Genomic DNA, 55,806 nt, shown 5'->3' on the forward strand with positions numbered 1-55,806 from the left:
TGTCGCCGGCCGAATATGAAAAGCAGTATTTCCAGCGGCTCGCGAGTGTCTAGAAAACTCGTGGCGATTCAGGATTCACTTGACACAGCTCATTCACGCGAGCGCCCGAGAACAGGCCAACGTGCGGCAGCCAGAACTTGTAAGCCTCGGTCTGGCTCTTGGCCAGCGCGGCCATCTCCGAGCCTTGGAAGAGTCGCTTCAATTCGTCCGGCTTGAAATGTCGTTGTCCGAATTCGGGGTCGCGACGGCTGCCCAGGTACTGAATACCTTCAACCGTGACCGTCATCGGCCAGCCTTTGTCTTGCCATCTGCCGCGGCAGTATTTCAGGAACGGCGCCATAGCGGCCATATATGTGCCGTCGAATGTGGCCTTACTCATTTCCCCTATCTGACGTTCAGCCACCTCGCGCAGAGTGATACCTTGCTGACGGCAGACATCACTCCAACGTGGTGGTAGACAGTGCACCGTGTCGAAAAATTCAAGAATGTCTGTTTGCGTCAGCGAACCAATAGGCTTGTTGCCCACCACCTGAAGCAGCGCCGGCATTACCGTCTTTACCTTCTTTAACATCGCCGGCTTTTGGAGTTTTTCGTAATATGCGATGTAAGCCTGCGTGACTTCGGACAGCATTGGCGTCAGGCGAGTGCCGACCGCGTTCGGCGTTGGCTCGTCTTTGCCTTCATAGCGATTCAGAAGTTTTTCGTTCGTGCGGATTGCAGTACGCGCAAAGGCCAACGTCAGCCGTTGCATGTCCGCCTCCGGCACATTAACGTCATATCCATACAAAGTCAGGAACTGTTCCAGCGCCGGGCGAATCCGGTCCACGTCTCCAATGGCTACGCCCATCTTTAACTCAAGATTGGCTTCGGCATAGCTGGCTTTGTATTGCTCGATGTCTTCGACGGTATAAGCTCCCGCCTTGCGACGTTGCTCATCCACGGTAAGACTGCCAGCCTCGAAGTGCGTACAGATAGTGTCAATTACCTCTGGTGTAAGCACATCGATACGCTGAACTTCGCGTAATTTCCAACGCGCAGCGGCTCGCGCGAGACGCTCGCGCGCCTTATCCCACTCGGCGTACAGCTTGGCATCTTCACGCCGCAGCCGCTCTACGGCAGTCCGGGAATCTTTGGTTTTTAAGGAAAACGTAACCTCTTTCTTGCCAGGGTACTGGCTCAAGATTTCGGTTGGGATACGACGGCGCAGGTAGTAGACGCCAGATTTTTTGTCGCGGACGAGGCCGGTAGGAAGCATGGGCATGAGTTCTGAATTCCCGGTTTCATGTGGTCAGAAACCAGTCAGGTCGGGAACTGCCGCCAGTCTTTGTGTAGAAGCTTTGTGTAGAACCCGAGTCGGAAAACCCCGTTATTTTACTGGGTTTTCCTTATGGAACAAGGGTTTAAAGCAATCTTGGCGGAGAGAGGGGGATTCGAACCCCCGGTAGGCTATGAACCTACACACGCTTTCCAGGCGTGCGACTTAAACCACTCATCCATCTCTCCTGCATGCTTCGCTCTCGCGAAGCCGCCTATTATAGCAACAATTCTCGGCAGTTCAAGCACAATCCTGCCATGCGCAAGGGGCGTGTCAACCTGTTGCTCCAGTCGGCGCTGCGCGAGGGTCACTGAGATACACGCAATGCAATGATCAGGGGCCGTAGCGCGTGGGCGGAGCCCACCCTACAACCGCGTTCCAACGTTCCCGATTCGAGTGCGCACGCTAGGCCAGCCGCTAGCGACGCGATCATTCAAATATTTTGAATGATGTCGTGAAACCCCACGACAAATCCCCCTGCCCCACGGTCGCATAATGACTCCATCAACCAAGGAGATCACCATGCTTACCATTCGCAAATCACAAGACCGCGGCCACGCTGACCACGGCTGGCTCAACAGCTACCACTCGTTCTCGTTCGCCAACTATTACGATCCGGCCCACATGGGTTGGGGCAACCTGCGCGTCATTAACGAAGACTGCATCACGGCGGGGGCCGGGTTCGGCAAGCACGGCCACCGCGACATGGAAATCATCAGTTATGTCCTGTCGGGCGAACTCGCCCACGAGGACAGCATGGGCAACGTCAAGGCGATTCCGCCGGGCGACGTGCAGCGCATGAGTGCGGGGACCGGGGTCATGCACAGCGAGTTCAACCATGCCAAGGGCGAAACCACCCATTTCCTGCAGATCTGGATCGAGCCGAACGTGCGCGGCATCCCGCCGAGCTACGAGCAGAAAGCGATTCCGCCTGCCGAGAAGCGCGGCGCCCTGCGCCTGATCGCCTCGCCCGACGGCGGCCACGATTCGGTCCTGATCCACGCCGATGCCTCCCTGTACTCGGGACTGTTCGACGGCGACGAACGGGCTGAACTGGCTATCGACCCGGCCCGCAAGGCCTATGTGCACCTGGTGCGCGGCGCGCTGGCCGTCAATGGCCGGGCCCTCGAAGCCGGCGACGCCGTCCTGCTCGACGGCGAAGACAGGATCACCCTGAGCGACGGCCGCGATGCCGAAGTCCTGGTGTTCGACCTGGCGGCCTGAAACGCATCGTTTAACGAGACAAATTTTGAGGAAATCCCATGATCAAGCAATATGACAATTCGCTGGCCCTGGTCGGCCGCCTGCTGCTCGCGGCGCTGTTCCTGCCGGCGGGCATCAGTAAAATCGCGGGCTTCGAAGGCACGGTCGGGTACATCGCCTCGGTCGGCCTGCCGCTGGCCTCGCTGGCGGCGATCGCCGCCGTGGTCGTCGAGGTCGCGGGCGGCCTGGCCCTGATCGCCGGCTTCCGCACGCGGATCGCGGCCCTGGTGCTGGCGCTGTTCACCCTGGCTGCCTCGGTCTTCTTCCACGCCTACTGGGCCGCGCCGGCCGACCAGCAAATGGTGACCGAGCTGCTGTTCTTCAAAAATATCGCGGTGGTCGGCGGCCTGCTGATGCTGGCGGCATTCGGCGCCGGTGCCTGGAGCCTGGACGCCCGCCGCAAGGCATAAGCTGCCCCCTACGCAAGCCGGCCGCTATCGCAGCGGCCGGCTTGTGCCGTCAGGGCGCGTCTTGCCGCGGGGGACGCGCCATGCCATCATTCAAAATGATTGAATTTTCATTTGCTCCATGCCTACACCGCGCGACGTCCTGACTCCTTCCGCCCTCGCCATGCTGCAAGTGATTGCCGATACGGGCAGTTTTGCTGCGGCGGCGCGCGCCACCAATATGGTGCCCAGTGCCCTCACCTATCGCGTGCGCCAGATGGAGGACGCGCTCGACGTGCTGCTGTTCGACCGCAGCTCGCGCCAGGCCCAGTTGACCGAAGCGGGTGCGGAACTGCTGCGCGAAGGCGCGGGCCTGCTGGCCGAGATCGACGCGGTGGCGAACCGGGTCAAGCGCATGGCAACCGGATGGGAGCCGGAGTTCACCGTCGCCATCGACAGCATCGTCGACCAGGCCACCGTGATGGAGCTGTGTACGCATTTTTTTGCGCTGAACCCGCCCACACGATTGAAATTGCGCGCAGAAACCCTCTCCGGCACGCTCGAGACCCTCGTGTCCGGGCAGGCCGACCTGGCGCTGGGCGTGGTCATGGACGACAACACCAAGACCGGCCTGCAGCGCGAAGCGCTTGGCACGGTCGACTTCGTGTTCGCGGTGGCGCCGCACCACCCGCTGGCGCAGTTGCCGGAGCCCCTGTCGGACCAGACGATCCGCCAGCACCGGGCCGTCGCGATTGCCGACTCGGTGCGGCAGGGCATGAGCATTTCGATCGGCCTGTTGACGGGACAGGATGTGTTCACGGTGGCCGACATGCCCGCGAAACTCGATGCGCAGCTGCGCGGCCTGGGCGCCGGATTCCTCCCCATCTGTATCGCCGGACCGTCGATCGACACGGGGCGGCTGGTCGTCAAGCGCGTCGAACGGGCGCAGCAGCAGGTCCAGTCCAGCTATGCCTGGCGCAAGAGCGGCAAGGCGGGCCACGGCCGGGCCTTGCAGTGGTGGCTGGAGCAGTTGCGCTCTCCGGTCACCCGCTCGGCCTTGCTGGGTGGACGCTACAGGCGGGTGTAAGGAAACGCCGGCATCCACGGGCCGCGGCCGGGCCGATTAAACGCCGGCAGCGCGCTAGGTCGGCGCCAGCGGAATATCGTTGACCACGAAGCACCGCTTGCGGCCGGGTCCAACGGCGATGTCCGGAACCTCGACACAGTCGAACTCGACGTCGCGGCCCCAATAACAGATCGGCCCGGCCAGCAAGGCGGCACGCTGGTCCGGTCCCAGCGTGCCGTTGCGCGGCACCACGCGCAAGGTCACCTTGCCGCGTTCCCGCTGGTACAGCTGGCAAGCCTTGATGAAATGCCAGGCGCAGGCGTCGAGTGCGATCGTCAAGCCTGGCAGCCGGTTGCCGTGGCGGTCCAGCACGAACTCCTGCAGCCGTCCGTCGATGTCATCGCAACGTCCGTCCGGGCCGATCAGGGCATAGTCTCCGGTGCAATAACGGATCAGCGGCATGACTTCATTCCAGAGCGAGGTGCCGACGATTTCATGGCACCCATGACTCAGGCGGTTCTCTGTCCAGCCGTACAGGGCCTGGAACTGGTAGGGACTCGCCCCGGCCTCGTCGTGCACGGCAAACGCGAGGTTCGTCCTTTCGGTCAGGCCATAGCTGATCGACACCGGCGCGTCGAACACGCGCGCGATCAAGGCCAGCTGGGCAGCGGACGCAGGCTCGGACCCCAACAGCACGCCGCGCAAGGGGAGGCCGAGGCCATGGCCGCGCTGGGCGAGCAGTTCCGCCAAGGCAAGGGCCGCGCTGGGATAGGCATGGATGAATTGTGGCCTGAAGCGCTCGATGGCGCGCAGGATGATGGACAAGCAGTCAGGCCGGACATGTTCCGGAGACAACATCAAGCGGTTGCCAAAGCGCCAGGTCGGCGCAGCTTCGAGCGGCCGGGTCGCATCGTAGCCAATGCGCAGGTAGCGCGACTTGTCGAAGTCGAATCCGAAGCGTCCCCATTCACCGACATAAAAGGCTTTTTCGATGTCGGTTTCGCGCTTGTTGCGCCAGACGCCGATGCCGGTGCCGGTCGAGCCATGGCTGGCGGCATAGAGCAGGAACCTGCGATCGATGCGTTCGTCGAGAAAGGCATGCTGCCTTTCCATCACCTCGATTTTGTCGATATACGGAAATTGCCCGATCAGCTCGGACACGGGTGCGTGCTCGAGCTCGCCGGCACCGAGCTTCACCTTGCCGCGGTAATACGGTACGTGGGTCACCGCCGACTGCAGTATCCGGCGCAAGCGCCGTTCGACGCTGGCTTCCTGCACATGCCGGCTGGCAGCCAGCAGCCGACGCACGAGGAAGTGGTCAGGGTGGTACAACATCGCTTTCGGGACGCACCAACGCCAACGATGGTATTGGTGCAGCAGTGCTGCTTTGAGTTGCTCGGCATCCATCAGTAACCCATGGCGTGGGAACGGCATCAGCCCGCTTGATCGACCTGCACTAACAACAAGGAGATTCTAGCCGCCCATCTCGCGCGCTGAGCTGACGCTTCCGGGGTGTTTGAGATGGCTCAGAGGGAGTCAATTCACGGGAACGCCTGTTACGCGCCGGCGGGATTGAGCTTTATGACAATATATTGACGGCACGGGCCGCCACCATCCCGACAGTCAGCAGCGAGGCAATCGACTGAACCATGAAGAGCAGCTTGACGCGTACGGTCAGCGGCATCGTGTCGGTCGGCGAAAACGCCGTCGCGTTGGTGAAAGACACAAACAGATAGTCGAAGAAACCGGGACGCCACCCATGGTGTCCCGGGCAGTCGGCACTCATCTGCGGAAACAGGAAGTCCGCAGCCGGTTCTTTTGCCGAGCCAGGAACAGCCGGGCCGCCGCTATCGAGGTTCCAGAACCATAGCGCAAACACCACGACGTTCGTAAACCAGATGTTCAAGGCGTCGACCAGCAGACTTTGTCCGGTCGCTTGCTTTGCCCCCTCCAGAAGCGCCCGCAGCACCACCAGCAGCGAATGGAAGTTAATCAGCGTGACGATGGCGGTCAAGAACATCGCAGCATGGCGGACAAGACGACGGGCACGCTCGATCCGCAGCCAATGATGCTCATCGGTGGCACGGCGCATCCGGTCGTGGGTCCAGGCAGTCGCGACCGATAGCGGGGCCAGCAGCGCCACCTCGACAGCCGATGCGAGCCACCAGGGGAAGACGGTCAGCTTATTGATCAGCAAGGCATTGAGTGCTGCCGTGACCAGGACCGCTCCCCGCGCGGTCCAGATGTCACGCATATGCCGCTCGAGTGCGTTTCCCGCGTCCAGCATGCAAGCTTCCTCGTCGATCGCGCGTTTTCCGGCCGGGCCGTCATGCTCCCGCATGGTACGAGTATGCACCCGATCCCTGCGCCGCAGCCAGCATACCTGTTGCCATTTGTGCCAAGGCGCGTTATGTTTCACCTGTCAGGCTCGCCACCGTGCGCCGCGCGGCAGCGCCCCCATCCACCTTCACGACGACAAGGACATCACGATGAAAGCGACGATCACCCCTGGTGACCCGCAGCCCGGGCAGTCAGCCACCCGCTCCATGCTGCGCGTCCTGCTCGTGACCGCCGCCATCCTGCTCGTTCCCTTGGTTGCCATGCAGTTCACCGGGGAAGTGAACTGGAGCGCCGGCGATTTCCTGGTCGCCGCCGTCCTGCTGGGCAGCACCGGGCTGTTATGCGAGTGGGGGACGAAAAAATTCCGTACTCGCAAGAGCCGCTGCATCGCGCTCGCTGCGATCGGTTGCGCCTTCCTCTTCGTGTGGGCCGAGCTGGCCGTGGGCATCGTCGGCAGCCCGCTCGCGGGTTCCTGAGCGGCTCGTCAACCGCCCCTGGCCGCCCGTCGCGGCAGGGTCATCACGAAACAGCTTCCCTTCCCCGCGCCCTCGCTGCGCGCGGCCACCTCGCCGCCGTGCATGGCCACGATGCTTTTTACCAGTGCCAGCCCCAGGCCCAGGCCGCCCTGTGAGCGGTCGGGCGTGCGTTCGCCCTGGCTGAACAGGTCAAACATGTTCGGCAGCAAGGCAGGTGCGATGCCGATGCCGGTATCGGTGACGCTGATCTCGACGCTGTGTTCGCTCGCGCCCAGCGCCAGCACGATCTGTCCGCCGGGCGGCGTGTATTTGGCGGCATTGTTGAGCAGGTTGGAGACGGTCTGGATCAGCCGGGTGCGGTCGGCATGGACGAACACCGGCTCGGCGCCGAATGCTGCCTCGAGCCGGTGGCCGCGCGCATCGATCAGCGGCCGGGCCTGCTCGACGGCGTGCGAGAGGACGAGGCGCAGGTCGATGTCGTGCTTGTCCAGCGCGATCATGCCGCGGGTGACACGCGATACGTCCAGCAAGTCGTCGACCAGCTCGGTCATGTGCGCGGCCTGGCGCGCGATGATGCGGGCGGCGTGGCGCACCTTGGTTTCGTCGTGCGCCGACATGTCGAGCAGGCGCGCGCCGGTGACGATCGGCGCCAGCGGGTTGCGCAGTTCGTGCGCCAGCATCGCCAGGAACTCGTCCTTGCGGTGGTTCTCGTCGCGCAGCCGCTGCTCCGCGCGTTTGCGGTCGGTGATGTCGCGCGAAATGCCCAGCAGGCCGACCACCTGCCCGCCCTTGTCGCACAGCGCGATCTTCATCGACAGCCAGATGCGCTGCTCGCCGTCTGGTGTCGGCACCAGCTCTTCGAGTTCCTCGCCGGCGCCGCTGTCGATGATGCGGCGGTCGTTGTCCATCACCTGGCGTGCCACCTCGGGATCGTTCAGGAACTCGGCGTCCGTGCGGCCAAGGATCTGGTCGACGGGTTTGCCGATCAAGGCAACGGCGGCCGGGTTGACGAAGCGCATCCGGCCCTGGTCGTCCTTCGCATAGATCACGTCGGGCGAGCTGTCGCTGATTGCGCTCAGCAGCGCCGTGCTTTCGCGCAGCGCCTGTTCGGCGTAATGGCGTTCCGACACGTCGCGGAAGTAGACGGTCAAGCCTTCTGGCGTCGGGTAGCAATTGCATTCGAGCCAAAGGTCGAGCGGAGCCGGATAATATTCCTCGAACTGGACCGGCTGGCCCGTGTTGACCGCCTCGTGATAGCTGTCGTAGAACCTGGTTCCGGCCGAGTAGGGGAACAGGTCCCAGACGCGCCCGCCGATCAGCTCTTCCGGGCGCATGCCCAGTATCTGCGCCGCGCGGTCGCTGACGACGGTATAGCGCCAGTCGCGGTCGATCACCAGCAGGCCGTCGGTGATGCTGTCGATCGTGTCGCGCAGTTTCCGGTTCGAACGGCGCAGGGCCTCCTCGCTGGCGGCCAGCGCCCGCTCCACCCGCACGGTCGCGGTGACGTTGCGGGCAAAGACGACGATCGCCGGTTCCGCATCGCCGTCGGCAGCGGCGGACACGACCTCGCCTTCCCAGAAACGCAGGTCTCCCGCCTGGCTGACCGATTCGAAGCGGTTCAGCTTCAAGGGCGCGCCGGTCTGCAACACCCGCAACAGCTGCGTTTCGAGCCCACCTTGCGCCGCGGCCGGGAAGACCTCGCGCAGCGGCCGTCCCAGCATCGGCAAGCCGGGCCGCAACTCCTGGCAGGCGCGGTTGGCGAAGGTGAAGCGCAGTGCCGGGCCGGCCAGGATGGCCACGCAGGCGTCGACGGTGTCGATCGCGCCCGCCAGGGTGGCGACGGGCAAGGCCTGCGGTGTGGCATGGAGCGGTAGCGGGGCGTCGGCGTTATCCGGGGATGGCATGGGGTACAGGTAGTTTCGCACGCAAGGACCACGGCGCACGAGTGAAGAAAGGAATGGCAACGGGCGCCAGTGTAACCCGTCTGCAGCGAGATCACAGCAAGGTCTTGCCCGATTTACATTGGATGCGCCGCCGCAGCCGGCGCTGCCTGAGCAACTGGCGAGGCATGAAAAAAGGCGGCCCGCACAATGCACGGGCCGCCTTGCATGGCGCTGTCAGGCCGATGCGGTCAAGGCCGCATCATGCCGATTCCTTGAGCTGGTCGAGGATGGCCGGGTTTTCCAGCGTCGAGACATCCTGGGTGATCGTCTCGCCCTTGGCCAGCACGCGCAGCAGGCGGCGCATGATCTTGCCGGAACGGGTTTTCGGCAGGTTGTCGCCGAAGCGGATTTCCTTCGGCTTGGCAATCGGACCGATTTCCTTGCCGACCCAGTTGCGCAGCTCGGCCGCCAGCTTCTTCGCCTCCTCGCCGGTCGGGCGCGCCTGCTTGAGCACGACGAAGGCGCAGATCGCCTCGCCGGTGGTCTCGTCCGGCTTGCCGACCACCGCCGCTTCGGCGACGATCGGATTGGCCACCAGCGCCGACTCGATTTCCATGGTGCCCATGCGGTGGCCCGAGACGTTGAGGACGTCGTCGATGCGGCCGGTGATGGTGAAGTAGCCCGTGTCCTTGTTACGGATGGCGCCGTCGCCGGCCAGGTAGTACTTGCCGCCCAGTTCTTCCGGGAAGTAGCTGGTGCGGAAGCGCTCCGGGTTGTTCCAGATCGTGCGGATCATCGACGGCCATGGACGCTTGACGACCAGGATGCCGCCCTGCCCGTTCGGCACGTCGGCGCCCGCCTCGTCGACGATCGCCGCCATGATGCCCGGCAGCGGCAGCGTGCAGGAGCCCGGCACCATCGGGGTCGCGCCCGGCAGCGGCGTGATCATGTGGCCGCCCGTTTCGGTCTGCCAGAAGGTGTCGACGATCGGGCAGCGTTCCTGGCCGACGTTCTTGTAATACCACATCCACGCTTCCGGATTGATCGGCTCGCCCACCGATCCCAGCAGGCGCAGCGAAGACAGGTCGTAGTTCTTCGGATGCACTTTCTCGTCCACATCCGAGGCCTTGATCAGGGAACGGATGGCGGTCGGCGCCGTGTAGAAGATCGTCACCTTGTGCTTGGCGATGGTTTCCCAGAAGCGGCCGGCGTTCGGGTAGGTCGGGACGCCCTCGAACACGACTTCGGTGGCGCCCACGGCCAGCGGGCCGTAGGTGATGTAGCTATGGCCGGTGACCCAGCCGATGTCGGCGGTGCACCAGAAGACGTCGTCCGGCTTGATGTCGAAGGTCCATTTCATCGTCAGCGCGGCCCACAGCAGGAAGCCGCCGGTCGAGTGCTGGACGCCCTTCGGCGTGCCGGTCGAGCCCGAGGTGTAGAGGATGAACAGCGGGTGCTCGGCGTCGACCCATTCCGGCTCGCAATCGGTGCTCTGGCTGTTGACCAGGTCGTGCAGCCAGAGGTCGCGGCCTTCGGTGAAGGCGATGTTGCCGCCGGTACGTTTATAGACGATGACATCCTTGACCGTGTCGCAGCCGCCCATGGCCAGCGCTTCGTCGACGATGGCTTTCAAGGGCAACGACTTGCCGCCGCGCATCTGCTCGTCGGCCGTGATGATGGCGACGGCGCCGGCGTCGATGATGCGTTCCTGCAGCGACTTGGCGGAAAAACCGCCGAAGACGACCGAGTGGGTGGCGCCGATGCGGGCGCAGGCCTGCATCGCGGCCACGCCTTCGACCGACATCGACATGTAGATGATGACGCGGTCGCCCTTCTTGATGCCGCGCGACTTCAGGCCGTTGGCGAACTTGCAGACGCGTGCGTGCAGGTCGCGGTAGGTCACGTTCGTGCTGCTGCCGTCGTCGGCCTCGAAGATGATGGCCGTCTTGTCGGCGTTACCGTTGATCAGGTTGCGGTCGAGGCAGTTGTAAGAGGCGTTCAACTGGCCGTCGGCGAACCATTTGTAGAACGGCGCGTTCGATTCGTCGAGCGTGCTGGTGAATGGCTTTTGCCAATCGAGGTGCTCGCGGGCCAGGCGCGCCCAGAAGCCCTCGTAGTCGCTGGCGGCATCAAGGCACAGCTTGTCATAGGCTTCCATGCCGGAGATAGCGGCGTTCGCCGCGAACCCGGACGGCGGCGGGAACACGCGGTGCTCCTGCAAGCCCTGGTTTTCCTGGTTGGTCTCGTTCTCGGCCATGCTAGTCTCCATCGTAGTAGTTGTCTCAGACACCATAGGCGCGCTCGCTTACTGAGCGCTTACAGCGCGCCGTCCCTATTCAGGTGCGATTTTACCAACCCGCGGCGAAACCGAGGCGGTCGTCTGCAAGCGCGCGCCGGCGGTGTAAAATGCTGGGCTGTATTTCGTCTGAATCCTGGAACCCGATGCCGCAACAAATCCCAAACAACGAAACACCGAAGCTGACTCCTCTCAGCAACCTGATTTTCGCAAGTCGCTGGCTGCAACTGCCGCTCTACCTCGGCCTGATCCTCGCGCAGTGCGTGTACGTGTTCCATTTCTGGGTCGAACTGAAAGACCTGATCGGCGCCGCCGTGGGCAACGCCGCCTCGCTCGACCATATCCTCGACGTCGTGACCGTGCCCGGTTCGGTGCGTCCCGACAAGCTGACCGAAACCACCATCATGCTGGTCGTGCTCGGCCTGATCGACGTGGTGATGATCTCGAACCTCCTGATCATGGTGATCGTCGGCGGCTACGAAACCTTCGTGTCGCGCATGAACCTGCAGGGCCACCCGGACCAGCCCGAGTGGCTGTCGCACGTCAACGCCTCGGTACTGAAAACCAAACTGGCCATGGCCATCGTCGGCATCTCGTCGATCCACCTGCTGAAAACCTTCATCAACGCCGGCGCCTACGAGGCCAAGGTGTTGATCGCGCAGACCGTTATCCATAGTGTATTTTTACTGTCGGCCCTGGCGATTGCCTACACCGACCGCATCGTGACCTCGACCCACCACCAGGCCAAGCCTCACTAACATCCATCCGAGAACAACCATGACAGTCATCAAACAGGAAGACCTGATCGAATCGGTCGCCGCCGCCCTCCAGTACATCAGCTACTACCACCCGGCCGACTACATCGAACACCTGGCGCGTGCCTACGAGGCCGAGCAGAGCCCGGCCGCGAAGGACGCGATTGCCCAGATCCTGACCAACTCGCGCATGTGCGCCGAAGGCAAGCGCCCGATCTGCCAGGACACCGGCATCGTCAACGTCTTCCTGAAAGTCGGCATGGGCGTGCGCTTCGAAGGCTTCAGCGGCACCGTCACCGACGCCGTCAACGAAGGCGTGCGCCGCGCGTACAACTTCGCCGACAACAAGCTGCGCGCCTCGATCGTGGCCGACCCGCATTTCGAGCGCAAGAACACCAAGGACAATACCCCGGCCGTGGTCCACATGGAACTGGTCGAGGGCAACACCGTCGACATCAAGATCGCGGCCAAGGGCGGCGGCTCGGAAAACAAGACCAAGTTCGTCATGCTCAATCCATCGGATTCCCTCGTCGACTGGGTCCTGAAGACCGTGCCGCTGATGGGCGCCGGCTGGTGCCCGCCGGGCATGCTCGGCATCGGCATCGGCGGCACCGCGGAAAAGGCGATGCTGATGGCCAAAGAGTCGCTGATGGAAGACATCGACATGTACGAACTCAAACAGCGCGGCCCGCAGAACAAGCTCGAAGAGCTGCGGATCGAACTGTGCGACAAGATCAACGCGCTCGGCATCGGCGCCCAGGGCCTGGGCGGCCTGACCACGGTGCTGGACGTGAAGATCAACATGTACCCGACCCACGCCGCATCCAAGCCGGTCGCGATGATCCCGAACTGCGCCGCCACGCGCCACGCGCATTTCGTGCTCGACGGCTCGGGCCCGGCCTATATCGAACCGCCTGCGCTGTCGACCTGGCCTGACGTGCAGTGGATGCCGGACACCGAAAAATCGAAGCGCGTCGACCTCAACACGCTCACAAAAGAAGAAGTCGCTTCCTGGAAGCCGGGCCAGACCCTGCTGCTGAACGGCAAGATGCTGACCGGCCGCGATGCCGCCCACAAGCGCATCCAGGACATGCTGGCCAAGGGCGAATCGCTGCCGGTGGACTTCACCAACCGCGTCATCTATTACGTCGGCCCGGTCGATCCGGTGCGCGACGAAGTGGTGGGCCCGGCCGGCCCGACGACCGCGACCCGCATGGACAAGTTTACCGACATGATGCTGGAAAAGACCGGCCTGATCTCGATGATCGGCAAGGCCGAACGCGGCCCGATGGCGATCGAGTCGATCCAGAAGCACAAGTCGGCCTACCTGATGGCCGTCGGCGGCTCGGCCTACCTGGTCTCGAAAGCGATCAAGTCGGCGAAAGTCGTCGGCTTCGAAGACCTGGGCATGGAAGCGATCTACGAGTTCGACGTGACCGACATGCCGGTGACGGTGGCGGTCGACTCCACGGGCACTTCGGTGCACAACACCGGGCCGAAGGAGTGGGCGGCGAAGATCGAATCGCTCAAGGGCATTCCGGTCAACGCAGCTTAAGCGCGTAGCGTGGGCGGCCATGCCGTCCACGCGTCCGACCGGCTCACCTTCCCGTCTCCATGACCGCCCCTTCCCCGCATTCCGATTCCCCCATCGGCATCTTCGATTCCGGGGTCGGCGGCCTCTCGGTCCTGCGCCACATCCGCGCGCAGCTCCCGCACGAACACCTGATCTACTTCGCCGACTCCGGCTTCGCCCCGTATGGCGGCAAGCCGGAGCAGCTCGTCATCGAGCGCGTGCTCGCGATCGGCGCCTTCCTCGTGGCGCAGGGTGCGAAAGCCATCGTCGTCGCCTGCAACACGGCCACCGTCGCGGCCATCGCCGTGCTGCGCGCGCGCTACCCCGGCATGCCGATCGTCGGCGTCGAGCCGGGCCTGAAACCGGCGGCTGCCGCAACGAGAAGCGGCATCGTCGGCGTGCTGGCCACCGAGCGCACCCTGCTTGGCCCCAAATTCCTGCTGCTGCGCGACCAGATTGCCGCCGGCACCGGCGTGCGCTTCCTGCTCCAGCCCTGCGCCGGCCTGGCCGACCAGATCGAATTCGGCCAACTCGCCTCCGAAGCGACCGACGCCCTGCTGCGGCGCTTCATCTGGCCCCTGCTCGACCAGGGCGCCGACACCTTGGTGCTGGGCTGCACCCACTACCCGCTGGTGCAGGCCTCGATCGAACGCGTGATCGCCGCCCACACGGCGCAGCCGGTGACGCTGGTCGACACCGGCGAAGCCGTCGCGCGCCAGCTCGAGCGCCTGCTGGCAAGCGCCGCCATCGCCCGCCCGGCCACGGCTGCCGGCGCGGCACGCCTGGACGGCTACACCAGCGCCAGCGCGGCCGCCCTGTCCGCCGCTTTCGGCGGCCTGCTGGGGCTCGACCCGCCGGTGCATGAGGTCGCCTCCGCGGACGGCGGCCCAATGTTGATCCGACAGAACAATTAGATTTGCCAGTTTGCTTTGGAGTTTGTATAATCTTGTTCTGTCTCGGCAGTGCCGGGATAGTAAAGTAAGACAGTGGTGGCTGTAGCTCAGTTGGTAGAGTCCAGGATTGTGATTCCTGTTGTCGTGGGTTCGAGTCCCATCAGCCACCCCAAGAATTCCTTTTCCTTGTTAAATCAAGGTCTTAAGGTCAGTCAGGCACTGATCGGTGTAGCACCAGGTAGAGCACTTGGTGTAGCACTTCCAAATTGTTCGCAGGTTCCAACATGGAACTTGCCGAATGCAAAACACTTACAAAAACAGACACGGAACTTACTATCTCCGTTTGTTTGTTCCAAAGATCCTCCATCCTCATGTAACCCGCACCAAGGTCGTTAAAAGTCTTCGAACAAAAGACCGAAAACAGGCATACTTAAGGTCGTTGCTAGAATGCATTGATTTCGAGACTTGGGTGGCTGAAATGACGAAAAAGCTGGGCTTGGACGACTATCGTGAACTTACAGTCACTCTGCCCTCCGGCGTCAAACTTGAGTTTGACCTGAGCATTGCAGAGGAGCGGCTAGCCTACGACGACGCCGTCGAAAAAATTGGGCTCAAACAGCCTCTAACGGCGTCAGAAGCCATTTCCACGCAGAGTGCACGGTATCGGCTGACCGACTTGTTTCAGTCGTATAAAATCGCTAAAGCAAAAGTTTTTTCTCAGGCAACTCAAGCTGGCTACTTCCCTCGCATCCAAAAATTTATTGAGCATCACCAAGCCAAAGGGATCATATTCATTGATGAGATCCGCAAACCACAGGCGAGCGACTATCGTGAAGTGATTATCCAAGCTCAGCAAAGCCCACTTACAGTAGACAACTATACCAAAAGCCTTAAAGGCTTTTTTGATTTCTCTACAGATGCAGGAAAATACTCGTTCGAAAATCCATTTGCAAATATGCATTTGGTAAAAAAATCGGAACGAGAAAAGCATACTGACTCCTGGCTCCCCTACTCACAACAAGAAATTCAGCTTCTATTCGTTGACCAATTCGCAGCGTATGTGAAACGCTTTTGCAAGCCTGACCTATTTTTTGCTCCATTAATTAGTCTTACGACTGGCATGCGCATGGACGAAATTGCTCAACTTCAGGTTAGTGATATTTATCCAATCAATGGCGTATGGGTATTTGACATTAATGACAATGGCGATGATAAGGAGGTGAAAACACCTGCCGCCATTCGAAAAATGCCATTGTGCACAAGCATCCTTACAACGAATTTTCTTGAATACCATTCAATGGTAAAAAATAAGTATGGCGAAACGGCTCTCCTTTTCCCGTACTTAACGAATACGGCATCAAATGGATATGCAAAAAATATTGGATATAATTGGACGCAATATAAAAAAGAACTAATTTCCGTGGACCAAAAACAGAAGAATTTTCATAGTCTACGGAAAACGATTGGGGCAGCAATGGTTGATATGGAATACGATCTTCCATTAAGGAAGAGAATTTTAGGCCATGCCATGAACGACATTACTCATGTGGTTTATGGTAAAAAGTATCCACTTGAATATATTCGCTCTTGTTTAGACAAGATAGCTTGGAACATAGATTTCTCAAGGTTCCAGTTTCATTTTAAAAATGAAAAGATATTGGATGGCTTAGTAAATAAAAAGGCAATCGATGAAAGAAAAAAAGCGCTAAAGGCTAGGGAACAAATTTGAGTGAGTTACTTACATTCAAAGACTTCTTGCATCACAATCTAAAAATAGGGAATCTTGATGTTTAATTTTTTTCGCAAAAAAACCGAATTAGAACAACTTATTGCATCAGATGGAATTGAACACGCAGCAAGCCGATTTGCGGACATTATTTCTAGAAAGTTGCCAAACAAAGAGATCGCCTATCAATTCATTCTGCAAGAACTTGATGGAGCAAGGCAAGGCAACGAAGCTTCAAAGTGGTTCGCTAACAATAGCGGTATTCAGTTGTCGGAATATCGCAATGCGCTGAGCAAATCTGTACCAGAAGTTGATGGGGCTGGTGGGCCTCAACAGGTATTATTGGCCTTATCGCTCCAGCTCGCGAACGACCAATCGGTAATGGCCAAGTTCAGGTGTAAAGTCGCCGATAATATTATGAAAAAATTTGAACTCGGCAAATATGCTTCAAGCGAAGAAAGAATTGCAAATCTTGCCGGCGCAATGAAAATGAATGAAGCAAAGCCAGCATTGCAAATAGAAAAGAAATTTGAGCAGATTGTCGCTGAAATGTTGGCAGCATTAAACCAAGACGGCATTGTAATGTTGGACGAAGAAGGTGCCGCTAATATCGCACGCGAATCACTTCAGAATATTTCTGAGCAAGATCTCTTGAAGTGCAAAACCAATGTGGCGTGCATTTATGTATTAACCCAGCTTGCGATTTCTGCTTACGAAGACGGTGAGACAGTTCCTGCAAAATATATATCTAAACGATGCAAGCCGATTGGGTCGCAGATAATGAAGTTATCCCAAGATAACTACAATGATACCGAGTTCTCAATGTTTGACCATGCAATGGAAGTTATGAAGAAAATTGATGGGCATTCTTAATAATTAATACAATCCAATTCTGCTTGAGCCATTCCTGTCTTATGTGTGGCTCAAGCATTCTTTTAGGTTGTATGAAATCAGTTCGAACGAAAAAATACTGAATCAGTTATCTAAGCCTACTTTTTGTTGATCGGATCTTAATATCTTTGCTCATATATGGTTCGTCCTGTCTTGACTTGACGCCCTGCAAATAATTCAGTCGGGTGATGAGTGCTGGGGCGTCGGCTCGATCACATGTATTCAGCTGCACGCCTAGCAAATATAACTCATCATCAACACTCATTGAAACCTTCGGAAGCCCTATCGGCGCTGCTGAACGGTCTATTCTTGTTGGTGTCTCGACCGCATTGCCAGAATATTTTGAGTAGCCTTCATTTGTTGTATCAATTTCTCTGTTTCCATTGTTCTTCTCATTAATTCCGAGAGAACCTGCCTCATTTCTATTTGTCCTTGTGCCATTTGGCCATTGAACGCCTCTACTAAGATCAGCCTTGAATTTACAGACATCACTGAGACTTCTAAATTGTGTAAATTGTTTAACATGTCGACCAGGCCCTGATTTTCTGCCATATTTTGTTTCCTTTCTGTTTGTTGTTTTTATTCGGTCATATTTTTCCGTCAGATAACTCTTCCTTTTTGCGTATAAGTCCGTCATTACATCTGCATAAAATTTTGCATCTTTTGCTGACATATCTTTGTTATCAACCTGTGCAAATCCGTGCCTTAGGTTCTCCATCCTGATAAAAGATTCGAAGAAAAGGAGATTAGCTTTTCCAGGTGGATGAAGATTAAATGCTTTACCTGTTCTTAGATCTACCTTAGGCATTAAAAAATGTAATTCTAAGCGGCCTTTATCGAAATGCTTCACCCATAAGAAATTTGTCCTAGCTGGATCGCTAAATGGGCAAAGTGTCTTTTCAAACCGTTCAACAAGTTCGTGCTGTTGAAGCCTAGTTAAATCCTCACCATATCGGAAACCAATAACGCCTGTTATATATTTATTTTTAAATTTTAATGAGTTTATAATTTTCTTAGTTATTTCTGGCTCGCCTTCCAAGACCTCATGTTTATGACCAGCATGCTTCTCTTCGCTCAGCAGGTAGTCAGTTATAAAGTCAGCCTTTCCTTGTCCTTGATGGAATATTTTTATAATCATAATTTCCTATATGCCTCAATGACTTCATTTAACTGAATGCGTATAAAATCAATACTTGTTTGCACCTCAAAATTGATTTGACTCATTGAGTGCATTTTTCTGGTAATCTGGTTCAGATTAACGCCAATTTTGTTTATTTCATAAATCATTTTTTGCATTCTCTTCTGATCATGTTCGATCGGGCAGATGATACAGATCCGAACATAATCAGATCGATTAAGATAGCCGTGCTCTTCCATCTTTAACTGAACAAAGGCGTGCTCTTGCTCACTCAAACGAACTTGAAGGATTTTTGTTTTTCTCATTTTTCCCCGCTCCCTAAACTTTCTATATTATTATAATTACAATTTTTGTAATTACAATAGGTAACCTTGTCGAGGAATTTTTCTTTGTCTAAGATTTGGGCAAAAAAAAAGCTAACATTCGTTAGCTCACACATTAAAAAACAGCAATTAAACTGCCGCGTCCTTTATTTTTTCTTTATATGTTTTAATTAATATTTCTATACTTCGTCTTTAAAATATATCTATAAATATAGGAATGGGACTTGTTTTTTTGCTTTTCCGTCACCGTGCTACCACACGGTTCCGAAAAAGTCTTCCCTTACCCGCAATTAGCAGGGGGACGACTTAATCGTTGCTACCTAGCACCGGATAGATAACGAGCAACCGTATCTATTTCGAGGTTCGTAGAGTTGCAATCTACAGTAGCGGGGTCCTCTTAGTCTTCCCTGTGGCTTTGCTACTATCTCATTCTAGCCACTTCTCAATTTGAGTTTTAATACCGTCTTCTATTTCTGAATTAATGATGTTGGAAGTCCAACCGCAGTCAGTTTTAATTGTTCATGCCTCTGCATTACAGAATTTCAAAGGTTCTTTGGGTATCGTAGAACCGGGGAGTATAAGCAAAGTAAGAACAAGTCCGAAGAAGAAACTTACTTTGCGCTCGACGCATAGTCCGACACCAAAAAACAATATATTAGAAAAAAATTTTTTGTCAAGCCTGGCAAGCGTTGATTTTCTACGATAATGCGTTACGCTTCTTAAAACGGAGGAACATTATGGAAAATTCAGAAATTTTTGAACTACTGCGTGCGATACGCTATGAGGAAGTGCAGTTAAAGAATCTCCGCCTGCAACAACTTATGCGTCGCAATAAGATAGAGAATATGCGAAGGAAACTTGATAGCCTGCTTTTCGAAACACAAGGTTCTTAATTTTTTAAATTAAGAACCCGCTGCGGCAGCGGTCCTTTGGTAAGTAGCATTAAATCGTAACGCGCCAAGAAATGACTGATTAATGTAGGCGTCTGCTCTAAAAAATTTATTTAACTAAGTGCCGCATAACTCCGCGCGGTTGCAGCGTCATGCAAATGATCGCTAAGCTGGTCAAGTAAGCGAAGCAAACGATCACTGCGCTCTAATAGCGATGACTTACTCAAAATCTTGCCTTGGCCATGTGCGATCGCATTTCGATCTGCAACCAGCTGTTCATTTATAAAGACTTTAGTTGTCGTCCACACCGCAGAATCGAGGCCAAGCTGGGGATTAAGCCCAGCAGACTTCAAAATTTTATCGACAACTTCGGTGCCAGGATTTCCCTCAGTATTGACATCCCAGCCGGGCGTAGATATTCGTGCGTCGATACTTCCAATTATCTTGTTGGCTAACAAGACATGGTTTAGCTCACTGCCGGGATGTTTAGCCTCGGCAGCTCTAATTACATCGCCGTAAAACGCGACAGCAATAAGAGCAGGTTTTAGTTTTCGCAACGATAAGTTCTGCGCGAAGACATGTTTAAGATAAATATCTATCGATCTTTTTAGGAATCCTTCCCAGTGAGCGCAAAGCATTACTTGAGTTGATCTAAATATATGATTCGCTGAATCTTCTGCGTGAGCCATCATTGATCGATAATCACTAATTTCGCGCTTCCGCCAAGCTAGTTCACGCTGCAGTTTGTTCTGGAAGTCTGTCAAACTCTCCATTTCTAAACCTAATTTTTCTTCGCTACTTTTGCAGCTGGTTTTTTAGCTGACGCTCTTTTGACAGGTGCGTTCGCGGTCTTGTTTTTTAAGAAATCAGCGATTACGCGATCCGCTGCTGGCATCACACGCAACATTCTTTCCCGCGCGCGCAGTCCGGAAAAGCTCTTATTGTACTCAGGTTGACTCCATACCTTTTCAATAAATTCTTTGACATTAAACGATGACTTTTTTCTCTTAATTTTCGACCAGTGACGGCCGATAATTATTGCAATCCCTTCATATGCACCTAACGAAAATCCACCGCGGAAACCTTTTGCAGCATTCCAGGAGCGGAAAGAATCGGAGCCAACCGACTGTTCCAAAAATTCAAAAACTTCGTGAAAAGCTTTTGCTTCGCCCTCTTCATCGTACGATTCATCGAGAGCGATCTCCTCCATGCGTTCACGCAAAAAATCATGCACATCAACCACAGTATTAATCGCGGCTTCGTTACGCAAGGTCAAGAAGCGTAGCGCAAGATCCATATCGTAGCGTTCTTGCATTTGCGATTCGCTGAGCAAAGTGCAGTCGCGGAAATTCTGGTCTTCGGACAATTTTTTTAGCCACCTGAATCTTTCTGGATTAAGGCTAACCAATACGCAATTCCGTAATTCTTGAGGCGAGAGAGGCTGGCCGTATGTATTCAATCGTTCGAAAAGATCGAATTTGCCTTTGTTGTTACCAATCGAGTCGCGTGACAGCACTTTCACATCTAAGCGCGTGCGCTTAAACTCAAGCCGTAACGCCTGATCTAAGGCGGAGAAAAACATTTTATCTAATTCGGGAAGGTGCTTAGTTGCAGATAACTGAAACGCTGGCTTCTGCTCCAACTCGTCTGACTTTTCTTTTGGACCAGATAATTCGCCCATGAATTCAAAGATTGTAGACAAGCGTTGTACGCCATCAATTACTTCCCATTCTCCGTCTTCGTTTGTAGCCACATAAATCGGAGGCAATGGAATTCCGAGCAAAAGTGACTCAATAAGCCTAGATTTTTGCTCAGGTAACCACCGGAATACCCGTTGAAACTCTGGATGAATGTCGAGTTCGCCGTCTCGATATAAATTCAGGAGTTCACCTATCGACATTGATATGTTGTCCGACGAAATTTCACGCCGCTTTTTATCGACGGCATCCTTGAGTAGCTGAGCTTTTTGCTTAGTCATAGTTAGATTTGTGGGGTAGTTGCTGCTGACAGTCGATCAGGCGCGTGATCCAAGCGCTGACATTCGATAAGTGTTAGTTCAAGTATGAACCAATTGTTGACAAGTTGAAATAGGTCTGAAGAACTCTTTGAGCACTAAGTTCGTTTAGTACGGTAAACTACGATGGTGTAGCAGGCCATGAGGTCATTGGTGTAGCACTCTTCGACCTGTACGGCGTAACGCGACACGAAATAAACCTATTAAAAACAAGAACTTGCGACCTTATTGGATTTACTCCCATCAGCCACCCCAAGAATTCGCAGTAAAAAGAAAGGGTTACCTGCTTCGGCAGGTAACCCTTTCTTTTTTTTCGAGCCGGTTGCCGACTGCGGCGTGCCGGGGTTCGGTCCAAGCGGACCAAGTCCGGACAAACGCCGCTCATTCAAGCGCAACACTGCCCCGCTTTTCGCGTTGCTTGCCCCACATGGGCGGCCAGGTCAAAAGATTTGTTCCGCTTGCCACATCAGGTGATTTACACTCAGCCACTGTCATTCACATCCAACACTGCACGGTTCCTCTATGCACGAAGAGCGACACGCCGAATTGCCTGACTCGCACGCCAACGAGACGGCATCCTTCCCGATTGTCGGTATCGGGGCTTCCGCCGGCAGCCTGGCGGCCTTGACCACACTGCTGGACAACATGCCGCCCACGCCGGGCATGGCGCTGGTGGTGGTGCTGGACCTGGCGCCGGATGCTCCCAGCTCGGCCACCGGCGGGCTCGCGCGCGCGGGCAGGATGCCGGTGCTGCAGGTCGGCCAGCACGTGCGGCTGGAACCGGACCGGGTGTACCTGGTCTCGCCCCGCCACAGCCTGATGCTACGAGACGGCCAGCTCATGGTGGACGAGCAAGAGCATACGGCGGGCATCCTGACGAGCATCAACAGCTTCTTCCAGACGCTGGCGCAAGCATATGGCGAGCAGGCGATCGGCGTCATCCTGGCCGGCATCGGCGTGGACGGCCTGGCGGGGCTGGCGAGCATCAAGGAGCATGGCGGCATCACCTTCGCCCAATCGCCTGGCGAGGCCGCGGAAGGCAGCATGCTCCAGCCGGCGATCGACGCTGGCCTGGTGGACTTCGTCCTGCCCGCCGCCCAGCTTGCGGCGAAGCTGATGGCGATGCGCAAGGTGATGACGATGATCCGGCAAGGAGGCGTGCAGGACGCGCCGCTCGGCGAGCGTTCCCTCCTCGAGACCGAGGCGCGGCCTCCGGAGATGCTGGACGATATCCTGTCCCTGCTGTTCGCGCGCACCGGCCACGACTTCCGGCACTACAAGCAGCCGACCATCCTGCGCCGCCTCGAGCGCCGGATGCAGGTGCGCAGCATGCCGGGCCTGGCCGCCTACTACGAGCTGCTGCAGCAGGACCTGCATGAACCGGAGTCGCTGCTGCAGGATCTCCTGATCGGCGTCACCAATTTCTTCCGGGACCGCGATGCCTTCACGGTCCTGGAGCAGACCATCCTGCCGCGGATTTTCCATGACAAGGAACCGGGCGGGCCGGTCCGGGCCTGGGTCTCGGCCTGCTCGACCGGCGAGGAAGCCTACTCGCTGGCGATGCTGCTGGCCGAGCATACCGAGGTCATTGCCGGCGCGCCGGCGATGCAGATCTTTGCCACCGACATCGACGAACGCGCGATCGCGGTGGCGCGCGCCGGCCGCTATCCGGAGGCGATCGCCGCCGATGTGCCGGCGGCGCGGCTGGCGCGCTATTTCGTGCTCGAGGACGACCACTTCAAGGTGCGCAAGCTGCTGCGCGACCGCATCCTGTTTGCCCAGCACGACCTGCTGCACGACCCGGCCTTCTCCAACCTGGACCTGATTACCTGCCGTAATGTCCTGATCTACCTGAACCGGGAAGTGCACCGCCATGTGCTGGAAATCTTCCATTCGGCACTCAATCCCGGCGGCTACCTGTTCCTGGGCACGGCCGAATCGGCCGACCTGGCGCCCGACCTGTTCGTCGCCGTGAACAGCCGCTACCGGCTGTACCAGGCAAAACCCTCCACGAAGTCGGCGCGCCGCATGTCGGCACTGCCGCCGGACAAGAGTGCGGGCCGGCACCCGGCGGTACGCGCCGCGCATGCGCCGCTCCAGCGCGGGGCACGCACCGCTCCGTTTGCCGAGCTGCACCAGCGCGCCCTGGCCCGGCTGGCGCCGCCCAGCCTGCTCGTCAATGGCAGTGGCGACGTCGTGCACGCGTCGGACGACGCTGCCTGCTTCCTGCGCTACAGCGGCGGAGAACCGAGCGCCCATGCCCTGTCGCTGATCCTGCCGGAATTGCGCACCGACCTGCGCAGCGTGATGTTCCAGGTCCAGAAAACGGGCAAGCCTGCCAAGTCCCGCCCAATCCGCTGCGGCGCCGAGAGCAAGGAGAGCCTGCTCACGCTATCGGCCCTGCCGGTGCAGGACGACAGCGGCAGCGAGGGCATGCTGCTGGTGCAGTTCGAAGCGGCTGCCGCCCTCGCCGCTGCGCCGGGCGACGCCGGGACAGCAGCCGATCCGCGCGTGCGCGAGCTCGAAGAAGCGCTGCACCACGCCAGGGAAAGCCTGCAGCAGACCATCGAGCAGGCCGAACTGGCGAGCGCCGAAACTGGCAAGGCCATCGGATTTTTGCAGGACACGGTCGAAAGCCTGCGCACGACCATCGAAGAACTGGAGGTCAACCGCGAGGAACTGCAGTCGCGCAACGAAGAGCTGTACACCGTGAACGCCGAACTGGAGATGCGCGTCGAGGAGACCTCCCAGGCCAACGACGACCTGAGCAACCTGATCGCATCGACCGATATCGCGACCCTGTTCCTCGACCGCCGCATGCGCATCCAGCGCTATACGCCGCACGTGACACGGATCTTCAACATCATCCCGGCCGACGTCGGGCGTCCGCTCGGCCACATCACGAGCAAGCTCGAGAACACCCGGCTGTTCGACGACGTCGCCGCCGTCTTCGCCAGCCTGCAGCCGATCGAGCAGGAGGTGCGCAGCACCGACGGCCGCCATTACATCGTGCGCGTGCATCCCTACCGCACCGCCTACGAGCGCGTCGAGGGCGCGGTGATGACCTTCTTCGACATCAGCCAGCGCCGCATCGCCGAGGATGCGCTGCGCGAGAGCGAAGCGCATTTTCGCGCCTTCGTCACCGCCAGCTCGGACATCCTCTACAAGATGAGTGCCGACTGGTCGGAACTGCGCAACCTCCAGGGAAAGAATATTTTTGCCGATACCGAGACACCGGACTGCAAATGGAGCGAAAAATTCCTTCTGGAAGAAGATCGTCCGCACGTGCTCGCCGTGATTGCAAAAGCGATCGAGACCCGATCGCCCTTCGAACTGGAGCACCGCGTCATCCGCGCCGACGGCAAGATCGCATGGACTTTTTCGCGCGCCATTCCCCTGCTCGACGCACAGGGCAACATCGTCGAATGGTTCGGGACCGGCACCGACATCACGGAGCGCAAGCGCGGCGAGGAAGCGCTGCGTGCAAGCGAACAACGGCTCGCCGACGAGCTCGCGAAGAACCGTTTGCTGCAAAGACTGAGCACCAGCCTGATCCCTGAACAGCATCCGGAAGCGCTGCATGAAGCCATTCTCGACGCGGCCATCGCGCTGACGAAAGCCGACGCGGCGACCATCCAGCTCTACGATGCGGATACGCAGCGCCTGCAGCTCCTCGCATCGCGCAACATTCACCCGCAATCGCAAGCGTTCTGGCAGGAAATCGACGCCAGCCATGCGAGTGCATGCAAGCAGTTTCTGACGACACATGAGCGCGTCATCATCGAGGATGCCGAAGCCTATGCCTGCATGGTCGGAACCGCAGACCTCGAGGAATTTCGGCGCACCGGCATCCGCGCTGTCCAGTCGACCCCGCTCATGGCCCGTTCCGGCCGCTTCATCGGACTCATTTCCACCCATTGGCATACGCCGCGCCGTCTTGTCGACGACGATTTCAGGCTGCTCGACGTGCTCGCTCGCCAGCTGGCGGACCTGATCGAACGCGCGCAACTGGACGAGGCGCGGCGCGAAGACGGGGAACGGCACCTGGCCGACCTCGAGCGCCAGGTGCTGGAACGCACCAACGAGCTCAAACGCAGTCGCGACTCCCTGCAGGCGACAGTGGATGCCTCGAACGACGGGCTCCGCTGAGGCCGGCCGGCGCGGCTGCGGAAAAACGAAAGGCCACCCGCGGTGGCCTTTCTTCATTGCAGGACCGGGCGGGCCGGCCCTCCCCGATCAATACCGGTTCGGGTTGTTCGGACGCTGGTCGAAGCGGTTCGGAACCCCATCGTTGTCGCGGTCGCGGTCATACCGGTTGGGGACGCCGTCGCGGTCGCGGTCGCCTGGGCGGGCCACGCGGGCAACCCGCTCGCCGTGGCGCCAGCCGCCGCGCTCGAGGACCCAGCCGTTACGGTCGCGGCGCCATTCCGGGCGGCTGTACACATAGCCTGGGCGGACTTTTTCGTAGTGGCCCGACACCCAGGTGTAGCGGCGGCCGTTCCAGTCCCAGTAGCCGGGCACCCATTCGAAACCGCGGCGTGCGGCGGGCATCGGCTCGTGGCGCAGCGCCGGCGGGGCCTTTTGCACGACGATGACCTCGGTCCTGTAGTGCTGCTGGGCCTGTGCCTGCGCCGGGGTGAAGGCGGCGGTGCTGATCACGACGGCTGCTGCGGTAAGAAGGAATCGTTTCATGGTGGTGCTCCTTTCGGTTCGGTGTGAGATCACTATAGCCAACCGTTCTTCCACGAAGTAGCACTGATGCAAGTTCTTACAATGGATACATTCCGCCACCGGCCATCAAGGTTTTGGTAACACTTCTGCTGAAAGGCCGTGGAGTCGGGACTCCACCCTACGCCCCCCCAAAACAAAACAGCCGGCGCAAGGCCGGCTGTTCGTGAAGCGAAGCAAGGACTCGAATCAGTCGAGTTTCCAGGCGTAGTCGACCTTGGCCCAGGTCTGGGCTGGCGAACCGTCCTTGGTGCCCGGCTTGAACTTGCAAGCCGACAGGCCCTTCTGGGCTGCCTTGTCGAGGCCTTTGAAGCCGCTCGACTTTTCCAGCTTCGAATCGGCGACGCTGCCGTCGGCATTGACCAGGAAGGACATCGAGGTCGTGCCCTGCTCTTCGTTCATCAGCGAGGCTTTCGGGTATTCCACCTTGCACTTCGACGGATCGAACGAGGCAGGCGTTTCGGCAGCGAAAGCCGAGCCGGCGAAGGCGGAGAAAGCGAGGACAACGGTGGCGCTCAGGTAAGACTTTTTCATCATGGTGGTTCCCAAAAGGTTTTGGTTAATCTGCCGCTGACTGCTTGCGGTCTTTCAGTGTGTCCGGCTGGTTTCGCCGTGAATTAAAATTCTTCCCATTCGTCGCTGCCGGCACTCACCGGAGCCTTCTTCGGCTTGGCGGCTGCCTCTGCGGGTGCCGGGGAGCCTGGCGCTGCGGCCGGCTTCTTCAATGCCGGACGCTGGGCACGGCTGGCCGCGTTGCGCACGGCCGGGGTGCGCACCGCCGGCAGGGTCGCCACCGGTGCCGCAGGGATGGTTGCGGCCGGCTCGGCGGCGGCCTGCTCTTCGCCCTCGACCAGCTTGAAGATGCTGACCACGCGCGACAGTTCGCCGGCCTGGTCCTGCAGGCTCTGGGCGGCGGCAGCCGCCTCTTCCACCAGGGCCGCGTTTTGCTGGGTCATGCTGTCCATCTCGATGATCGACATGTTGACCTGTTCGATGCCGGCGCTCTGCTCGGCGCTGGCGTTGGCGATCTCGCCCATGATGTCGGTCACGCGCTTGACGCTCGCCACCACTTCGTCCATCGTCACGCCGGCCTGGCCGACCAGCTTGCTGCCGCGCTCGACCTTTTCGACCGAGTCGCCGATCAGGGTCTTGATTTCCTTGGCGGCCGCAGCCGAACGCTGGGCCAGGTTGCGCACCTCGGAAGCGACCACCGCGAAACCACGGCCCTGCTCGCCGGCACGTGCCGCTTCGACCGCGGCGTTCAGCGCCAGGATGTTGGTCTGGAAGGCGATGCCGTCGATGACGCCGATGATGTCGGCGATCTTGCTGGCCGAGCTGTTGATCTCGCCCATGGTGCCGACCACCTGCGAGACCACGTCGCCGCCCTTGCGGGCCACGTCCGAAGCGCTCGCCGCGAGCTGGTTCGCCTCGCGGGCATGCTCGGCGTTCTGCTTGACGGTGGTGGTCAGGGTTTCCATTGCCGACGCGGTCTTTTCCAGCGAGCTGGCCTGCAGTTCGGTACGCGAGGACAGGTCGATGTTGCCGGCGGCGATCTCGCGCGAGGCGGTGCCGATGGTTTCGGTGCCGCGGCGCACCTGGCCCACGATACTGACCAGGCTGTTGCGCATCTCGTTCATTTCCGACAGCAGGCTGCCTTTTTCGGCGGTGCTGGTGTCGATGGCGATCGACAGGTCGCCGTGGGCGATGCTGCCGGCGATCTTCGTGGTGTAGTCCGGCTCGCCGCCGAGCTGCTTGATCAGGCCGCGGGTGATGACCCAGGCCGCCGCTGCGCCCATGGCGAGCGCCAGCACCAGCATGATCGACATGAAGTTACGGGCGTTGACGAAGGCTTCATAGGCATCCTTCTGGCTGTCGGCGCTTTGCTTGTCTTCCAGCGCGACCAGCTTGTCGAGCGCTTCGGTCCACTTCTTCTGGACCGGGCGCACTTCGCGGATCATGACGCGGGTGGCGTCCATGGCGTTATTGGCCAGGTACAGTTCCGAGGCCTTGGCAATGGCCGGCATGGCGGCCGCTTCGTGCTGCTTGATCTCGGCCAGCAGGGCCTTTTCGGCATCGGTGCCTTCGGCGGCGAAGATGCCGGCGACTTTCTGCTGGGCTTCGTCGTACTTGGCGGTCTGTTCCTTGAAGCGCTTGAGTTCCGGCTCCATCTCGGTGGCGTCGGTCATCAGCGTCAGCACGCGCAGCGAAGCGAGGCGGTCCTGCACGTTGTTGCGCATTTCGATGACGGCGCGGCTCGACACGCTGTTAACGCTGACCACGTGGTCGAGCCGGTCCTGGATCTGCGACATGCGCACGATGCCGACCACGGTCACGGCGACCAGCAGCACCAGCACCAGGGCAAAGCCCAGGCCCAGCCGCATCCCGACTTTCATCTTCGATAAATTCATTTCGCGTTCCTGTTGATTGATCAGATTTGCTTCGGTTGTGACGTGTCGCAGCTACCGTGCGGCAGTTCTCTTTTCCGAACAGCAAGTATTTCTCATAGGATAAATCAAACTCGTCGCCAAGTCTGAAATTGTTGCATTCGCGGGCTCCACTCTCTTCTGGAGGGCGCCTCGCAGCAAATCTCCGATCCCGCAGCGAAATTATGGATTGTGTCTTGCCTTAGAGCAAGCGTAGCCATGATTTGTCTACACAATAGGAGTTTCCTTGTAGCAAATACCCGACACGAAGAGAAAAATACCTTCCGTTAGCATGGCGGTGTAACTACAGGAGAGAACAATGTGACAACACACGCGGGCGCATGGCGTTGCCGGGAGGAGGAGGCGGAAGGAAGGCACCGCTGCCGGGGCAGCGGCGCAGGAAGATGCTCAGAGGCCGCGGATCTGGCTGGCTGCCTCGAGCAGCAGCTGCGGGTCGCCGCTGGCGAGCTTTTTCGGGTCGGACAGCATCTGGCGGAAGGCGCGGGCGCCAGTCAGGCCGGCGGTCAGCCCGAGCATGTGGCGCGTGATGCCGTTGAGCTTGAGGCCGCGGCCGCCGTGCTGCGCAAGCTGGTCGGCGATGTAGGGCACCATCGCCGCCAGCACCTCGGCGCGGCTTTTGGGGTTGGTGTCGTCGCCGTAGAAGCGCGCATCCCAGCTCGCCATCACCCAGGGGTTGTGATAGGCCTCGCGGCCCAGCATCACGCCGTCCACGTGCTCGAGGTGGAGCGCGATCTCGTCGTCGGTCTTGATGCCGCCGTTGATGATGATCTCGAGTTCCGGAAACTCGCGCTTGAGCTGGTAGGCTACCTCGTAGCGCAGCGGCGGGATCTCGCGGTTTTCCTTCGGCGACAGGCCCTTCAGGATGGCGTTGCGCGCATGGACGATGAAGGTGCGGCAGCCGGCATCGGCGACGGTGCCGATAAAGTCGCGGACAAAACCGTATTCCTCGCTGTGGTCGATGCCGATCCGGTGCTTGACGGTGACGTCGACCGATACCGCGTCGCGCATCGCCTTGACGCAATCGGCGACCAGTTGCGGCTCGTTCATCAGGCAGGCGCCGAAGGAGCCCTTCTGCACCCGCTCCGACGGGCAGCCGCAGTTCAGGTTGATTTCGTCGTAGCCCCACTCCTCGCCCAGCTTCGCGCTTTTCGCCAGGTCGGCCGGATCGCTGCCGCCCAGCTGCAAGGCGACCGGATGCTCGATCTCGTCGTAGCGCAGGTGGCGCGCGGCGTCGCCATAGACCAGCGCGCCGGTGTTGACCATCTCTGTATACAACCAGGTGTGGCGAGTGATCTGGCGGTGGAACACGCGGCAGTGGCGGTCGGTCCAGTCCATCATGGGCGCGACCGAGAGGCGGCGGCTGCGGTAAGGGGTGTCGGCAGGGGTCACGGCGGCTTCTATATCAATACGATGCGAAACAAGGGCGACATGATAGCGCTAAACGGAGGGCGCCGTGGACGAGCGGGCTGCGACGGAGATTTTTCACCGCAGAAAAATATTTAAAAAAATTTCCGTACGGCACTTAATGGACTGAAGGAAACGGTCGTCTTGTACTTGTGAGAGCGCGACGAACGCGACTTTTAACCAGATTCTTACCCAATACTAGGAGTTCACCATGCTGAGCCTGCACACCAACAACGCCGCCCTGTCCGCACAAAGTTCCATCGGCCGTACCCAAGGCGGCCTCTCGACCTCGATGACCCGCCTGTCGACCGGCTTCCGCATCAACTCGGCAATGGACGACGCGGCCGGCCTGCAGATCGCAACCCGCCTGAAGTCGCAGACCAGCGGCATGGCCGTTGCAATGCGCAACACCCAGAACGCCACGTCGATGATCCAGACCGCCGGCGGCGCGCTGGCCGAGATCAAGAACATGCTGATCCGCATGAAGGACCTGGCAACCCAGGCAGCGGACGGTGCGTCGAGCACGGAAGACGTCACGGCGCTCAAGGCCGAATTCGATGACCTGAAAAAAGAGATCGCCAACGTCGTCGACAACACGACCTTCGGCGGCACCGCACTGCTGAAAACCACTGGCTTTGCCGCCAAGGTGACCTTCCAGATCGGCGCAACGACCGCTGAACAGATGGAAGTCGACGTCGGCACCAACGTCGGCAAGATTGGAACCGACAGCGCAGCCTTGGCCATCACCAACCAGACCGATGCAAACACGACGATCGACAAGGTGCAAGCCGTGATCGACACCGTCAGCACCGTTGACTCGGCACTGGGTGGCGCGGCGAACCGCCTGCAGCACGTGTACAACAACCTGTCGAACATCAGCTCGAACACCAAGGCTGCCATCGGCCGTATCATGGACACCGACTTCGCGACCGAAAGCGCGAACATGACGAAGAACCAGATGCTGACCCAGGCTGGCACCGCCATGCTGAAGCAGTCGAACCAGATGTCGCAGATGGTCATGTCGCTGCTGCAGTAATTCCGGCTTGCCCCGGCCGACTTCGGCCGGGCGTCGTGAAGGGCCAGCCGCTTCCAGGCTGGCCTTTTTTATTTGGACCGTGCCATGACAACGCTCACCACCATCGTTCCCCTGCTGCCCCCGACCACACCGCCCTTGCAGGCGACCGCCGTGGCGGCGGTGGCGCCCGTGGCCTTCGCCGCGGCGGAAAGCCAGTTGCCGCTGCCGCAGTCGACACCCCTGCCGAACCAGCCTGCCGCTGCCGGCGCCGAGACCGGCGACGGCGCCGCGATGCGCCCGGACCAGGTGTTCATGTCGCGCCAGCTGGTGTTTCCGCAGGACGGCCGCCTGCTCGCCGGACACTGGCGCGCGCTGGTCGGCAATGTCGGCGCCACGCTGGCCGAGCGCGAGCTGCGCGCGCGCGGCGGGGCGCTGCCGGCGGCCCTGCTGGCGGCAGCGCCGGATGCCCGGGTGCCCGGACGCGCGCTCGAGGCTCACGTGCTGCCGGCAGACCCGTGGCGCTTCACGGTGCATGCGGGCAGCGCGCGCGAGCAGCACCTGCAGGTATTGCGCAAGGGGCCCGATGGCCAGTCCGGGCGCCGGCGCCGTCCGCGCGCCGCGCTGCGGCTCGAGCTCGAACTGGCCGACGGCACCCAGGTCGCGGTGCAGGTCGAGCCGATGCCGGGCGGCGTGGCCATCGAGATGGCGGTGCCCGACGCGCACGCGCTGGCGCGCCTGCGCGCCCTGCAGCCGGTGTTCGAGGCGGCAGTCGAACGGGCCGGGCTGGTCGTGCTGCGCTGGAGTTTCATGCATGGGATCATGACCGGCGCACCGGCGCACGCGGCGCTGGCCGCCGAGGACGTGGCCGATGCGCTGACCTTGCCGGTGTTTCGGGCGGTGGCGGAGATGGCCTTGCTGTTGCCGTCGCAGGCGTGAAATATTATTTCGATTTACACGGCCGTATGAAATAATATTTCACGCGGCGCGCAACCGCGTGGGCACGGAGCGCCCACCCTACAAGAACGCCGGGCGGATTATCCCACCGTCCCCACGATCGACACTTCCCGGTTCTCGGGAATCTCGTTATACGACAGCACATGCAGGCCCGGCGCGAACAGCTTCGCGTAGCGCGCCAGCAGCGGGCGCACCTGCGGCAGCACCAGCAGCAGCGGCGGCGTGTGCTGCCCCTTCATCTGCTCGCGCGCCACCGGCATGTTGACCTGCAGTTGCGACAGCAGTTGCGGATCGATCGGGTAGTTGTCCAGCGCCACCTTGCCGCCGCCGCTCTGGCGCGCCTGGTTCAGGGAACCGAGCAGCATGTTCTCGAGCTCCGCCGATAGGTTAAAGGCCGGCATGTCCTTCTTCTTGCCGAACAGGCTCGAGACGATCTGGCGGCGCAGCGCGCAGCGCACTTCGGCCGCCAGCAGGATCGGATCCTTGGTCGTCTCCGACGCGTCGAGCAGCGTGGTGCCGATCACCACGATGTCCTTGAGCGATACGCCTTCCGCCAGCAGCACGCGGAACACGCGCAGCAGCTGGGTGTGGTTCAGCGCCTTGCCCAGGGCGTCGGCCAGTTTCGGCGACAGCGCCGTCAGGCGCTCGATGAGCGCCGGCACGTCCTCGTGGCGGAACAGTTCGTGCAGGTGGTCGCGCACCACCTTCGAGCAGTGGGTGGCGATCACGCTCGGCACCTCGACCACCTGGTAGCCCAGGCCCAGCGCGTGACCCTTCTGGTCCGGCGCGATCCAGGTCACCGCCATTCCGAAGGCCGGCTCCAGGCCGGGGATGCCATCGAGGTCCCCGTAGACGTTCGGCGAAGGGATCGCCATCAGGTGCTCGGGATGCACTTCGCCTTCGGCCACCACCACGCCCGACAGGCTGACCGAGTACTGCGAGGGGCGCAGCGCCAGGTCGTCGCGCACGCCGATGTTCGGCAACAGCACGCCCATCGATTCGGACAGGCTCTGGCGGATGCCCTTGATGCGCTTGGTGAGCTGCTCGCCCTGCGCCTTGTCGACCATGCCGACCAGTTTGTAACCGACCGCCACCGAGATCGGCTGCACCACCGGCAGCTGCTCCCAGTCGAGGTCGGGCACGCGGTCGTCGCGCAGGGCCGCCTCGATCGCGGCCACGCCGGCCGTATCCGGCGGCTGGACGCGGGTCGCCAGGCGCCAGCCGGCATAGACCAGGACGGCGGCGAACACGAAGAAGACGAGTTTCGGCATGCCCGGCACCAGGGCCAGGATGATCATCACGCCGGCGGCGGCAAACAGCGTCGACGGCTGCGCCAGCAGCTGGCTGCCGACCTGCTTGTCGAGGTCCCCTGCTTCGCCGATGCGCGTCACCAGGATCGCGGCCGCCGCCGAGAGCAGCAGCGCCGGGATCTGCGCGACCAGGCCGTCGCCGATCGCCAGCAGCGCGTAGGCGCGGAAGGACTCGCCCAGCGGCAGGTCGTACATCAGGGCGCCGATGGCGACGCCGCCGATCAGGTTGATGACGAGGATCAGGATCGAGGCGATGGCATCGCCGCGCACGAACTTCGAGGCGCCGTCCATCGCGCCGTAGAAGTCGGCTTCGGCCGCCACGTCTTTCCTGCGCTGGGTCGCCTTTTCCTGGTTGATCAGGCCGGCGTTCAGGTCGGCGTCGATCGCCATCTGCTTGCCCGGCAGCGCGTCGAGCGTGAAGCGCGCCGACACTTCCGAAATGCGCTCCGAGCCCTTGGTGACGACCACGAAGTTGATGATCATCAGGATGACGAACACCACCAGGCCGACCACGAAATTGCCGCCGATGACGACGTTGCCGAAGGCCTCGATGACGGCGCCGGCTGCATGCGTGCCTTCGTGGCCGTGCAGCAGCACCACCCGGGTCGAGGCCACGTTCAGGGCCAGGCGCATCAGGGTGGTCACCAGGATCACGGTCGGGAACACCGAGAAGTCGAGCGGGCGCCGGGCCGAGACGGCGACGGTGATCACGATCAGCGACAGCACGATGTTGAAGGTGAACAGGACGTCGAGCAGCACCGGCGGCAGCGGCAGCATGATCATCCCGAGCAGCATCAGGATGAAGACCGGGGCGGCGTATTTTTGGCGCCGCAATTCGGCGACGAAGGCGTTCAGGGAATTCATGTAGGTGTTACCTCGCTAAGATGAGATGGCACAGCCACGTCAACAGGGAACCGCGGGGGCGCCTGGCGCCGGCCGTCGCGGAAAGCATTCAGTTGCAGCACGTAGTTCAGCACCTGCGACACCGCCTGGTACAACTGGGCGGGGATCTGCTGCTGCACCTGGCTGGTGTTGTAGATCGCGCGCGCCAGCGGCGGCAGCGATACGGTTTCGATCTTGTGCTTGGCGGCGACGCCCTTGATGTAGAGCGCCATTTCGTCGACGCCCTTGGCCACCACGAAGGGCGCTTCGGCGCGCTTGGTGTCGTACTTCAGGGCCACCGCATAGTGCTCGGGGTTGACGATCACGACATCGGCGGTCGGCACGGTCTTGTTCACGTTGCGCTGGGCCAGCTGGCGCTGCAGCTGGCGCACGCGCTGCTTGACCTCGGGCCGTCCCTCGGTGCTCTTGTGCTCTTCCTTCTGGTCCTGCTTGCTCATGCGCTGGTTTTTCGCGAACTGGAAGGCCTGGATCGGCACGTCGAGCACGGCGAAGATCACGAACACGGCGACCAGCGCCATCAGGCCGTCGAAGGTCATCGCGGCGCCGCGCGCGATCGCGTCCATCAGCGGCAGGCGCTGCAGCTCGATGTAGGCCGCCACGCTCGACTTCGACACATGCACCAGCACGAAGCCGAGCACCACCGCTTTCGCGATCGAGGTGGCGACACCGATCGCATGCTTTTGCGAGACCAGGTTGCCCAGGTTTTTCATGGGACTGAGGCGCTCGAGCTTCGGCGCCATGTTCTTGCCCGACATGACCCAGCCGCCGGGCACCAGGCCGCCGAGGATGATCGCCGCCGGAATCGCCGCCAGCGGCAGCAGCATCTTGACCAGCAGGAGGATCGCCGCCATGAACACCACCGACATCGCGTTTTCCATCGCGCCGGTCTCGCCGAGCGGAACGAACACCAGCCGGAACAGGGTGCGGAACGATTCGAGGTAGTTCGGCACCATCAGCGCGAACATCTTCAGGCTGGCCAGGATGCCGATCGCCGTGGCGAGGTCGCGCGAGCGGACGACCTGGCCCTCCTCGCGCGCCTTTTTCAGCTTTTGCGCGGAGGCCTTTTCGGTCTTGTCGCCGCTGCTGGTGTCAGCCATGCGCCTCCCTCATCTGCTGGCCCAGCATCTCGAGCACCTGGTTGGTCAGCTGGATATAGTGTTCGGGGATGAAGCGCACCAGCTGCACCATCATCAACAGGCCGAAGATCGTCACCAGCGAAAAGCCCAGCGAAAACAGGTTCAGCGAGGGCGCCACCCGGTTCAGGAAGCCGAAGCCGACCTGCACCACCATCGTCGAGAACACGATCGGCAAGGCGAGCAGCATGGCGGCGGCGAACACCCAGCCCACGTTCAGGGCGACGGTCTGCAGCACCAGCGGACCGAGGCCCTGCCCCACCGGCCAGGCCTTGAAACTCTGTCCGAGGACGCTGGCCAGCACCAGGTGGCCGTCGATCGAGAAGAACACGAAGATCGCCACCAGCGCCAGCAGGCTCGAAATCACGTCGGACTGCTGGCCGTTGACCGGGTCGTTCATCTGCGCCATCGAAAAGCCGATCTGGCTCGAGGCCAGGAAGCCGAGCATGGAGATGGCCGCGGTGGCGAACTGCAGCGCGAAGCCGAGCACGCCGCCGATCACCGCCTGCTCGAACATGGCGACCACGCCGGCCAGCGAAAAGGGATCGGGCATCGGCATGTCTTTTGTCAGCGGCAGCATCAGGAACGACAGCACCAGCGCCAGCAGCGCGCGCACCGGCATCGGCACCATGCCGTCGCCGATGGCCGGCGCCATGGCGAACATCGCCATGATGCGGCAGAACGGCCACCACAGCGCGCCGATCAGGGGCAGCAGGAAGCCGACCAGTTCCACTTAGGTTGCCAGCGTGGCGGCGCGCTGGAAGACCGACACGCAGTAGTCCATCAGGTAGCCGGTCATCCAGTGGCCGGCCAGGATCAGCGCGCCCAGCGTCACCAGGAGGCGCGGCAGGAAGCTCAGGGTCTGTTCGTTGATCTGGGTGGCCGCCTGGAACAGCGCGACGACCAGGCCCATGATCAGGCCCGGCACCACCAGCACCATCACCAGCAGCATCACCACGCGCAGCGCTTCGGCGACCAGGTCGACCGCAATGTCAGGACTCATCGAGGGAACTCCGGGTTTTCTTGGCTAGTAACCGTGGATACTGCCCACGAGCGTGTTGACGGTCAGGGTCCAGCCGTCGACCAGCACGAACAGCAACAGCTTGAACGGCAGCGAGATGACGAGCGGCGACAGCATCATCATGCCCATCGCCATCAGCACCGAGGACACCACCAGGTCGATGATCAGGAAGGGGATGAACAGCATCGCGCCGATCTGGAACGCGGTCTTCAGTTCGGACAGCACGAAGGCGGCCAGCTTGACGGTGAAGGCGCGGTCCTCGGGCTTCATGTTGGCCGGCTCGCCCGACAGGTGCGCGACCTGGGCCAGCGCGCTCTTGCTGGTCTGGGCCAGCATGAAGCGCGACAGCGGTATTTCGGCCGTTTTCAGGGCCTGTTCCAGGCCGATCTTGTTCTGGTCGTAAGGTAAAAAGGCTTCGTTCCAGACCTGCACCCCGATCGGGCGCATCACCAGCAAGGTGAGGATCAGGGCGATGCCGGTGATCACGCGGCTCGGCAGGCCCTGCTGCAGGCCGAGCGCCTGGCGCAGCAGCGACAGCACGATCACGAAGCGGGTAAAGCTGGTCATCATCATGACCAGCACGGGCAGCAGCCCGAGCAGCGTCATCAGGACCAGGATCTGGGACTTGACGCTCATCCCGGAATTGGCGCCGGGGATGACCCCGGCCAGCACGTCCTGGGCGCCCGCGGGCGCGGCACACAGCAACAGCGCGCCGGCGCCAAGCGGCGCGGCGGTACGGCGGACAAGGCAATCGAAGCTGCGGCGGTCGAACCTGCGCATGAACGGCGCGGCGCCGCCCGTGGTCAACATCATGGTGCGATCAGGTCCAGGTTCAGGCCGTCGAGGTCGATCACTTTCAGGCCGTACTGCTCGCCCGACACCACTACTTCGGCGCGGCCGATCGGCGCGCCGTTGACCTTGATCACGAGCGGCTCGCCGGCCACCGAATCGAGCGGCAACACGCTGGCCGGACCGAGGTCCATCAGGTCCTGCAGCGAAATGCGGGCCGAGCCGACTTCGAGCGTCAGCGTGACCGGGATGCGGCGCATCATCTGCGGCAGGCGGGCCTTGTGTGCAGAACCGTGCGCAGGCGCGGCGACTTCCACGTTGTCGTCGAGGAGAACGTCGACAGCCAGTTGCTCGTTGAGATTCATGTCCATTTATTCAGCGTCTTCAAAAGAGGTTAAACACAGCTTGCCCTTGTGCTCGGCCACCGCCGCCGTGAACAGGCGCGCTTCGTCGAGCAGAACGTCGGCGCGGCCGACCGTGACCGGGATGACGTCGCCCAGCTTCAGTCCGAACAGCGCCTCGAGCGTCATTTCGTGGCTGACCAGGCGGCCCTCCAGCTTGACCTTCAGGTTCGCGCCGAGCGGCTCGGCGCTGCGCTGCGCGCGCTGCGGACGCTCCGGCTGCAGCGCCTGCAGGATCAGGCCCATCAGGCGCGCGTCGGGTGCGATGAAGCAGCGGGCCTCCCCGCCGCCCTGCGGTTCGCGCAAGGTAATCGAGAGTGCCCAGGCATTCTTGCCGGGCGCAGCGCCGGCAGCCGGCGCCACCGTGCCACTTCCGGCTTCGCCCGGCGCCGCTTCGATGCCGGCCGCGGCCGCGGCGAGGCGCACGCGCGTGGCCAGCAGGTCCGACAGTTGCTGGGTCAGCGTCGACGCCAGCCGTTCTTCGGTGGCGGTAATGCGCTCGCCCTGCGGGTCGCGCACCAGCCTGGTCTGGCCCTTGCTGTAGCGTGCCTCCAGCAAGCCCACCAGCAGCGCGCGCTCGAAAGCCACGGCTGCTGCGCCCTGGGCGCCGGCGGCGTCGAGCCAGCGCAGCGCGCCGCCTTCCGGGGCGCGGGCGAACTCGACCCGGCCAAGCGCCAGGCCGCCCCAGTAACGGCGTCCGGCCGGGGTGGCCAGCATCGCCGCCAGGTCGCCGCCGAGCGCGGCCGCAAAAGCCGGCAGCAGGTGCACGGGCCGGCCCAGCAGGGATGGATCGAGTACCTGGTGCGTATGCGTCTGGTCGGATGAATTGTTAATCAACATACTTTCGCGTCATACATTTCGGAATGAGACATTCGGAGAGATTTGAGTTTATTCATTCCCTAAGGAAACAATTATATCCACTTTACTGTGGCGGATCACTTGATATTCCTCTTTGAATTCCGCGTTGCCCTACGGTAAGATCGTATCTTGAAATGCGCAGCCCCCTAGGAAAACAGCGCGACGCCACAGGGGAAACGTCAAATAAATGCAGTTAAGAAACACCTCTTCAAGCACTTTGGCATTGCGCAAGATTTAACATTCGTTGTAACGCAGCTGATGTTTTAAATGCCGAATGTCGCAAATACGCGACGAGATCTGTCACTCGCACGCAACACTGACCGCACAGGATTTAACAAATGCAAACTGAAATGGCTGGCCTGATCAAGGCTGATCTTGCCGCACTGACAAACGAAGCCCAACGCCTCGCGATTGCGCCCGCAGCCGATGCGGCAACGCAAGGCGGTCACGGCGACTTCTCTTTTGCCCAGACTTTCAAGGATGCGGTGCGCAGCGTGAACGACCAGGATCAGGCCGCCGCGGTGAAGATGGCCGACGTCGAAACCGGCAAGAGCGACGACCTGGTCGGCGCGATGCTGGCCAGCCAGCAGGCCAGCCTGTCGTTCTCGATGCTGATGCAGGTGCGCAATAAGGTCATGGGCGCCGTCGACGAACTGATCAAGCTGCCCGTCTAAATACAGCCAAAAGCCATCAACGTGATTTCCAAACTCAAGAATGCCTTCGGCGGCGGCCTCGGCGCCATGCCCGGCCTGCCTCCCCTGCTTCGCAACAACCTCACGCCGCTGCTGGTGCTGGCGGTCGTCATCACGGCCGCCGTCATGATGTTCATGTGGCAGGACCAGGCCAGCTACAAGCCGGTCTTCGGCGCCCGCGAAAAAGTCGCGGCGAGCGACATGATGAGCGTGCTCGAAGCCGAACAGATCCCCTACCGCATCCACCCGGACAGCGGCCAGGTCATGGTCCCGAGCGGCGAGCTGGGCAAGGTGCGCATGCTGCTGGCCGCCAAGGGCGTGACCGCCCAGCTGCCGGCCGGCCTGGAACTGATGGACAAGAACGACCCGCTGGGCGTGTCGCAGTTCGTGCAGGACGTGCGCTTCCGGCGCGGCCTGGAAGGCGAACTGGCGCAAAGCATCCTGACGCTCGACGCGATCGCCTCGGCGCGCGTGCACCTGGCCATCGCCAAGACCAATTCCTTCGTCGCCGGCGCGTCCGACCAGAGCTCGGCCTCGGTCGTGATCGCGACGAAACCGGGCCGCACGCTCGGCAACGAGCAGATCGCGGCGATCGTCAACATGGTATCGGGCAGCGTCGCGAGCCTGTCGCCGGCACGCGTGTCGCTGGTCGACCAGGCCGGCAATTACCTGTCGGCGCGGGTCGATTTGACCGAAGGCTTCGACGGCGCCACCCAGGGCGATGCCGCTGCCCAGCGGGTATCGAACGAAGTGCGCGCCAACGTCGCCGAGCTGCTCGCCCCGGTGCTGGGCGCGCACAACTTCAAGGTCAGCGTCACCGCCGACATCGACAACGACCGCATCGAGGAAACCCAGGAAAAGTACGGCGAAGCGCCGAAGGTCACCAGCGAAGCGATGCGCGAAGAGCTGGAAAAGAACCGCCTTGCGATGGGCGTGCCGGGCACGCTGTCGAACCGCCCGCCGGTGCCTGCCGAGCCGGCCGCGCCGGGCGCGCCCGAGGGCGCCGCCGCCGCCGCTGCCGAGAAGGACAACAGCAATTCGCGCAAGAACGCGACCACCCGCCAGTACGCCTACGACCGCGCGATCACCCAGATCAAGCGCTCGCGCGGCCGCCTGCGCAAGCTGTCGGTGGCGGTGGTCCTGAACAACGCCAGCGCGGCCAATGCCAAGGCCGGATTTACGCCGGGGGAACTGGCCAATATCGAGAAAATCCTGCGCGGCGGCCTCGGCATCGACGAGGCGCGCGGCGACGTGCTGGCAGTCTCGGCGCTGAGCTTCCCGGCCGCCGCGCCGGTCGAGCCGTGGTGGCAGGAGCGCGACACCATCGTCGACGCCACCGGCTATGGCCTGTGGATCCTCGGCGCCCTGCTCGGCTACCTGCTGCTGGCCCGCCCGATGCTGCGCACGGTGACCCAGCGCATGACGCCGGCCCTGCCGGCGCCGGGCGCGAAAGCGGCGACGGCCGCCCTGCCGAATGCCGGCGCCGAGCCTGCGGCCCCGGTCCTGGCCGCCGCCGCGCTGCCGGCCGGCGCGGGCGCCGCCGCGGTCGTGCCGCTGCTGGAAAACTACGATCTGCCGCCGGCGGGTTCCGCCGTGGATGTGATGGTCGATCACCTCAAGGTGCTGGCCGGCAAGGAGCCGGAGCGCGTCGCCGAAGTCGTCAAACAATGGGTGCAGAAGAAACATGGCCGAACTGAATAACAACGACGCCGAAGGCGTCCTCACGCCGGTCGAGCAGGCCGCGATCGTCCTGCTGTCGATCGGAGAAGAGCCGGCCGCCGCCGTGCTGCGCTGCCTCGAGCGCGACGAGCTGATCGAGCTGACCCAGGTGATGTCGCGCATGAGCGGCATCAAGGTCGACTCGGTGAAGTACGCCGTCCAGAATTTCTTCGACGACTACCGCGAACAGAGCGGCCTGCATGGCGCCTCGCGCACCTACCTGAAGCGCTCGCTCGACCTGGCGCTGGGGAGCGACATCGCCAACAGCGTCCTGAACACGATCTACGGCGACGCCATCCGCCCGATGATGGCGCGCCTGCAGTACGCCTCGCCGAAGTGGCTGGCCGAATTCATCTCGCACGAGCACGTGCAGATGCAGGCCGTGTTCCTCGCCTTCCTGCCGCCCGCGCTGGCCGGCCAGATCATCGAGGGCCTGCCGGAAGCGAGCCGCGACGTCGTGCTGCTGAACCTCGCGCGCCTCGACGAGATCGACCGCGACCTGCTGCGCGAACTGGAAGAACTGGTAACGCGCTGCCTGTCGGCGCTGGACACGCAAAGCGCCAGCGTCGAAGGCGTGCGCCAGGTTGCCGAGATCCTGAACCGCCTGCCGAACAACCGCGCCGGCATGGTCGAACTGCTGCGCGCCCACGACCCGGAAGTGGTGTCCCAGATCGAGATGTCGATGTACGACTTCTTCATCCTGTCGCGCCAGACCGAACAGGTCATCACGCGCCTGCTCGACGACATCCCGCTCGAGCAGTGGGCGATCGCCCTCAAGGGCGCCGAACCGGCCCTGCGCGACGCCATCCTGTCGGCCATGCCGAAGCGCCAGGCGCAGTCGTTCGAAGACCTGATGCGCCGTTCCGGCCCGGTGCCGATGTCGCGCATCGAGCAGACCCGCAAGGACATCATGGCTTCCGTGAAGGCCCTGGCCGACGCCGGCGAGATCGACGTCCAGCTGTTCGCCGAGGCCACGGCCGAATGAAGCAGTTCCGGCCTTATCACTTCCCGCCGCTGCACCAGGTGCGCGCCTCCCAGGGCGCGGCCCCGGCCGCGGACGCCGCTGCTGCGCGCGAAGAGGACTGGGACAGCGCGCTGGCCGCCGGCTATCGCCAGGGCCAGCAGGACGGCTACGACGCCGGTTTCGAGGCCGCGCGCGCCGAAGGCTATGCGGCCGGCCAGGCCGAAGGCTTCCAGCGTGGCCAGGAAGAAGGCCAGGCGCAGGCGCTGGCCCACCTGGACCAGATCGGCAAGCCGGTCGACGCCGCCCTGAAGGCGCTCAAGAAACTGAAAAGCGATTTCAAGGCAGCCCAGCGCAAGGAAGTCGTCGACCTGGTCGGCAAGATCGCGCGCCAGGTGATCCGCGCCGAACTGGCCCTGCAGCCGACCCAGCTGCTGGCCCTGGTCGACGAGGCGCTGGCCGCGATGCCGCCGGCGCGCGACGCCATCGAAGTGCTGATGAATCCGGAAGAACTCAAGCGCGTCTCCGAACTCGATCCGAAGCGCGCCAAGAAGTGGAACCTGCTCGCCGATCCCTCGCTGGAGCCGGGCGAGATCCGGGTCAAAGCCGGCGACCATGAAGTCGACGCCGGCTGCCAGGGACGGCTCGCCGCCTGCATGGACCAGGTGCGCGAAGCCGTCGCCACGACCGAGGGAGAACAGGCATGACGGCGCTGCTCGATACCCTGCGCTCGCTCGACATCGGGGCGGTGCCGGTGGCCACGCCGACCGGCCGCCTGGTCGGCGCGCAGGGCTTGTTGCTCGAGAGCGTAGGCTGCAAGCTGCATACCGGCCAGCGCTGCCGCGTCGAACTCAACGACGGCGGCTGGCTCGATGCGCAGGTCGTGGGCTTCCGCGACAAGGTCTCCTACCTGATGCCGTTCAAGAAGGCGAACGGCCTGGCGACGGGCGCGCGCGTGCTACCGGAAAAGGCGGCCGCGAGCCTGATGGTCGGCCCGTCCTGGCTGGGCCGCATGGTCAATGGCCTGGGCGAAGAAATCGACGGCCTGGGCCGCCTGGGCGGCGACCAGCCCCTGAACTTCACGCCGCCGAAAGTCAATCCGCTGCGCAAGATGCCGGTCGACGAGCCGCTCGACGTCGGGGTGCGCGCGATCAATTCGATGCTCACGCTCGGCAAGGGCCAGCGCGTCGGCCTGATGGCCGGCTCCGGCGTCGGCAAGTCGGTGCTGCTCGGCCTGATCACGCGCCAGACCGTGGCCGACGTGATCGTCGTCGGCCTGATCGGCGAGCGTAACCGCGAGGTGCGCGAGTTCGTCGAAAAGTCGCTCGGTCCCGAAGGCCTCAAGCGCGCGGTACTGGTGGTGGCGCCGGCCGACGAGTCGCCGATGATGCGCGTCATGGCCACCGAGTTGTGCCATTCGATCGCGGCGCACTTCCGCGACCGCGGCCAGAACGTGCTGCTGCTGGTCGATTCGCTGACCCGCTACGCGATGGCGCTGCGCGAAGTGGCGCTGTCGCTGGGCGAGCCGCCGGCCACGCGCGGCTATCCGCCGTCGGTGTTCTCGAATTTGCCGCAGCTGGTGGAATCGGCCGGCAACGGCGAAAACCCGGTCGGCAGCATGAGCGCCATCTATACCGTGCTGGCCGAAGGCGACGACCAGCAGGACCCCGTGGTCGATACCGCGCGCGCGATCCTGGACGGCCACATCGTGCTCACGCGCGAACTGGCCGAGCGCGGCCACTATCCGGCGATCGACGTCGCCCAGTCGATCAGCCGCTGCATGGCCCAGGTGGTCACGCCCGAGCACAGCGACGCCGCGCGCAAGCTGAAGGCCGCGCTGGCGCGCCACGCCCGGGTGCGCGACCTGATCCCGCTGGGCGCGTATACGCCCGGCGCCGATCCGGAGACCGACCGCGCGGTGCGCCTGCAGCCGCACATCGACGCCTTCCTGTGCCAGGGCACGCGCGAAGGCGCGCCGCTCGACACCTGCGTGACGCAACTGCAGGGGATGATGGCATGAGGATGAGTAAATGAACCGGCGCGATCAGATCCACAGCCTCGACACGCTGGTGCAGCTGCGCAGCAGCGAAGTCGACAAATTGCAGACGGAACTGGCGCGCCAGGAAGCCACGCGCGCCCGCTACCAGGCCAACCTCGAGCGCTTGAACTCGCTGGCCGAAGGCAGCGGAGCGTCAGGAAACAGCGCAGGAAAAGGCGCAGCCGGCCGCCTCGCACCCGCGCTGGCACTGAACTGCGGACATTACAAACAGGCCGTGTTCGCGCTGGCCGACCACCACCGTACCGACCTGCAGCTGCATGAGGCGAACATGGCGGTATCCCAGCGCAGCCTGGCGCAGGCATGGACGCGCCGCGAACTGCTCGGCAAGGTGCTCGAGCAGCAGCAGGACGCCCTGGCACGCGAGCAGGCGCGCGCGGCCAGGAAGCGCGAAGACGAGATCGCCACGCAATCGTGGCTGGCAGGACGGGCGTAAGCCCCGCATTGAGCCCATAAGGAGAACCCATGGCAAGCATCGGCACAAACTACGACCCGGCAACGACGGCACAGGCACTGGCGCAGAGCTACACGGCCTCGCAACAACAGATCCTCGAGCGCCAGCGCGCGCAGGCGACCGCCACCGAGAAAGCCCTGGGCACGCTCGGCTCGGCACTGTCGACCTTCCAGGCCAGCCTGGCGAGCATTGCGGGACTGAACAAGACCATGGCAGCCAACAGTGCGCTCTTCAGCGATACCTCCGTCGCCAGCGCGACGGCGACGGCCACCGCGGCGGCCGGCACCTATTCCTTCTTTGTCGAGCAGCTGGCCAGTGCGCACCAGGTGTCGTACAGCGGCGTGAAGGACATCGTCCTGGCCCAGGACGAGACGATGACGCTGAAAGCCGGCAACGTCTCGTTCGACGTCAACCTGAAAGCCGGCACCACCTCGGTGCGCGACCTCGCCGCGGCAATCAATGGCGCAGCGGGCAATACCAACATCTCGGCCTCGGTCGTTACCGTCACCGGCAGCGACGGCAAGGCGGTCTCGGAACTGGTGCTGAGCTCGAAACTGACGGGCGCGGCGAACGCAATCGCCGTCTCGTTCGGCGGCGGCGCGCAAGGCGGGCTGGCCACCAGCCTGGGCGCGCAGAAGCCGCTGGTGCCGGCACAGGACGCGATCATCCGCATCGGCTCCAGCAGCGGCAGCCCAACCTACAGCGCCACCAACACCTTCAACGTGATCGACGGCGTCACCATGACGGTCTCGAAAGCGCAGGCCGCCGGCAGCGCGCCGGTCACGCTCACGGTGGGACCGGACAGTGCGAAAACGACGGCCAACATCCAGGCCTTCGTGGACGCCTACAACAAGCTCAAGTCAACCGTCGATGCCCTCCTCAGCCCGGGCGATCCGGCCAACAGCAAGGCGGCGGGCGCCTTCGCCAACGACAGCGGCGTGCGTTCCCTGCGCGACCGCCTGGTAAGCATGGTACGCGGCACGGGCGCCACCAGCCTGGCCGGCTACGGCATCGTCGCCAACCGCGAGGGCACGCTCGGCATCGACAGCGAGCGCCTGACGAAAGCGCTGGCAGCCAACCCGACCGGTCTCGATACGCTGATCGGCAGCGCCTCGGCCTCGGCCCCCAGCGGCATTGCCGGCAATCTTCAGGCCTACCTGAAAACATGGACCACTGCCGGCACGGGCCAGATCGGCACCCGCAAGGATGCGGTCAGCAGGCTGCAGACCACCTTCACGGACCGCCAGTCCACGCTCGACCGGCAGTACGACAGCGCCTATACGCGTTACCTGGCGCAGTTCACCCAGCTGCAGGCCATTCAAAGCAGCATGTCCAATAACACCTCGCTGTTCGACGCTATGTTCAGCAGCAACAAAGACTAAACTCATAGCCATGTCCTATCAAGAAGCCTACGGCAATTATCACGCAGTCAATCTTGACGCACAGACTTCCCGCGCCACCCCGGTCGAACTCGTGCTGCTCCTGACCGACGGCCTGCTCGACGAGCTGGCCCGCGTGCGCGGCCACATCGTGGGCAAGCGCTACGAACAGAAAGCCAACAGCATCGACAAGTGCTGCGAAATCATCAATGGACTGTCGAGCTCGCTGGATTTCGAACAGGGCGGCGAAGTCGTCGCCAACCTGGCCAACCTGTATGACTTTTGCTCGGCACGCCTGCAAGGCGCGGGCATCAGCATGGATCCGGCGATGGTCGACGAAGTGGTCGGCGTGCTGACCACGATCCGCCAGGGCTGGCAAGGCGCACAGGCGCGCAATGCCTAGGACTGCGGAGATCGGCCGGCTTGCCGCCGCGCTGGCCCAGGCCGGCGCAGCGCGCGACTGGGAACGCCTGGGCGCGCTCGCCCGTGCGCTCGCCCCCCAGCTCGGCGCCTTGCAGGCGCGCGGTCCCTGGAGCCGCGGCGAGCTGGCGGCGCTGGCGCAACTGCGCGCCCATCACGACCAGGCCGCCGCCGACTGCAGCGCCGCCCTCGACGACCTGGGCGCCCGCCTGGCTGACATGCGCGATAACAAGGACGGCTGGACCGCCTACGCGCTCGCCAGCGACCTCGACTCCGCCGGATAGCAAGAATGAACCTGACTTTTAACCATACCAACACGCCGGCCGCCCCGGCAAGCGCCCCCGCTACCGCTGCGCTTGCGGCCGACGCCGCCGCGCCCCGCGCCGCCGATGCGGCGGCGGGCGCAGACAGCCGCCAGCCTGCTGCCGGCGCAGCGCAGGCAGCGCCGGCACAGCCGGCACTGGCCTTCGCCCAATGGCTGGGCCTGGAACTGCCTGCGGCGCCAGCCGCTGACGCCGCACCCGAGCCGGCGGCGCCGATCGCCGAAGCCGCCGTCGACGAACAGCAGCCCCTTGCCGACACCCCTGCGCTCGGCGCGATGGCGCTCGGCTTGCCGCTGATGCCCGTCGCGCAGGCGACGCTGGCGGCGGTCGTTGCTGCCCTGCCCGGCCTGCCGGCCGCCAGGGAGCCGGCGCCTGCCCTCGACACCGACGGATCGCCGCCGCCTGCTGCGCCGCTCGCACGCCGTGCCGACGCGGCCCTGCCTGCCGCTGCGGCGCCGGCCGCTGCGGCCGGGCCTGTGGCTGGCGCAGCGCCGGCCGCGGGTCCCGCGCCTGCGGCCCTGCCCGCCGAGACGCTCGCCAAGCACGCCGAAGCCGGGCAAGACCAGACTGTGCCGGCGGCCGAGCGCGGCGCCGCGCCCACGGCCGGCATGGCCGCCCCGGCCCCAGGCAATGCCCAGCGCACGGCCGATACCGTGACCCTGTCGGGCCCGCCGACGGCCTGGCGCCAGACCCTGCACGAAGCGCTCGGCGAGCGCCTCCAGCTCCAGCTCGGCAAGAACGCCGAGCAGGCCGTGATCCGCCTCGAGCCGCCGATGCTGGGCCGGGTCGAGATCGCGATCCGCCACAGCGCGGGCGCGCTCGAAGTGCACATCTCGGCCACCCATGGCGAAGTGCTGCGCCAGTTGCAGGCGGTGAGCGAAAACCTGCGCAACGACCTGGCCCAGCGCCAGTTCACCGACGTCGCAGTCAACATCGCGCAGGCGCCGCGGGGTGCCGCCGCGGGCAACATGAACCTGTTCGCCGGCGACGGCAGCGGACGCGGGCGCCAGCAGGATGGCGGCCAGCACGAACAAGACCCGGGCAATGCCCTGGCCGAAGCCAATACCGGCACCTCCCCGTTCTCGCTGAACGGCCGTGCCTCGACCTGACGCTAACGAACAGATGAATAGCAAGCTCAAGATCATGATCGGCGTAGTCGCCGTACTGCTGGTAGGCGCCGCATCGGCCGGCGGCGCCATGTGGTGGATGCAGTCGCAGGAAGCCGCCCAGGCGGTTCCCGGCGCCGCAGCCCGGCACGAGCCGAAGAAAAAGGAAAAATCGGACAAGCCGGCCAAGTACGTCACCCTCGACAAGGTGATCGTCATGCTGCGCCGCGGCCCGAACGAGGCGAGCGCCCACTACCTGTCGACCGACCTGGTGCTGGCCACCACCGCGGACCAGGAAAAGCAGGCCAAGGAACACCTGCCGCTGCTGCGCGCGGTCGCCGTGCGCGCGCTGTCGAGCCACACGCTGGCGCAAGCCTCGGGCATGACGGTCGAGCAGTTCGCCGCCCTGTTGAACAAGACCTTTGACGCCAGTTATGCCAGCGAAGAACGCGACAAGCCGTTCGACGAAGTCATGATCGGCAAGCTGATCATCGAATAAGACCGGGGATCACGTGGCCTATTCCGCCGACTACCTTGATACCGCCTGCGCAGGCGAATACGCCGGGGCCGCCGCCTCCGCGGGCATGAGCGCGCGCGAAGAGCAGCAGCACCTGGTCGCCTACGCGCCGCTGGTCAAGCGCATCGTGCGCCAGCTGAACTCGCAGGTATCGGGCGTGATGGCGCGCGAGGACATGGAGCAGATCGGACTGATGGGCCTGCTGGAGGCGCTGCGCCGCTACGGCGCGCCCGACACCGGTTTCGGCAGCTTCGCCACGCTGCGCATCCGCGGCGCCATCCTCGACGAACTGCGCCGCCAGGACTGGCGCCCGCGCGCCGTGCGCCAGGACGCGCACCGCGTGCGCGACGGGCTGCGCGCCCTCACCCGCAAGCTCGGGCGCGAGCCGACGCCGCAGGAAGCCGCCGACGCGCTCGGCATCACCCAGGAAGCCTATTTCCAGCATCTGCTCGATGACGGCGCCGAAGAGATGCTGAGCTTCGACGAAGTGCTGCAGGAAGCCATGGATGGCGCCAACGCCACCCCCGGCCCGGAAGAAGCGCACCTGGTGCGGCGCAGCCTGGAACAGGCGCTGTCGGCCCTGAACGAGCGCGAGCAGCGCGTGATCCAGATGATCTACGAGTTCGAGCTCAGCTACAAAGAAATCGCCGCCGTGCTCGACCTGTCCGACGCCCGCGTCTGCCAGCTCAACAAGAGCGCGCTGGCCAAGATGAAAGCCGCCCTCGGGGCGGGCAGTTAAGTAACAAATAAGAGAAACAACCATGACCATCATCCTGAAAGGCCCGTCATGCAGCAATTCCTAGGTATCTTCATCGTGCTCGGCTCCGTGTTCGGCGGCTTTGCGCTGATGGGCGGCACGGTCACGGCGATCTGGCATCCGGTCGAGGTCCTGATCATCGTCGGCGCCGCCTTCGGTGCCCTCGTGATCGGCAACGAAAAACACGTGCTCGCCGAAATGGCCCACCAGCTCAAAAAGATCGCGTCGCGTAAAAAGCACGACTCGGAATTCCAGCGCCAGCTGTTGCTGCTGATGTACGAGCTGCTGCAACTGGCCGCCGGCGGCCTGAAGGCGCTCGATGCCCACGTCGAGGCGCCGCGCGAAAGCGCGATCTTCCAGCGCTACCCGCGCATCCTGGACGAGCCGAAGCTGCTCGCCTTCATCGTCGATAACTTCCGCCTGATGGCGATGGGCAAAATCAACGCCCACGAACTGGAAGGCGTGCTCGAGCAGGAACTCGACGCCATCCACGAGGAGCTGACCCAGCCGTCGAAGTCGCTCCACAAGATCGCCGAAGGCATGCCGGGCTTCGGCATCCTGGCAGCCGTGCTGGGCATCGTGATGGCGATGTACTCGGTCTCGGACGGCGCCGACTCGGGCCAGATCGCGGAAAAAGTCGGTGCGGCGATGGTCGGCACCTTCATCGGCATCTTCTTCTGCTACGGCCTGCTCGACCCGCTGTCGAACATGATGAAACAGCTCGTCAACGCCGAAGCGGCGACCATGGAAACCGTCAAGGTCGTGCTCTGCACCCACGTCGCCGGCAAGCCGGCGCTGCTGGCGATCGACGCCGGGCGTCGCCTGATCCAGCTCAACTCCAAGCCGAGCTTCGCCCAGCTGGAGCAGTGGATCAACGCCATGGGCGGCGAAGACGAATCGCAGAACAAGCGTCGCCGCAACAGCGACCGGATGACGGGGTAATCCGTGTCGAAGCTGAACGACAAGCACGATGCGACCATCGTCAAGCGCGGCGGCGGCAAGCACGACCACGACGAGCACGGCGGCGCCTGGAAAGTCGCGTTTGCCGACTTTTGCCTGGCCCTGCTCTCGCTGTTCCTGGTGCTGTGGCTGATGGCCGCGCGCGAAAAGGAAGCCGCCCAGAACATGCTGAAGGACCAGGCCGCGGGCCAGCTCGAAGGCCCGGGCAAGAAGCCGGAAATCTCGAGCAGCCCGAGCGGCAGCCTGATCGAGCGCTTCCCGACCATGCATGACGGCACCGGCCCGGGCAACGACGCCGGCCGCGCCAAGGTCTCCTACGATTCGCCAGCCGACCTGGCGGCGCTGTCGAAAAAGCTCGAAAAAATGAGCGAGGAGGCGGGCCTGGCCTCGAACCTGGAGGCGACCGTCACCCCCTTCGGCCTGCGCGTGATGCTGCACGACACCGACAAGCAAGGCATGTTCATGCGCGGCAGCGCCCTGCCCACCGGCCGCTTCGCGCGCCTGCTGCAGAAAATGGGCCCGCTGTTCGCGCAAATGGAAAACCAGATGCTGATCGTCGGCCACACCGACTCGGTGCAGTACACCTTCTCCGAGAAGACCGGCATGTCGAACTGGACGCTGTCGTCGAACCGCGCGATGGCCGCCCGTGCCCAGCTGCTCATTGGCGGCATGCGCGGCGACAGCGTGCTGCAGGTCGTCGGCATGGCCGACCGCGCCCCGATCGACGAAGCGCGCACCACTGCCGATGTGAACCGCCGCATCGAACTGATGATCCTGACGCGCAAGCAATCGGCCCAGGTGGCGGCCATGTTCGGCGCGCCCGGCGCGACCCGCCAACTGGTCGACGGCGTGTCCGTCAGCGCAGCCGGCAAGACCGAAAACGAAGAAGACAGTGGCGGCGAACTGAAGACACTGCGCGGCCAATTGGCGAAGTAACCATGACGATTCAATCGAAAACCCGAGGTACCCGCATGAAAATCTCCGGAACCGGCGCGGCCGGCATGACGCCGGCAGTCGGCGGCGCGCCTGCCGCCGCTCCCGCCCCCGCCGCCGCTCCCGTGCATGCAGCGCCTGCCGCGCTGGAATCGGACGTGCTGCAGCCGGCCGCACAGGCCCTGCGCGCGATGCCCGACTTCGACGCGGCGCGCGTGGCCGAATTGCGCGACGCCCTGGCCAAGGGCGAGCTGCCCTTCGACCCGTCGCGCCTGGCCGGCCTGATCCAGCGCTTCCACGGAGGCCGCTGATGAGCAAGATGACGCGCCAGCAGGCAGCCGCAGTCCTGGCCGAAGGCGTGGACCAGGACCTGGCGGCGGCCAAGGCCATCCATGCCCTGCTCGAACGCCAGTTCGAGGCCGCCCTGCGTCACCAGGGCGCCGAGCTGGCGCGCCTGGCCGCGGAACTCACCCCGGCGCTCGACGCGATGGATGCCCGCCGGCGCCAGCGCGTCGCCCTGGTGCGCGCGCTGCTTGGCGCCGAGGGCAGCATGGCCGGCTTCATCGCGGCCCAGCCGGAGCCCGGCCGCGCGGCGCTGGCCGCCGCCTGGAGCGAGTTGGAAGGCGTGGTGGTCGCCTGCAAGGGCGCGACCACGCGCAACGGCAACCTGCTGGCGGACCAGTTCACGGTCATGCAGCGCGTGCTGCAAGGAGGAGACGGCACCTATGCGCCACGCTGATTTTTCCACTGCCCCGCTGGCGCCGACGCTGCCGACCGCCCCTACCCGCCCGCTGGCCGCCTCCGGCGGCGGCAGCGGCTTCGGCGGCGCCTTTGCCGCGGTGCAAGGCGAAGTCGCAGCCTTCATCCAGAACGGCGGCGGCGAAGCGGCCCCAGTCCTCAGCCCCGAGGGCAGCGTCTGGCATGCACGCAGCGCGGCCGCCGTGCTGGCAGCCCCGGACGCCGAGGGCAGTACCAGCGAAGAGCAGCAGGCATTCCTGGACAACATCGCCCCCTGGGCGAAAGAAGCCGCGGACAAGCTGGGCGTGGCGCCGGAACTGGTGCAGGCCCATGCCGCGCTCGAATCGGGCTGGGGCCAGCGCCCGATCCGCAACGCCGACGGAGCGAACAGCCACAACCTGTTCGGCATCAAGGCCGGTGCCAACTGGCAGGGCGCGGTCAGCGACACGGCGACCACCGAATACGTGGGCGGCGCCGCGATCAAAACCAGCGCGCGCTTCCGCGCCTATCCGGACGGCGCCAGCGCCTTCCGCGACTACGCCCGCCTGCTGCTGGAAAACCCGCGTTACCAGGGCGCGATCGGCGCCGGCAGCGACGCCAACGCCTTTGCCCAGGGCCTCGCCAAAGGCGGCTACGCCACCGACCCGGCCTACGCCGCCAAGCTGGCGCGCCTGGCCGGCAAGCTCGCCGGCATCAACGGCTGATGCGCGGCATGGCGAGCGGTTCGACCGTGCCCGGCGCGGTCACGCGCATGTGCACGGTCTGTCCGCTGGCGCTGTTGCGCACCCGGACCGTGGCGCCGCGCGCGCCGCTGTCGAGCGCCTCGCCGGCCGTGCTGACTTCGATTCCCTCGATGCGAGCGATCATCACGACGGCATCGCCGCGCTTGACCAGCACCGGCGCGCTTAGCGAATTGTTACGCAGAACGTCGCCTGCACGCAACGATCTGCGGCTGGTTTGGCCTACCGCAGCAAGTGGATCGGTTACAGGGTCCGCAATGCTGGTAATGTCGCGTTGCCCTACGGTAACATGTGCATCGGTGAGCACTTCGTTGGCGGCGACCGGCGCGGCCAGTACCACGACCGGCGCCGAGATGCGCGCCCGGACGATGTATTCCTGGCGGCTGCTGCCCGGTCCCGGGCAACGCACGGCGAAGCGCATCCGGCTCGGCTGCCGGGTGTCGAGCGTGTCGACCTCGACCGGGCCGCTGCAGGCCGGCGCGACGCGCGGCGGCACCACGCTCAGTTCGAAGCGGGCCTCGGCCAGGCCGGATGCGGCAGCCTGCTGTTCCAGCTGGGCGCGGGCAGTTGCCTCGACCTGGCTGGCAATGGAGGGCGCGGCAAAGGCCGGCGCCGCCAGCAGGGGCAGCGACAGCAAGGGCAAAACGAGAACACGCGTGGTACGACGAATCATTGCAGCAAACCCCGGCAATCAAAGATTTACCCATTTTAACGAAACACCCTGCAGTTCACGACGGAGGACAAGCGAATGACGATTAATTTTAAGGACGCACTGGGAGTGCATGCCGACGCGCTGCACGTGCGCGCCGAGCGCACCAAGGTGCTGGCCGCGAACATCGCCAACGAAAGCACGCCCGGCTACACGGCGCGCGACCTCGACTTCGGCGCCGTGCTGCAGGAGCGCATCGATGCCGAATCCGAAGGTGGCGCCGGCGCGGGTTTCGGCACCGAAGCCCTGTATCGCGTGCCCTTCCACCCCAGCGCCGACGGCAACACCGTCGAAATCGGCGTCGAGCAGGCTGCGTTCTCGCAGAATGCGTCGGACTTCCAGACCAGCCTCACCTTCATCAACATGAAGCTGCGCGGCCTGGCCAAAGCCATCAATGGCCAGTAACCCGGGACAGTAATCACATGAGCTTCAAGGACATCTCCAATATTGCCGGTTCCGCGATGGCGGCGCAGTCGGTGCGCCTCAATACCATCGCCTCGAACCTGGCCAACGCCGATACCGCCGCGCCATCCGAAGCGCAAGCCTACCGTGCCCGCAAACCCGTGTTCGCCGCCGTCATGGAAAACGACGCGGGCGGACGCGTGCAGGTGCTCGACGTGGTGCAAAGCGCCGATCCGGTGCGCAAGGTCTACGAGCCGGGCAATCCGCTGGCCGACGCCGACGGCATGGTGGTCTATTCGAACGTGAATTCGGTCGCCGAAATGGCCGACATGATGTCCGCCTCGCGCGCCTTCGAGACCAACGTCGAGGTGCTGGGCCGGATCAAATCGATGCAGCAGTCGCTGCTGAAACTGGGTGAAGGCTGAGCATGCTGACGAATAACTCCTTGGCAAGCACGAACAACACCGCAGTTACCGACAAGGTAGCGGCCAGCGCCGACGTCTCCGCCAACAAGGACATGTTCACCAAGCTGCTGGTGGCCCAGATCCGCAACCAGGATCCGCTGGCGCCATCGGACCCGAGCCAGTTCGTCAACCAGTTGTCGCAGCTGTCGCAGACCGAAGCGCTGCAAAGCCTGTCCAAGACCACCAGCGCCAGCGCCAGCGTGCTGCAAAGCCTGCAGGTGCTGGCGATGGGCGGCCAGGTCGGATCGACGGTCACGGTCGCCACCGACCGCGTGCGCGTGGACGGCTCCCCGCTGAGCGGCAACATCGTCCTGCCCGCGGCCAGCAGCGCCACCAGGCTGGTGCTGACCGGCGCCGACGGCCAGGCGCACACGCTGGCGCTGCCCTTCCATGCGGCGGGCTCGCAGCCATTCACGGTCGACCCGGCCGCGCTGGGCCTGGCGCCGGGCAGCTATGCGATCTCGGCCCAGACCGCCGAAGGCACCCGCGTGCCCGTCGAGGTCGTCGGACGCGTCGACAGCGTGCGCCTGTCGGGCAACGGCGCCGTCATCTTGCAGGTGGCCGGCGTCGGCGAAGTCGACCCGTCCGCCATCACTGGTTTCAACGGCAAGGCCACCCAGGTCGCCGCCGCTCACTAATATTCAAGGATTACGCCATGAGCTTTAACATCGCCCTCTCCGGTATCCAGGCCATCAACGAGCAGCTGGAAGCCGTATCGAACAACATCGCCAACTCGAGCACCTACGGCTTCAAGAGCAGCCGCGCCAACTTCGCCGCCATGTACGCAGGCGACCAGGCGACCGGCGTCCAGGTCGGCTCGCTGACCCAGAACATCGGCCTGAACGGCTCGGTCGAGTCGACCGGCCGCTCGCTCGACGCCGCCATCGACGGCCGCGGCTTCTTCGTCACCCGCGAAGCCAGCGGCGCGCTGTCGTTCAGCCGTGTCGGCATCTTCGCCGCCGATAACGCCGGCAACCTGATCGACGCGGCCGGGCGCAAGGTGCAGGGCTACGGACCGACCGTCAACGGCGTCATGGGCGTGATGGGCGACATCAAGATCCCGACCGGCCAGATCGCGGCGTCGGCCTCGACGAGCGTGAAATTCGTCGGCAACCTGTCGGCCGACTGGAAAGAGCCGCTGACGACGCCGTTCAACATGAACGAACCAGGCAGCTACAACATGGTCAAGCAATCGGTCCTCTACGATTCGCTCGGCAGCCAGCACACCGTGTCGCAATACTTCGTGCAGAACGCCAGCGGCGACGTGACCGTGCATTACGGTTTCGACGGCGCCGTCCCGGATCCGGCCATCAGCGGCACCATGAGCTTCAGCCCGCAGGGCCAGCTGACCAGCGCGCCGCGCAGCGCAGCGCTGACGCTGACCCCGGCCAACGGCGCCGCGCCGGTCGCCTTCACGGTCGACTACACCGGCACCACCCGCTTCGCCGGCGAAGCGACGACGACGACCAACAACGCCAACGGCTACGCCTCGGGCACCTATGTCGGCGTCGAGCTGGCATCCGACGGCTCGGTCGTGGCCCGCTACAGCAACGAGCAGAAGCAGACCGTGGGCACGATCGCCCTGGCGACCTTCGGCAACGAAGGCGCGCTGACCGCCACCAGCGAAACGAGCTGGCAGGCCAACGCCGCCTCCGGCCTGGCGCTGTACGGCACCCCGGGCGCCGGCCTGGCCGGCAAGCTCAATACCGGCGCGCTGGAAGGCTCGAACGTCGACATCACCTCCGAACTCGTCGGCCTGATGACCTCGCAGCGCAACTACCAGGCCAACTCGAAGGTCATCACGACCGAAAACCAGATGATGCAGTCGCTGATGCAGGCGCTGTAAGTTAAGGGACCGCGATGGATAAACTGATCTTCACCGCCGTCTCCGGCGCCGAGCACACGCTGCGTGCCCAGCAGGTCCACGCGAACAACCTGGCCAACATGGACACGCCGGGCTTTCGCGCCAACCTCGAACTGGTGACCACGCAGTCGCTCGGCGGCTATGGCTACGACGACGTGCACATGGCGCGCACCCAGGCCGACGCCATCTCGACCAAGCCGGGCACGGTGCGCGAAACCGGCCGCGCGCTCGACGTGTCGATCAACGGCAGCGGCTATTTCGCGGTCGAATTCAACGGCCAGGAAGCCTACACCCGCGCCGGCGCGATCGACATCGACGCGACCGGCGCCTTGTCGGTGGCGGGACGCCCGATCCTCGGCGAAGGCGGGGCTATCGTGCTGCCGCCCCACTCGGCGGTGGAGATCGGCACCGACGGCACGGTGTC

The 55,806-nt window shown here is 62.6% G+C and carries 56 protein-coding genes and 2 tRNA genes (1 of these 58 only partly in view); 36 read left to right on the top strand and 22 right to left on the bottom strand.

What is annotated here, in order from left to right; genetic code table 11:
• Positions 1-49: 49 nt before the first annotated feature.
• Positions 50-1,261: a DUF6538 domain-containing protein gene (locus ACFPAH_RS07525; protein ID WP_379743051.1), complete on the bottom strand. Its 1,212-nt coding sequence runs from the start codon at positions 1,259-1,261 to the stop codon at positions 50-52.
• Between the two features lie 151 nt (positions 1,262-1,412).
• Positions 1,413-1,503 (bottom strand) — tRNA-Ser (locus ACFPAH_RS07530).
• Between the two features lie 334 nt (positions 1,504-1,837).
• On the opposite strand from ACFPAH_RS07530, the gene ACFPAH_RS07535 reads away from it, so the two are divergent.
• The 3 genes from ACFPAH_RS07535 (at position 1,838) to ACFPAH_RS07545 (ending at position 4,051) form a co-directional block, all read left to right on the top strand.
• Positions 1,838-2,539 (top strand): pirin family protein, encoded by a 702-nt coding sequence (locus tag ACFPAH_RS07535; protein WP_379743054.1) that lies wholly within the window; start codon positions 1,838-1,840, stop codon positions 2,537-2,539.
• Between the two features lie 38 nt (positions 2,540-2,577).
• Entirely contained in the window at positions 2,578-2,988 is a 411-nt protein-coding gene (locus ACFPAH_RS07540; protein ID WP_379743057.1) for a DoxX family protein, read from the top strand.
• Between the two features lie 118 nt (positions 2,989-3,106).
• On the top strand, positions 3,107-4,051 hold the full coding sequence (locus tag ACFPAH_RS07545; protein ID WP_379743060.1) for a LysR family transcriptional regulator: 945 nt from the start codon (positions 3,107-3,109) through the stop codon (positions 4,049-4,051).
• 54 nt (positions 4,052-4,105) lie between these two features.
• Here the strand turns inward: ACFPAH_RS07545 and ACFPAH_RS07550 are convergent, their stop codons facing one another.
• A complete protein-coding gene (locus ACFPAH_RS07550) occupies positions 4,106-5,437 on the bottom strand; it encodes an AMP-binding protein (protein WP_379743063.1) in 1,332 nt (443 codons plus the stop codon).
• A gap of 172 nt (positions 5,438-5,609) precedes the next feature.
• Positions 5,610-6,371, bottom strand: coding sequence for a hypothetical protein (locus ACFPAH_RS07555; RefSeq protein WP_379743066.1), 762 nt, complete (start codon positions 6,369-6,371; stop codon positions 5,610-5,612).
• A gap of 148 nt (positions 6,372-6,519) precedes the next feature.
• Between ACFPAH_RS07555 and ACFPAH_RS07560 the strand changes: the two genes are divergently transcribed.
• Positions 6,520-6,846: a hypothetical protein gene (locus ACFPAH_RS07560; RefSeq protein WP_379743069.1), complete on the top strand. Its 327-nt coding sequence runs from the start codon at positions 6,520-6,522 to the stop codon at positions 6,844-6,846.
• 8 nt (positions 6,847-6,854) lie between these two features.
• On the opposite strand, the gene ACFPAH_RS07565 is transcribed toward ACFPAH_RS07560, so the two are convergent.
• On the bottom strand, positions 6,855-8,750 hold the full coding sequence (locus ACFPAH_RS07565; protein ID WP_379743072.1) for a PAS domain-containing protein: 1,896 nt from the start codon (positions 8,748-8,750) through the stop codon (positions 6,855-6,857).
• A 238-nt stretch (positions 8,751-8,988) separates the two neighbouring features.
• The gene (acs, locus tag ACFPAH_RS07570; RefSeq protein ID WP_379743075.1) at positions 8,989-10,986 is read right to left on the bottom strand and encodes an acetate--CoA ligase; all 1,998 of its coding nucleotides are present in this window, start codon (positions 10,984-10,986) and stop codon (positions 8,989-8,991) included.
• 185 nt (positions 10,987-11,171) lie between these two features.
• Between acs and ACFPAH_RS07575 the strand changes: the two genes are divergently transcribed.
• The 6 genes from ACFPAH_RS07575 to ACFPAH_RS07600 all read left to right on the top strand — a co-directional run bounded on the left by ACFPAH_RS07575 (position 11,172) and on the right by ACFPAH_RS07600 (position 16,845).
• Positions 11,172-11,783 carry a TIGR00645 family protein gene (locus ACFPAH_RS07575; RefSeq protein WP_379743077.1) on the top strand — a complete coding sequence of 204 codons (612 nt, stop codon included), beginning with the start codon at positions 11,172-11,174 and terminating at the stop codon, positions 11,781-11,783.
• A gap of 19 nt (positions 11,784-11,802) precedes the next feature.
• Positions 11,803-13,335 (top strand): fumarate hydratase, encoded by a 1,533-nt coding sequence (locus ACFPAH_RS07580; RefSeq protein WP_379743079.1) that lies wholly within the window; start codon positions 11,803-11,805, stop codon positions 13,333-13,335.
• Between the two features lie 59 nt (positions 13,336-13,394).
• On the top strand, positions 13,395-14,267 hold the full coding sequence (murI, locus tag ACFPAH_RS07585) for a glutamate racemase (RefSeq protein ID WP_379743081.1): 873 nt from the start codon (positions 13,395-13,397) through the stop codon (positions 14,265-14,267).
• 75 nt (positions 14,268-14,342) lie between these two features.
• A tRNA-His gene (locus ACFPAH_RS07590) sits at positions 14,343-14,418 on the top strand.
• A 126-nt stretch (positions 14,419-14,544) separates the two neighbouring features.
• Positions 14,545-15,975: a DUF6538 domain-containing protein gene (locus ACFPAH_RS07595; protein WP_379743084.1), complete on the top strand. Its 1,431-nt coding sequence runs from the start codon at positions 14,545-14,547 to the stop codon at positions 15,973-15,975.
• Positions 15,976-16,032: 57 nt separating this feature from the next.
• Entirely contained in the window at positions 16,033-16,845 is an 813-nt protein-coding gene (locus ACFPAH_RS07600; RefSeq protein WP_379743086.1) for a hypothetical protein, read from the top strand.
• Between the two features lie 106 nt (positions 16,846-16,951).
• Here the strand turns inward: ACFPAH_RS07600 and ACFPAH_RS07605 are convergent, their stop codons facing one another.
• Positions 16,952-18,001 (bottom strand): relaxase/mobilization nuclease domain-containing protein, encoded by a 1,050-nt coding sequence (locus ACFPAH_RS07605; RefSeq protein WP_379743089.1) that lies wholly within the window; start codon positions 17,999-18,001, stop codon positions 16,952-16,954.
• Positions 17,998-18,306, bottom strand: a complete 309-nt coding sequence (locus tag ACFPAH_RS07610) for a plasmid mobilization protein (RefSeq protein WP_379743092.1) — start codon at positions 18,304-18,306, stop codon at positions 17,998-18,000. Before ACFPAH_RS07610 ends, ACFPAH_RS07605 begins: the two co-directional genes overlap by 4 nt.
• Positions 18,307-19,061: 755 nt before the next feature.
• Between ACFPAH_RS07610 and ACFPAH_RS07615 the strand changes: the two genes are divergently transcribed.
• Positions 19,062-19,217, top strand: a complete 156-nt coding sequence (locus ACFPAH_RS07615; RefSeq protein ID WP_379743095.1) for a hypothetical protein — start codon at positions 19,062-19,064, stop codon at positions 19,215-19,217.
• 110 nt (positions 19,218-19,327) lie between these two features.
• Here the strand turns inward: ACFPAH_RS07615 and ACFPAH_RS07620 are convergent, their stop codons facing one another.
• Both ACFPAH_RS07620 and ACFPAH_RS07625 read right to left on the bottom strand, forming a co-directional pair.
• Complete coding sequence (locus ACFPAH_RS07620; RefSeq protein ID WP_379743098.1) at positions 19,328-19,978, bottom strand: MAE_28990/MAE_18760 family HEPN-like nuclease; 651 nt, start codon at positions 19,976-19,978, stop codon at positions 19,328-19,330.
• A gap of 17 nt (positions 19,979-19,995) precedes the next feature.
• Positions 19,996-21,192 carry a DUF262 domain-containing protein gene (locus ACFPAH_RS07625; RefSeq protein ID WP_379743101.1) on the bottom strand — a complete coding sequence of 399 codons (1,197 nt, stop codon included), beginning with the start codon at positions 21,190-21,192 and terminating at the stop codon, positions 19,996-19,998.
• Between the two features lie 582 nt (positions 21,193-21,774).
• On the opposite strand from ACFPAH_RS07625, the gene ACFPAH_RS07630 reads away from it, so the two are divergent.
• Positions 21,775-25,377 (top strand): CheR family methyltransferase, encoded by a 3,603-nt coding sequence (locus ACFPAH_RS07630; RefSeq protein WP_379743104.1) that lies wholly within the window; start codon positions 21,775-21,777, stop codon positions 25,375-25,377.
• 87 nt (positions 25,378-25,464) lie between these two features.
• Here the strand turns inward: ACFPAH_RS07630 and ACFPAH_RS07635 are convergent, their stop codons facing one another.
• The 4 genes from ACFPAH_RS07635 to dusA all read right to left on the bottom strand — a co-directional run bounded on the left by ACFPAH_RS07635 (position 25,465) and on the right by dusA (position 29,738).
• On the bottom strand, positions 25,465-25,920 hold the full coding sequence (locus ACFPAH_RS07635; protein ID WP_379743107.1) for a hypothetical protein: 456 nt from the start codon (positions 25,918-25,920) through the stop codon (positions 25,465-25,467).
• A gap of 225 nt (positions 25,921-26,145) precedes the next feature.
• On the bottom strand, positions 26,146-26,490 hold the full coding sequence (locus ACFPAH_RS07640; protein ID WP_379743249.1) for an energy transducer TonB: 345 nt from the start codon (positions 26,488-26,490) through the stop codon (positions 26,146-26,148).
• A gap of 83 nt (positions 26,491-26,573) precedes the next feature.
• A complete protein-coding gene (locus ACFPAH_RS07645; RefSeq protein ID WP_379743110.1) occupies positions 26,574-28,364 on the bottom strand; it encodes a methyl-accepting chemotaxis protein in 1,791 nt (596 codons plus the stop codon).
• Between the two features lie 423 nt (positions 28,365-28,787).
• Positions 28,788-29,738, bottom strand: coding sequence for a tRNA dihydrouridine(20/20a) synthase DusA (gene dusA, locus ACFPAH_RS07650; RefSeq protein ID WP_379743252.1), 951 nt, complete (start codon positions 29,736-29,738; stop codon positions 28,788-28,790).
• Positions 29,739-30,015: 277 nt separating this feature from the next.
• On the opposite strand from dusA, the gene ACFPAH_RS07655 reads away from it, so the two are divergent.
• Together ACFPAH_RS07655 and ACFPAH_RS07660 are read left to right on the top strand one after the other, a co-directional pair.
• Complete coding sequence (locus tag ACFPAH_RS07655) at positions 30,016-30,840, top strand: flagellin (RefSeq protein ID WP_379743113.1); 825 nt, start codon at positions 30,016-30,018, stop codon at positions 30,838-30,840.
• A gap of 84 nt (positions 30,841-30,924) precedes the next feature.
• Positions 30,925-31,755, top strand: a complete 831-nt coding sequence (locus ACFPAH_RS07660) for a hypothetical protein (protein ID WP_379743116.1) — start codon at positions 30,925-30,927, stop codon at positions 31,753-31,755.
• A gap of 98 nt (positions 31,756-31,853) precedes the next feature.
• On the opposite strand, the gene ACFPAH_RS07665 is transcribed toward ACFPAH_RS07660, so the two are convergent.
• Genes ACFPAH_RS07665 through ACFPAH_RS07695 form a run of 7 tightly spaced genes read right to left on the bottom strand, consistent with a single transcriptional unit; the run spans position 31,854 to position 38,170 of the window.
• A complete protein-coding gene (locus ACFPAH_RS07665) occupies positions 31,854-33,947 on the bottom strand; it encodes a flagellar biosynthesis protein FlhA (RefSeq protein ID WP_379743119.1) in 2,094 nt (697 codons plus the stop codon).
• Positions 33,944-35,083 (bottom strand): flagellar type III secretion system protein FlhB, encoded by a 1,140-nt coding sequence (flhB, locus tag ACFPAH_RS07670; RefSeq protein WP_379743122.1) that lies wholly within the window; start codon positions 35,081-35,083, stop codon positions 33,944-33,946. The genes ACFPAH_RS07665 and flhB overlap by 4 nt, the downstream gene beginning before the upstream one ends.
• Positions 35,076-35,852: a flagellar biosynthetic protein FliR gene (gene fliR / locus ACFPAH_RS07675; protein WP_379743125.1), complete on the bottom strand. Its 777-nt coding sequence runs from the start codon at positions 35,850-35,852 to the stop codon at positions 35,076-35,078. The genes flhB and fliR overlap by 8 nt, the downstream gene beginning before the upstream one ends.
• The gene (gene fliQ, locus ACFPAH_RS07680; protein ID WP_379743128.1) at positions 35,853-36,122 is read right to left on the bottom strand and encodes a flagellar biosynthesis protein FliQ; all 270 of its coding nucleotides are present in this window, start codon (positions 36,120-36,122) and stop codon (positions 35,853-35,855) included.
• 24 nt (positions 36,123-36,146) lie between these two features.
• A complete protein-coding gene (gene fliP, locus ACFPAH_RS07685) occupies positions 36,147-36,920 on the bottom strand; it encodes a flagellar type III secretion system pore protein FliP (RefSeq protein WP_379743255.1) in 774 nt (257 codons plus the stop codon).
• Positions 36,921-36,949: 29 nt separating this feature from the next.
• Positions 36,950-37,300, bottom strand: coding sequence for a FliM/FliN family flagellar motor switch protein (locus ACFPAH_RS07690; RefSeq protein ID WP_379743131.1), 351 nt, complete (start codon positions 37,298-37,300; stop codon positions 36,950-36,952).
• The gene (locus ACFPAH_RS07695) at positions 37,301-38,170 is read right to left on the bottom strand and encodes a hypothetical protein (RefSeq protein WP_379743134.1); all 870 of its coding nucleotides are present in this window, start codon (positions 38,168-38,170) and stop codon (positions 37,301-37,303) included.
• Positions 38,171-38,526: 356 nt separating this feature from the next.
• On the opposite strand from ACFPAH_RS07695, the gene ACFPAH_RS07700 reads away from it, so the two are divergent.
• From ACFPAH_RS07700 to flgJ, 17 genes are read left to right on the top strand one after another with little or no spacing between them, the layout of a single operon-like run.
• Positions 38,527-38,862 carry a flagellar hook-basal body complex protein FliE gene (locus ACFPAH_RS07700; RefSeq protein WP_379743136.1) on the top strand — a complete coding sequence of 112 codons (336 nt, stop codon included), beginning with the start codon at positions 38,527-38,529 and terminating at the stop codon, positions 38,860-38,862.
• 21 nt (positions 38,863-38,883) lie between these two features.
• Positions 38,884-40,581: a flagellar basal-body MS-ring/collar protein FliF gene (gene fliF / locus ACFPAH_RS07705; RefSeq protein ID WP_379743139.1), complete on the top strand. Its 1,698-nt coding sequence runs from the start codon at positions 38,884-38,886 to the stop codon at positions 40,579-40,581.
• Positions 40,565-41,584, top strand: a complete 1,020-nt coding sequence (locus ACFPAH_RS07710) for a flagellar motor switch protein FliG (protein WP_379743142.1) — start codon at positions 40,565-40,567, stop codon at positions 41,582-41,584. The genes fliF and ACFPAH_RS07710 overlap by 17 nt, the downstream gene beginning before the upstream one ends.
• Positions 41,581-42,267, top strand: a complete 687-nt coding sequence (gene fliH, locus ACFPAH_RS07715; RefSeq protein WP_379743145.1) for a flagellar assembly protein FliH — start codon at positions 41,581-41,583, stop codon at positions 42,265-42,267. Before ACFPAH_RS07710 ends, fliH begins: the two co-directional genes overlap by 4 nt.
• On the top strand, positions 42,264-43,580 hold the full coding sequence (gene fliI, locus ACFPAH_RS07720; RefSeq protein WP_379743148.1) for a flagellar protein export ATPase FliI: 1,317 nt from the start codon (positions 42,264-42,266) through the stop codon (positions 43,578-43,580). The genes fliH and fliI overlap by 4 nt, the downstream gene beginning before the upstream one ends.
• A gap of 10 nt (positions 43,581-43,590) precedes the next feature.
• Positions 43,591-44,052 (top strand): flagellar export protein FliJ, encoded by a 462-nt coding sequence (gene fliJ, locus ACFPAH_RS07725; RefSeq protein WP_379743151.1) that lies wholly within the window; start codon positions 43,591-43,593, stop codon positions 44,050-44,052.
• 29 nt (positions 44,053-44,081) lie between these two features.
• Positions 44,082-45,452 carry a flagellar filament capping protein FliD gene (gene fliD, locus ACFPAH_RS07730; protein ID WP_379743154.1) on the top strand — a complete coding sequence of 457 codons (1,371 nt, stop codon included), beginning with the start codon at positions 44,082-44,084 and terminating at the stop codon, positions 45,450-45,452.
• 10 nt (positions 45,453-45,462) lie between these two features.
• On the top strand, positions 45,463-45,852 hold the full coding sequence (fliS, locus tag ACFPAH_RS07735) for a flagellar export chaperone FliS (protein ID WP_379743157.1): 390 nt from the start codon (positions 45,463-45,465) through the stop codon (positions 45,850-45,852).
• Positions 45,845-46,153 carry a hypothetical protein gene (locus ACFPAH_RS07740; protein ID WP_379743160.1) on the top strand — a complete coding sequence of 103 codons (309 nt, stop codon included), beginning with the start codon at positions 45,845-45,847 and terminating at the stop codon, positions 46,151-46,153. The genes fliS and ACFPAH_RS07740 overlap by 8 nt, the downstream gene beginning before the upstream one ends.
• A 5-nt stretch (positions 46,154-46,158) precedes the next feature.
• Positions 46,159-47,301 carry a flagellar hook-length control protein FliK gene (locus tag ACFPAH_RS07745; RefSeq protein WP_379743163.1) on the top strand — a complete coding sequence of 381 codons (1,143 nt, stop codon included), beginning with the start codon at positions 46,159-46,161 and terminating at the stop codon, positions 47,299-47,301.
• Positions 47,302-47,314: 13 nt separating this feature from the next.
• Positions 47,315-47,797: a flagellar basal body-associated FliL family protein gene (locus ACFPAH_RS07750; protein ID WP_379743166.1), complete on the top strand. Its 483-nt coding sequence runs from the start codon at positions 47,315-47,317 to the stop codon at positions 47,795-47,797.
• Positions 47,798-47,810: 13 nt separating this feature from the next.
• Complete coding sequence (locus tag ACFPAH_RS07755) at positions 47,811-48,554, top strand: FliA/WhiG family RNA polymerase sigma factor (RefSeq protein ID WP_379743169.1); 744 nt, start codon at positions 47,811-47,813, stop codon at positions 48,552-48,554.
• Positions 48,555-48,602: 48 nt separating this feature from the next.
• On the top strand, positions 48,603-49,514 hold the full coding sequence (gene motA, locus ACFPAH_RS07760) for a flagellar motor stator protein MotA (protein WP_379743172.1): 912 nt from the start codon (positions 48,603-48,605) through the stop codon (positions 49,512-49,514).
• Positions 49,515-49,517: 3 nt separating this feature from the next.
• Positions 49,518-50,468, top strand: a complete 951-nt coding sequence (locus ACFPAH_RS07765; RefSeq protein WP_379743175.1) for a flagellar motor protein MotB — start codon at positions 49,518-49,520, stop codon at positions 50,466-50,468.
• 35 nt (positions 50,469-50,503) lie between these two features.
• Positions 50,504-50,776, top strand: coding sequence for a flagellar biosynthesis anti-sigma factor FlgM (gene flgM, locus ACFPAH_RS07770; protein ID WP_379743178.1), 273 nt, complete (start codon positions 50,504-50,506; stop codon positions 50,774-50,776).
• Positions 50,776-51,204 (top strand): flagellar export chaperone FlgN, encoded by a 429-nt coding sequence (flgN, locus tag ACFPAH_RS07775; RefSeq protein WP_379743181.1) that lies wholly within the window; start codon positions 50,776-50,778, stop codon positions 51,202-51,204. Before flgM ends, flgN begins: the two co-directional genes overlap by 1 nt.
• On the top strand, positions 51,191-51,907 hold the full coding sequence (gene flgJ, locus ACFPAH_RS07780) for a flagellar assembly peptidoglycan hydrolase FlgJ (protein ID WP_379743183.1): 717 nt from the start codon (positions 51,191-51,193) through the stop codon (positions 51,905-51,907). Before flgN ends, flgJ begins: the two co-directional genes overlap by 14 nt.
• On the opposite strand, the gene flgA is transcribed toward flgJ, so the two are convergent.
• Positions 51,897-52,616, bottom strand: a complete 720-nt coding sequence (flgA, locus tag ACFPAH_RS07785; protein ID WP_379743186.1) for a flagellar basal body P-ring formation chaperone FlgA — start codon at positions 52,614-52,616, stop codon at positions 51,897-51,899. The two genes, flgJ and flgA, sit on opposite strands and share 11 nt — an antisense overlap.
• Positions 52,617-52,691: 75 nt before the next feature.
• On the opposite strand from flgA, the gene ACFPAH_RS07790 reads away from it, so the two are divergent.
• The 5 genes in view from ACFPAH_RS07790 to ACFPAH_RS07810 are tightly spaced (at most 17 nt apart) and all read left to right on the top strand, a layout consistent with a single transcriptional unit that may run on beyond the window.
• Positions 52,692-53,057, top strand: coding sequence for a flagellar basal body protein (locus ACFPAH_RS07790; protein WP_379743189.1), 366 nt, complete (start codon positions 52,692-52,694; stop codon positions 53,055-53,057).
• Positions 53,058-53,074: 17 nt separating this feature from the next.
• Positions 53,075-53,479: a flagellar basal body rod protein FlgC gene (gene flgC / locus ACFPAH_RS07795; RefSeq protein WP_379743192.1), complete on the top strand. Its 405-nt coding sequence runs from the start codon at positions 53,075-53,077 to the stop codon at positions 53,477-53,479.
• 2 nt (positions 53,480-53,481) lie between these two features.
• Positions 53,482-54,156, top strand: a complete 675-nt coding sequence (locus tag ACFPAH_RS07800; protein ID WP_379743195.1) for a flagellar hook capping FlgD N-terminal domain-containing protein — start codon at positions 53,482-53,484, stop codon at positions 54,154-54,156.
• 17 nt (positions 54,157-54,173) lie between these two features.
• On the top strand, positions 54,174-55,364 hold the full coding sequence (locus ACFPAH_RS07805) for a flagellar hook protein FlgE (protein WP_379743198.1): 1,191 nt from the start codon (positions 54,174-54,176) through the stop codon (positions 55,362-55,364).
• Between the two features lie 14 nt (positions 55,365-55,378).
• Positions 55,379-55,806: the 5' portion of a flagellar basal body rod protein FlgF gene (locus ACFPAH_RS07810; protein ID WP_379743201.1), read on the top strand. Its footprint extends 298 nt past the window's final position; the window shows 428 of its 726 coding nt (coding positions 1-428); the start codon lies at positions 55,379-55,381; its stop codon lies beyond the right edge, outside the window.

It is taken from the genome of Massilia sp. GCM10023247 (genome assembly GCF_042653325.1).
In the GTDB taxonomy this organism is placed as follows: domain Bacteria; phylum Pseudomonadota; class Gammaproteobacteria; order Burkholderiales; family Burkholderiaceae_D; genus Telluria.

Bases quoted from the DNA above. Each gene is read 5' to 3' on its own strand.
- ACFPAH_RS07525 (WP_379743051.1), bottom strand. From the start codon at position 1,261: ATGCCCATGCTTCCTACCGGCCTCGTCCGCGACAAAAAATCTGGCGTC.
- ACFPAH_RS07535 (WP_379743054.1), top strand. From the start codon at position 1,838: ATGCTTACCATTCGCAAATCACAAGACCGCGGCCACGCTGACCACGGC.
- ACFPAH_RS07540 (WP_379743057.1), top strand. From the start codon at position 2,578: ATGATCAAGCAATATGACAATTCGCTGGCCCTGGTCGGCCGCCTGCTG.
- ACFPAH_RS07545 (WP_379743060.1), top strand. From the start codon at position 3,107: ATGCCTACACCGCGCGACGTCCTGACTCCTTCCGCCCTCGCCATGCTG.
- ACFPAH_RS07550 (WP_379743063.1), bottom strand. From the start codon at position 5,437: ATGGATGCCGAGCAACTCAAAGCAGCACTGCTGCACCAATACCATCGT.
- ACFPAH_RS07555 (WP_379743066.1), bottom strand. From the start codon at position 6,371: ATGCGGGAGCATGACGGCCCGGCCGGAAAACGCGCGATCGACGAGGAA.
- ACFPAH_RS07560 (WP_379743069.1), top strand. From the start codon at position 6,520: ATGAAAGCGACGATCACCCCTGGTGACCCGCAGCCCGGGCAGTCAGCC.
- ACFPAH_RS07565 (WP_379743072.1), bottom strand. From the start codon at position 8,750: ATGCCATCCCCGGATAACGCCGACGCCCCGCTACCGCTCCATGCCACA.
- acs (WP_379743075.1), bottom strand. From the start codon at position 10,986: ATGGCCGAGAACGAGACCAACCAGGAAAACCAGGGCTTGCAGGAGCAC.
- ACFPAH_RS07575 (WP_379743077.1), top strand. From the start codon at position 11,172: ATGCCGCAACAAATCCCAAACAACGAAACACCGAAGCTGACTCCTCTC.
- ACFPAH_RS07580 (WP_379743079.1), top strand. From the start codon at position 11,803: ATGACAGTCATCAAACAGGAAGACCTGATCGAATCGGTCGCCGCCGCC.
- murI (WP_379743081.1), top strand. From the start codon at position 13,395: ATGACCGCCCCTTCCCCGCATTCCGATTCCCCCATCGGCATCTTCGAT.
- ACFPAH_RS07595 (WP_379743084.1), top strand. From the start codon at position 14,545: ATGCAAAACACTTACAAAAACAGACACGGAACTTACTATCTCCGTTTG.
- ACFPAH_RS07600 (WP_379743086.1), top strand. From the start codon at position 16,033: ATGTTTAATTTTTTTCGCAAAAAAACCGAATTAGAACAACTTATTGCA.
- ACFPAH_RS07605 (WP_379743089.1), bottom strand. From the start codon at position 18,001: ATGATTATAAAAATATTCCATCAAGGACAAGGAAAGGCTGACTTTATA.
- ACFPAH_RS07610 (WP_379743092.1), bottom strand. From the start codon at position 18,306: ATGAGAAAAACAAAAATCCTTCAAGTTCGTTTGAGTGAGCAAGAGCAC.
- ACFPAH_RS07615 (WP_379743095.1), top strand. From the start codon at position 19,062: ATGGAAAATTCAGAAATTTTTGAACTACTGCGTGCGATACGCTATGAG.
- ACFPAH_RS07625 (WP_379743101.1), bottom strand. From the start codon at position 21,192: ATGACTAAGCAAAAAGCTCAGCTACTCAAGGATGCCGTCGATAAAAAG.
- ACFPAH_RS07635 (WP_379743107.1), bottom strand. From the start codon at position 25,920: ATGAAACGATTCCTTCTTACCGCAGCAGCCGTCGTGATCAGCACCGCC.
- ACFPAH_RS07640 (WP_379743249.1), bottom strand. From the start codon at position 26,490: ATGAAAAAGTCTTACCTGAGCGCCACCGTTGTCCTCGCTTTCTCCGCC.
- ACFPAH_RS07645 (WP_379743110.1), bottom strand. From the start codon at position 28,364: ATGAATTTATCGAAGATGAAAGTCGGGATGCGGCTGGGCCTGGGCTTT.
- dusA (WP_379743252.1), bottom strand. From the start codon at position 29,738: ATGATGGACTGGACCGACCGCCACTGCCGCGTGTTCCACCGCCAGATC.
- ACFPAH_RS07655 (WP_379743113.1), top strand. From the start codon at position 30,016: ATGCTGAGCCTGCACACCAACAACGCCGCCCTGTCCGCACAAAGTTCC.
- ACFPAH_RS07660 (WP_379743116.1), top strand. From the start codon at position 30,925: ATGACAACGCTCACCACCATCGTTCCCCTGCTGCCCCCGACCACACCG.
- ACFPAH_RS07665 (WP_379743119.1), bottom strand. From the start codon at position 33,947: ATGAATTCCCTGAACGCCTTCGTCGCCGAATTGCGGCGCCAAAAATAC.
- flhB (WP_379743122.1), bottom strand. From the start codon at position 35,083: ATGGCTGACACCAGCAGCGGCGACAAGACCGAAAAGGCCTCCGCGCAA.
- fliQ (WP_379743128.1), bottom strand. From the start codon at position 36,122: ATGAGTCCTGACATTGCGGTCGACCTGGTCGCCGAAGCGCTGCGCGTG.
- fliP (WP_379743255.1), bottom strand. From the start codon at position 36,920: ATGCGCAGGTTCGACCGCCGCAGCTTCGATTGCCTTGTCCGCCGTACC.
- ACFPAH_RS07690 (WP_379743131.1), bottom strand. From the start codon at position 37,300: ATGGACATGAATCTCAACGAGCAACTGGCTGTCGACGTTCTCCTCGAC.
- ACFPAH_RS07695 (WP_379743134.1), bottom strand. From the start codon at position 38,170: ATGTTGATTAACAATTCATCCGACCAGACGCATACGCACCAGGTACTC.
- ACFPAH_RS07700 (WP_379743136.1), top strand. From the start codon at position 38,527: ATGCAAACTGAAATGGCTGGCCTGATCAAGGCTGATCTTGCCGCACTG.
- ACFPAH_RS07710 (WP_379743142.1), top strand. From the start codon at position 40,565: ATGGCCGAACTGAATAACAACGACGCCGAAGGCGTCCTCACGCCGGTC.
- fliH (WP_379743145.1), top strand. From the start codon at position 41,581: ATGAAGCAGTTCCGGCCTTATCACTTCCCGCCGCTGCACCAGGTGCGC.
- fliI (WP_379743148.1), top strand. From the start codon at position 42,264: ATGACGGCGCTGCTCGATACCCTGCGCTCGCTCGACATCGGGGCGGTG.
- fliJ (WP_379743151.1), top strand. From the start codon at position 43,591: ATGAACCGGCGCGATCAGATCCACAGCCTCGACACGCTGGTGCAGCTG.
- fliD (WP_379743154.1), top strand. From the start codon at position 44,082: ATGGCAAGCATCGGCACAAACTACGACCCGGCAACGACGGCACAGGCA.
- fliS (WP_379743157.1), top strand. From the start codon at position 45,463: ATGTCCTATCAAGAAGCCTACGGCAATTATCACGCAGTCAATCTTGAC.
- ACFPAH_RS07740 (WP_379743160.1), top strand. From the start codon at position 45,845: ATGCCTAGGACTGCGGAGATCGGCCGGCTTGCCGCCGCGCTGGCCCAG.
- ACFPAH_RS07745 (WP_379743163.1), top strand. From the start codon at position 46,159: ATGAACCTGACTTTTAACCATACCAACACGCCGGCCGCCCCGGCAAGC.
- ACFPAH_RS07750 (WP_379743166.1), top strand. From the start codon at position 47,315: ATGAATAGCAAGCTCAAGATCATGATCGGCGTAGTCGCCGTACTGCTG.
- motA (WP_379743172.1), top strand. From the start codon at position 48,603: ATGCAGCAATTCCTAGGTATCTTCATCGTGCTCGGCTCCGTGTTCGGC.
- flgM (WP_379743178.1), top strand. From the start codon at position 50,504: ATGAAAATCTCCGGAACCGGCGCGGCCGGCATGACGCCGGCAGTCGGC.
- flgN (WP_379743181.1), top strand. From the start codon at position 50,776: ATGAGCAAGATGACGCGCCAGCAGGCAGCCGCAGTCCTGGCCGAAGGC.
- flgJ (WP_379743183.1), top strand. From the start codon at position 51,191: ATGCGCCACGCTGATTTTTCCACTGCCCCGCTGGCGCCGACGCTGCCG.
- flgA (WP_379743186.1), bottom strand. From the start codon at position 52,616: ATGATTCGTCGTACCACGCGTGTTCTCGTTTTGCCCTTGCTGTCGCTG.
- ACFPAH_RS07790 (WP_379743189.1), top strand. From the start codon at position 52,692: ATGACGATTAATTTTAAGGACGCACTGGGAGTGCATGCCGACGCGCTG.
- flgC (WP_379743192.1), top strand. From the start codon at position 53,075: ATGAGCTTCAAGGACATCTCCAATATTGCCGGTTCCGCGATGGCGGCG.
- ACFPAH_RS07800 (WP_379743195.1), top strand. From the start codon at position 53,482: ATGCTGACGAATAACTCCTTGGCAAGCACGAACAACACCGCAGTTACC.
- ACFPAH_RS07805 (WP_379743198.1), top strand. From the start codon at position 54,174: ATGAGCTTTAACATCGCCCTCTCCGGTATCCAGGCCATCAACGAGCAG.